General features: G+C 70.6%; 47 protein-coding genes. 25 read left to right on the forward strand and 22 right to left on the reverse strand.

Translation table 11 applies throughout. The annotated features are described in order from the left end of the window. From QH470_RS21900 to QH470_RS21935, 8 genes are all read right to left on the reverse strand, one after another. Positions 1 to 186 (reverse strand): acetyl-coenzyme A synthetase N-terminal domain-containing protein (locus tag QH470_RS21900; RefSeq protein ID WP_280274221.1); only part of this gene is annotated, 186 nt, incomplete at its 3' end. Positions 187 to 217: 31 nt separating this feature from the next. Continuing rightward, positions 218 to 1,852, reverse strand: a complete 1,635-nt coding sequence (locus tag QH470_RS21905) for a solute symporter family protein (protein ID WP_280274222.1) — start codon at positions 1,850 to 1,852, stop codon at positions 218 to 220. Next, positions 1,849 to 2,205 carry a DUF485 domain-containing protein gene (locus tag QH470_RS21910; protein ID WP_280274223.1) on the reverse strand — a complete coding sequence of 119 codons (357 nt, stop codon included), beginning with the start codon at positions 2,203 to 2,205 and terminating at the stop codon, positions 1,849 to 1,851. The genes QH470_RS21905 and QH470_RS21910 overlap by 4 nt, the downstream gene beginning before the upstream one ends. Positions 2,206 to 2,352: 147 nt before the next feature. Continuing rightward, the gene (locus tag QH470_RS21915) at positions 2,353 to 4,065 is read right to left on the reverse strand and encodes a sodium/solute symporter (protein ID WP_280274265.1); all 1,713 of its coding nucleotides are present in this window, start codon (positions 4,063 to 4,065) and stop codon (positions 2,353 to 2,355) included. 37 nt (positions 4,066 to 4,102) lie between these two features. Beyond that, positions 4,103 to 4,471: a hypothetical protein gene (locus QH470_RS21920; RefSeq protein ID WP_280274224.1), complete on the reverse strand. Its 369-nt coding sequence runs from the start codon at positions 4,469 to 4,471 to the stop codon at positions 4,103 to 4,105. After that, positions 4,468 to 5,259, reverse strand: coding sequence for a LytR/AlgR family response regulator transcription factor (locus tag QH470_RS21925; RefSeq protein WP_280274225.1), 792 nt, complete (start codon positions 5,257 to 5,259; stop codon positions 4,468 to 4,470). The genes QH470_RS21920 and QH470_RS21925 overlap by 4 nt, the downstream gene beginning before the upstream one ends. Positions 5,260 to 5,302: 43 nt before the next feature. Next, entirely contained in the window at positions 5,303 to 6,496 is a 1,194-nt protein-coding gene (locus tag QH470_RS21930; RefSeq protein ID WP_280274226.1) for a sensor histidine kinase, read from the reverse strand. A gap of 125 nt (positions 6,497 to 6,621) precedes the next feature. Beyond that, positions 6,622 to 6,876: a hypothetical protein gene (locus QH470_RS21935; protein ID WP_280274227.1), complete on the reverse strand. Its 255-nt coding sequence runs from the start codon at positions 6,874 to 6,876 to the stop codon at positions 6,622 to 6,624. A gap of 142 nt (positions 6,877 to 7,018) precedes the next feature. On the opposite strand from QH470_RS21935, the gene QH470_RS21940 reads away from it, so the two are divergent. Beyond that, the gene (locus QH470_RS21940; RefSeq protein ID WP_280274228.1) at positions 7,019 to 8,104 is read left to right on the forward strand and encodes an S-(hydroxymethyl)mycothiol dehydrogenase; all 1,086 of its coding nucleotides are present in this window, start codon (positions 7,019 to 7,021) and stop codon (positions 8,102 to 8,104) included. Here the strand turns inward: QH470_RS21940 and QH470_RS21945 are convergent. Continuing rightward, the gene (locus tag QH470_RS21945) at positions 8,016 to 9,245 is read right to left on the reverse strand and encodes an MFS transporter (protein WP_280274229.1); all 1,230 of its coding nucleotides are present in this window, start codon (positions 9,243 to 9,245) and stop codon (positions 8,016 to 8,018) included. The genes QH470_RS21940 and QH470_RS21945 overlap by 89 nt on opposite strands. An 84-nt stretch (positions 9,246 to 9,329) precedes the next feature. On the opposite strand from QH470_RS21945, the gene QH470_RS21950 reads away from it, so the two are divergent. From QH470_RS21950 to QH470_RS21970, 5 genes are all read left to right on the forward strand, one after another. Further along, positions 9,330 to 9,809 (forward strand): winged helix-turn-helix transcriptional regulator, encoded by a 480-nt coding sequence (locus tag QH470_RS21950; protein ID WP_280274230.1) that lies wholly within the window; start codon positions 9,330 to 9,332, stop codon positions 9,807 to 9,809. A gap of 184 nt (positions 9,810 to 9,993) precedes the next feature. Continuing rightward, positions 9,994 to 10,290 carry a hypothetical protein gene (locus QH470_RS21955; protein WP_280274231.1) on the forward strand — a complete coding sequence of 99 codons (297 nt, stop codon included), beginning with the start codon at positions 9,994 to 9,996 and terminating at the stop codon, positions 10,288 to 10,290. 123 nt (positions 10,291 to 10,413) lie between these two features. Beyond that, positions 10,414 to 10,884: a nuclear transport factor 2 family protein gene (locus QH470_RS21960; RefSeq protein ID WP_280274232.1), complete on the forward strand. Its 471-nt coding sequence runs from the start codon at positions 10,414 to 10,416 to the stop codon at positions 10,882 to 10,884. Between the two features lie 131 nt (positions 10,885 to 11,015). After that, the gene (locus QH470_RS21965; protein ID WP_280274233.1) at positions 11,016 to 11,309 is read left to right on the forward strand and encodes a hypothetical protein; all 294 of its coding nucleotides are present in this window, start codon (positions 11,016 to 11,018) and stop codon (positions 11,307 to 11,309) included. Between the two features lie 65 nt (positions 11,310 to 11,374). Then, positions 11,375 to 12,043 carry an HAD family hydrolase gene (locus QH470_RS21970; RefSeq protein WP_280274234.1) on the forward strand — a complete coding sequence of 223 codons (669 nt, stop codon included), beginning with the start codon at positions 11,375 to 11,377 and terminating at the stop codon, positions 12,041 to 12,043. Between the two features lie 3 nt (positions 12,044 to 12,046). On the opposite strand, the gene QH470_RS21975 is transcribed toward QH470_RS21970, so the two are convergent. Continuing rightward, positions 12,047 to 12,616: a hemerythrin domain-containing protein gene (locus tag QH470_RS21975; RefSeq protein ID WP_280274235.1), complete on the reverse strand. Its 570-nt coding sequence runs from the start codon at positions 12,614 to 12,616 to the stop codon at positions 12,047 to 12,049. A 99-nt stretch (positions 12,617 to 12,715) separates the two neighbouring features. Further along, positions 12,716 to 14,611, reverse strand: coding sequence for an alkyl/aryl-sulfatase (locus QH470_RS21980; protein WP_280274236.1), 1,896 nt, complete (start codon positions 14,609 to 14,611; stop codon positions 12,716 to 12,718). Positions 14,612 to 14,831: 220 nt separating this feature from the next. Between QH470_RS21980 and QH470_RS21985 the strand changes: the two genes are divergently transcribed. Beyond that, a complete protein-coding gene (locus QH470_RS21985) occupies positions 14,832 to 15,170 on the forward strand; it encodes a hypothetical protein (RefSeq protein ID WP_280274237.1) in 339 nt (112 codons plus the stop codon). Beyond that, positions 15,167 to 15,727 carry a hypothetical protein gene (locus QH470_RS21990; RefSeq protein ID WP_280274238.1) on the forward strand — a complete coding sequence of 187 codons (561 nt, stop codon included), beginning with the start codon at positions 15,167 to 15,169 and terminating at the stop codon, positions 15,725 to 15,727. The genes QH470_RS21985 and QH470_RS21990 overlap by 4 nt, the downstream gene beginning before the upstream one ends. Before the next feature lie 3 nt (positions 15,728 to 15,730). Here the strand turns inward: QH470_RS21990 and QH470_RS21995 are convergent, their stop codons facing one another. After that, entirely contained in the window at positions 15,731 to 18,358 is a 2,628-nt protein-coding gene (locus QH470_RS21995; protein WP_280274239.1) for a winged helix-turn-helix domain-containing protein, read from the reverse strand. 130 nt (positions 18,359 to 18,488) lie between these two features. Further along, positions 18,489 to 18,704, reverse strand: coding sequence for a hypothetical protein (locus tag QH470_RS22000; protein ID WP_280274240.1), 216 nt, complete (start codon positions 18,702 to 18,704; stop codon positions 18,489 to 18,491). Positions 18,705 to 18,933: 229 nt separating this feature from the next. On the opposite strand from QH470_RS22000, the gene QH470_RS22005 reads away from it, so the two are divergent. Both QH470_RS22005 and QH470_RS22010 read left to right on the forward strand, forming a co-directional pair. Next, positions 18,934 to 19,338 carry a DUF7144 family membrane protein gene (locus QH470_RS22005; RefSeq protein WP_280274241.1) on the forward strand — a complete coding sequence of 135 codons (405 nt, stop codon included), beginning with the start codon at positions 18,934 to 18,936 and terminating at the stop codon, positions 19,336 to 19,338. Positions 19,339 to 19,401: 63 nt separating this feature from the next. Next, positions 19,402 to 19,812, forward strand: a complete 411-nt coding sequence (locus QH470_RS22010; protein WP_280274242.1) for a spore germination protein GerW family protein — start codon at positions 19,402 to 19,404, stop codon at positions 19,810 to 19,812. A 67-nt stretch (positions 19,813 to 19,879) separates the two neighbouring features. Here QH470_RS22010 and QH470_RS22015 read toward each other — a convergent pair whose 3' ends face one another. Continuing rightward, positions 19,880 to 20,605: a DUF8020 domain-containing protein gene (locus QH470_RS22015; protein WP_280274243.1), complete on the reverse strand. Its 726-nt coding sequence runs from the start codon at positions 20,603 to 20,605 to the stop codon at positions 19,880 to 19,882. A gap of 470 nt (positions 20,606 to 21,075) precedes the next feature. On the opposite strand from QH470_RS22015, the gene QH470_RS22020 reads away from it, so the two are divergent. Both QH470_RS22020 and QH470_RS22025 read left to right on the forward strand, forming a co-directional pair. Then, a complete protein-coding gene (locus QH470_RS22020) occupies positions 21,076 to 22,299 on the forward strand; it encodes an oxygenase MpaB family protein (RefSeq protein ID WP_280274244.1) in 1,224 nt (407 codons plus the stop codon). Positions 22,300 to 22,435: 136 nt separating this feature from the next. Further along, entirely contained in the window at positions 22,436 to 23,119 is a 684-nt protein-coding gene (locus QH470_RS22025; protein WP_280274245.1) for a TetR/AcrR family transcriptional regulator, read from the forward strand. 9 nt (positions 23,120 to 23,128) lie between these two features. On the opposite strand, the gene QH470_RS22030 is transcribed toward QH470_RS22025, so the two are convergent. Beyond that, a complete protein-coding gene (locus tag QH470_RS22030; protein WP_280274246.1) occupies positions 23,129 to 24,169 on the reverse strand; it encodes a PucR family transcriptional regulator in 1,041 nt (346 codons plus the stop codon). Between the two features lie 23 nt (positions 24,170 to 24,192). Further along, the gene (locus QH470_RS22035; RefSeq protein WP_280274247.1) at positions 24,193 to 25,026 is read right to left on the reverse strand and encodes an oxygenase MpaB family protein; all 834 of its coding nucleotides are present in this window, start codon (positions 25,024 to 25,026) and stop codon (positions 24,193 to 24,195) included. Positions 25,027 to 25,101: 75 nt separating this feature from the next. On the opposite strand from QH470_RS22035, the gene QH470_RS22040 reads away from it, so the two are divergent. Together QH470_RS22040 and QH470_RS22045 are read left to right on the forward strand one after the other, a co-directional pair. Then, a complete protein-coding gene (locus tag QH470_RS22040) occupies positions 25,102 to 26,751 on the forward strand; it encodes an acyl-CoA synthetase (RefSeq protein ID WP_280274248.1) in 1,650 nt (549 codons plus the stop codon). Between the two features lie 98 nt (positions 26,752 to 26,849). Then, positions 26,850 to 27,038, forward strand: a complete 189-nt coding sequence (locus tag QH470_RS22045) for a hypothetical protein (protein WP_280274249.1) — start codon at positions 26,850 to 26,852, stop codon at positions 27,036 to 27,038. 9 nt (positions 27,039 to 27,047) lie between these two features. On the opposite strand, the gene QH470_RS22050 is transcribed toward QH470_RS22045, so the two are convergent. Continuing rightward, positions 27,048 to 27,848, reverse strand: a complete 801-nt coding sequence (locus QH470_RS22050; protein ID WP_280274250.1) for a class I SAM-dependent methyltransferase — start codon at positions 27,846 to 27,848, stop codon at positions 27,048 to 27,050. A gap of 137 nt (positions 27,849 to 27,985) precedes the next feature. Between QH470_RS22050 and QH470_RS22055 the strand changes: the two genes are divergently transcribed. Further along, a complete protein-coding gene (locus QH470_RS22055; RefSeq protein ID WP_280274251.1) occupies positions 27,986 to 29,278 on the forward strand; it encodes a cytochrome P450 in 1,293 nt (430 codons plus the stop codon). Positions 29,279 to 29,305: 27 nt separating this feature from the next. On the opposite strand, the gene QH470_RS22060 is transcribed toward QH470_RS22055, so the two are convergent. Both QH470_RS22060 and QH470_RS22065 read right to left on the reverse strand, forming a co-directional pair. Further along, the gene (locus QH470_RS22060; RefSeq protein ID WP_280274252.1) at positions 29,306 to 30,190 is read right to left on the reverse strand and encodes an alpha/beta fold hydrolase; all 885 of its coding nucleotides are present in this window, start codon (positions 30,188 to 30,190) and stop codon (positions 29,306 to 29,308) included. A 114-nt stretch (positions 30,191 to 30,304) separates the two neighbouring features. Further along, the gene (locus tag QH470_RS22065; protein ID WP_280274253.1) at positions 30,305 to 31,972 is read right to left on the reverse strand and encodes a bifunctional 3'-5' exonuclease/DNA polymerase; all 1,668 of its coding nucleotides are present in this window, start codon (positions 31,970 to 31,972) and stop codon (positions 30,305 to 30,307) included. A gap of 180 nt (positions 31,973 to 32,152) precedes the next feature. On the opposite strand from QH470_RS22065, the gene QH470_RS22070 reads away from it, so the two are divergent. Then, the gene (locus QH470_RS22070; RefSeq protein WP_280274254.1) at positions 32,153 to 32,320 is read left to right on the forward strand and encodes a hypothetical protein; all 168 of its coding nucleotides are present in this window, start codon (positions 32,153 to 32,155) and stop codon (positions 32,318 to 32,320) included. A 14-nt stretch (positions 32,321 to 32,334) separates the two neighbouring features. On the opposite strand, the gene QH470_RS22075 is transcribed toward QH470_RS22070, so the two are convergent. Next, positions 32,335 to 33,333, reverse strand: coding sequence for a LysR family transcriptional regulator (locus tag QH470_RS22075; RefSeq protein ID WP_280274255.1), 999 nt, complete (start codon positions 33,331 to 33,333; stop codon positions 32,335 to 32,337). 207 nt (positions 33,334 to 33,540) lie between these two features. Here QH470_RS22075 and QH470_RS22080 point away from each other — a divergent pair, with 207 nt between their 5' ends. From QH470_RS22080 to QH470_RS22095, 4 genes are all read left to right on the forward strand, one after another. Then, positions 33,541 to 34,791, forward strand: coding sequence for a Glu/Leu/Phe/Val dehydrogenase dimerization domain-containing protein (locus QH470_RS22080; RefSeq protein WP_425302749.1), 1,251 nt, complete (start codon positions 33,541 to 33,543; stop codon positions 34,789 to 34,791). 88 nt (positions 34,792 to 34,879) lie between these two features. Beyond that, positions 34,880 to 35,881, forward strand: a complete 1,002-nt coding sequence (locus QH470_RS22085) for a GlxA family transcriptional regulator (RefSeq protein WP_280274256.1) — start codon at positions 34,880 to 34,882, stop codon at positions 35,879 to 35,881. Then, positions 35,878 to 36,627, forward strand: coding sequence for a DJ-1/PfpI family protein (locus tag QH470_RS22090; RefSeq protein WP_280274257.1), 750 nt, complete (start codon positions 35,878 to 35,880; stop codon positions 36,625 to 36,627). The genes QH470_RS22085 and QH470_RS22090 overlap by 4 nt, the downstream gene beginning before the upstream one ends. Before the next feature lie 80 nt (positions 36,628 to 36,707). Beyond that, the gene (locus QH470_RS22095) at positions 36,708 to 36,896 is read left to right on the forward strand and encodes a hypothetical protein (RefSeq protein ID WP_280274258.1); all 189 of its coding nucleotides are present in this window, start codon (positions 36,708 to 36,710) and stop codon (positions 36,894 to 36,896) included. Positions 36,897 to 36,913: 17 nt separating this feature from the next. Here QH470_RS22095 and QH470_RS22100 read toward each other — a convergent pair whose 3' ends face one another. After that, positions 36,914 to 37,204 carry a hypothetical protein gene (locus QH470_RS22100; RefSeq protein ID WP_280274259.1) on the reverse strand — a complete coding sequence of 97 codons (291 nt, stop codon included), beginning with the start codon at positions 37,202 to 37,204 and terminating at the stop codon, positions 36,914 to 36,916. A 345-nt stretch (positions 37,205 to 37,549) separates the two neighbouring features. Between QH470_RS22100 and QH470_RS22105 the strand changes: the two genes are divergently transcribed. Further along, entirely contained in the window at positions 37,550 to 39,061 is a 1,512-nt protein-coding gene (locus QH470_RS22105) for an acyl-CoA carboxylase subunit beta (protein WP_280274267.1), read from the forward strand. Between the two features lie 6 nt (positions 39,062 to 39,067). Here the strand turns inward: QH470_RS22105 and QH470_RS22110 are convergent, their stop codons facing one another. Beyond that, positions 39,068 to 40,162, reverse strand: coding sequence for a Gfo/Idh/MocA family protein (locus QH470_RS22110; protein WP_280274260.1), 1,095 nt, complete (start codon positions 40,160 to 40,162; stop codon positions 39,068 to 39,070). An 83-nt stretch (positions 40,163 to 40,245) separates the two neighbouring features. On the opposite strand from QH470_RS22110, the gene QH470_RS22115 reads away from it, so the two are divergent. The 4 genes from QH470_RS22115 to QH470_RS22130 form a co-directional block, all read left to right on the forward strand. Further along, positions 40,246 to 40,869, forward strand: coding sequence for a TetR/AcrR family transcriptional regulator (locus QH470_RS22115; protein ID WP_280274261.1), 624 nt, complete (start codon positions 40,246 to 40,248; stop codon positions 40,867 to 40,869). 10 nt (positions 40,870 to 40,879) lie between these two features. Further along, positions 40,880 to 41,893 carry an NADP-dependent oxidoreductase gene (locus QH470_RS22120; RefSeq protein WP_280274262.1) on the forward strand — a complete coding sequence of 338 codons (1,014 nt, stop codon included), beginning with the start codon at positions 40,880 to 40,882 and terminating at the stop codon, positions 41,891 to 41,893. A 115-nt stretch (positions 41,894 to 42,008) separates the two neighbouring features. Next, positions 42,009 to 42,458 carry a hypothetical protein gene (locus QH470_RS22125; protein WP_280274263.1) on the forward strand — a complete coding sequence of 150 codons (450 nt, stop codon included), beginning with the start codon at positions 42,009 to 42,011 and terminating at the stop codon, positions 42,456 to 42,458. A gap of 78 nt (positions 42,459 to 42,536) precedes the next feature. Further along, on the forward strand, positions 42,537 to 43,784 hold a 1,248-nt coding region (locus QH470_RS22130), incomplete at its 3' end, for an ATP-binding protein (RefSeq protein ID WP_280274264.1).

Genomic DNA, 43,784 nt, shown 5'->3' on the forward strand with positions numbered 1-43,784 from the left:
GTCCAGTACCCGGGTCCAGCGTTGGTGCCAGTGCAGCCGGTCGGCCTGCTCGGCCCAGAACCCCTCCCGATCGGCAGCGGCCCGATCGTAGAGAGACGCATCGGCATTGGCAGCCGCAGCGAACTCCGCGGTCGGCGGATATGTCGTATCCGTCGCGGCCTCGATGCCGGTGAGTGCGTCGGTCAACGTAGATCTCCTCTCGAATATGCGGCGGGCGTCAGTGATTCGCGACGGCCTTCTCCGCGCCGACACCGGTGAGCGACCGGACCTCCATCTCGGCGGCCTTGCCGGACACGTCCTCCCGGCCCAGCAGTGTCCCGATCGCACCGAGTACGAAAGCCAAAGGGATGGACACGATTCCGGGATTCGACAGCGGGAACCAGTCGAAATCGGCGCCAGGAATCATCGCGGTCTTGTTGCCCGACACCGCGGGCGAGAACACGATCAGCACCAGGGTCGAGATCAGCCCGCCGTACATGCTCCACAGCGCGCCGGTGGTATTGAACCGCCGCCAGAACAGCGAGTAGAGAATGGTCGGCAGGTTCGCCGCGGCGGCCACCGCGAACGCCAGCGCGACCAGGAACGCGATGTTCTGCCCGTTGGCCAGGATGCCGAGCCCGATGGCGAGCACACCGATCACGACCGAGGTGATGCGCGAGACCCGCACCTGCTTCACCTCGTCGACCTTCCCGCGCTTGATCACTCCCGCGTAGATGTCGTGGGCGAAGGACGTGGCGGCGGTGATGGTGAGCCCCGCGACCACGGCGAGGATGGTGGCGAACGCGACCGCGGAGATGACACCGAGCAACACGACACCGCCGAGTTCGAAGGCCAGCAGCGGGGCCGCGGAGTTCTGCCCGCCCGCGGCGGCCAGGATCCGATCGGGGCCGACGATCGCGGCCGCGCCGTAGCCCAGTACGAGGGTGAACAGGTAGAACGCGCCGATCAGCCCGATCGCCCACACGACTGATCGGCGCGCCTCCTTCGCGGTCGGCACCGTGTAGAACCGCATGAGCACGTGCGGGAGACCCGCGGTGCCCAGCACCAGTGCCAGACCGAGAGATATGAAGTTCAGCTTGGAGGTCTCGCTGCCGCCGTACTGCGCGCCCGGCGCGAGCACATCGCGGCCCGCCACCGCCTTGCTCGCGGAACCCGACACCGAGTCCTGCGCCGAACGCAGGATCTCCGAGACGTCGAAGCCGAACTTGCCGAGCACCATCACCGTCATGAGCGCCGCGCCGGCGATGAGCAGCACCGCCTTGATGATCTGCACCCAGGTCGTGCCCTTCATGCCGCCCACCAGCACATACACGATCATCAGCACGCCGACGACGGCGATCACGATCGATTGCCCGGTCTTGCTGGAGATGTCGAGCAGCAGCGCGACGAGCCCACCGGCGCCGGCCATCTGCGCGAGCAGATAGAACAGCGACACCGCCAGCGTGGTCAGCGCGGCCGCGGTCCGGACCGGGCCCTGCCGCAATCGGAAGCTCAGCACATCGGCCATCGTGAATTTGCCGGTGTTGCGGAGCATTTCGGCGACCAGCAGCAGCGCGACCAGCCACGCCACGAGGAACCCGATAGAGTACAGGAACCCGTCGTAGCCGTAGACGGCGATGGCGCCCGCGATGCCGAGAAAGCTTGCGGCGGAAAGATAGTCACCGGCGATGGCGATGCCGTTCTGCGGCCCGGAGAAACCGCGGCCACCGGTGAAATAGTCCGCCGCGGTGCGGGTATTGCGGCTGGCCCGCACCACCACGACCATCGTGATCGCGACGAATGCACAGAAGATGGCGATATTCGCGGCCGGGTTGCCCACCGTCGAGGTGGCGGCCAGGTACGTGTGGTTCACGCCCGTCCTCCTTCGAGTCGTTCGCGCAGCGCGGCCGCGCGCGGGTCCAGCTGACGTCCGGCGAAACGGACGTACAACCCGGTGATCAGGAAGGTGGACACGAACTGCCCGAGCCCGAGCAGTAATCCGGTATTGATATCACCGAAGACCTTGGTGGCCATGAAGTCGTGGGCGTAGGCGCCCAGCAGGACGTAGGCCAAGTACCAGATCAGGAACACGGCGGTCATCGGGAACACGAAGCGCCGCAACCGGGTTCGCAGTTCCTGGAACTCGGGGCTGGAGCGGGCGGCCTCGAAATCCGCCGCGCTGAGCGGTGGCGGCGATGCCGGCGCGGCGGCGGCGATGTCGGTCATCGTGGTCCTAGCGTGTGACGGGTCTGACAGTGCGTCGACGCTATCGACCGCGGCGGGTCGCCGGGGCATGTGGCGGCGGTCACTCGGCGAAGGCGGCCGACTCTGCGCCGAGCGGTCGACGCGGCGCGACGAACGGTCGGGGCGTGATCACTCCGGGCGCAGCGCGCGCTCGCGATCCGCGCCCATGCCGAGCCGCTCGGGCGCGTGCAGCCGGGCGAATATCCGGGCCACCCGCAGCGGGTCCTGCCCCCGAGTCCAGGCGCTGACCGCGATCATCGACGCGAAGGCGAGCGGCACGCTGACCGCGGCCGGATAGCTCAGCACGGTGGCCGGCCAGCCCCCGGCCACGTCGCCGGACACCCCGCCGAGCACCGACACCGCGGTCGCGCTGCCCGCGGTGAGGCCGCCCACGATCAGGCCCGTCGCGGCTCCGGCCGCGGTGAGCCCGCGCCACCAGATGCCGAGTACGAGCAGCGGGCACAGCGTGGAGGCCGCCACCGAGAAGGCGAGAGCGACCGTGCGGGACAGGTCGAGGGTCGTCACCACGATCGACAGCGCGAGCGGCACCAGGCCCGCGACCAGTGCGGCCGCCCGGAAATCGCGGATCCGGCCGCGCAGCACGTCGGTGCTCAGCACCCCGGCGATGCTCACGAGCAGACCGGACGAGGTCGACAGGAACGCCGCCATCGCACCGGCGGCGACCAGCGCCGCCAGCAGTTGACCCGGTAGCCCCGACAGCACCGACGCCGGCAACAGCACCACCGCCGCGTCGGAGGTCCCGGTGATCAGCAACTGCGGGACGTAGAGCCGGGCGAAGACGCCGAGCAGGACCGGAAACAGATAGAAGACGCCGACCAGCCCGATCACGGCCAGCGCCGTGGCCCGCGCCGTGCGGCCGTCGGCGTTGGTATAGAACCGCACCAGCACGTGCGGCAGGCCCATGGTGCCGAGGAAGGTCGCGATGATCAGCGAATACACCTGGTACAGCGGATGTTTCCCGCCGAAGCCGTCGCCCGGCGCCAGCCAGTCGTCCCCGTCGACCGGTGCGCCCGCCACCACGGGCACCGCGGCACCGGCCGCCAGTGTCAGCCGGGTGCCCGAACCGAGTTCGTGCTCCCCGGTCCCCAGCACGGTCGGGCCGTCCACCGGGCGCCGGTCGAGGGTGCCGGTGATCGAAACCTGTTGCGCCGCACCGACCCGCACCACGACATCGGTGGTGATGTCGACCGTGGTCCGCTCGGCGACGACCGGCGGCGCGCTCGGTCCCAGCGGCCGGTCCGCGCCGAGGAAATGCCCCAGCAGCACCAGCGCGGGCAGCGCCACCGCCGTCAGCTTGAGCCAGTACTGAAACGCCTGGACCAGGGTGGTCGACCGCATCCCGCCACCGGCCACGTTGGCGATCACGATGGCGCCCACCGCCACCGCGCCGACCCAGCCGGGCACGCCGAGCAGGATGCGCAGCGTCAGCCCCGCGCCCTGGAATTGCGGAATCAGATAGACCGCGCAGACGACGACCACGACCGCCGCCGCCAACCGGCGCAGCCGGACCGAGCCGAGCCGGAACTCGGCGAAGTCCGGCACGGTGTACGCGCCCGACCGACGCAGGGGCGCGGCGACGAACAACAGCAGCGCCAGGTAACCCGCGGTGAACCCGACCGGGTACCACAGCGCGTCGGCCCCGTACTTCGCGATCAGGCCCGCGACGCCGAGAAACGATGCGGCCGAGAGGTATTCGCCGGAGATCGCGGCGGCGTTCCAGCGTGGGCCGACGCTGCGGGAGGCGACCAGGAAGTCGGAGGTGGTCCGCGCCAGCCGCACCCCGTAGACGCCGATCGCCACGGTCGCGACCGCCGCCGTCATCAAGGCGATCACGGTCAGCGCCGGTGCGGCGTTCACCTCAATCCTCCGCCAGCTCGAGGAAGTCGTTCTCGTTGCGGTCCGCCGCGCGCACGAAGACCCAGCCAACCCCGAACAGCAGCGGATACACGGCCACCCCGAGTAGCAGCCACGGCAGGCGGAGGCCGAATACGACGAACGAGCCCAGCCCGCCGACGGTGAACAGCAGCGGCAACGAGCCCAGCAGCAGCACGGTGAGCAGTCCCATCCGCACGGCCGAGCCGAGTTGGGCGCGGATGAGGCCGTCGATGAGCGCCGCGCCGATCTCGGTCTGCTCGGCCACCTCGACGCGGGTCCGGACCCGCCGCGCCCCGCGTCGCTCGGCCAGTACCACCCGCTCCCGCGCCGGGCGCTGCGGCGGGCCGGTCACCGGTCGGTCCAGCGCTGGCGCGGCGCATGCACGAGCCGTTGCTTGAGTTCGCGGACCTGACGCCTGCTCACCGGCAGTTCCACCGTGGCGCCGGTGTCGGCGCGCAGGCACACCACCGTCGCCGTGCCGACCGTCCGCAGTTCGGTCACCGCGTCCAATGCCACCAGATACGACCGGTGCACCCGCAGGAAGCCCGCATCGCGCCACCGGGCTTCCAAGGCCGACAAGGGAATTCGCACCAGGTGTGACCCGGTGCCGGTGTGCAGGCGCGCGTAGTCGCCGTCCGCCTCCACCCAACTCACGGTCGACCGGTGCACGAAGGTGGTCACCCCGCCCAGCTCGACCGGGATGACCTCGCTCGGGTCCTCGCGCGGCTTGGCGGCCGGTGGCGTGGCGCCCTGCGCGGCGACGATCCGCCGCACCGCCGCGGCCAGCCGTTCCTGCCGCAACGGTTTGAGCAGGTAATCCACCGCACCGAGGTCGAAGGCCGACACCGCGTGATCGTCGTGCGCGGTGACGAAGACGACGGCGGGCGGGTTCGCGAATTCCGACAGGATTCCGGCCAGTTCCATACCGTTCAGGCCGGGCATGTTGATGTCCAGGAACACCGCGTCGGTCGGGTGCGCGCGCAGCAGGCGCAGCGCGGTCGTGGCGTCGTGGGCGCCGTACACCTCGCCGATCTCCGGCTGCGTGCGCAACAGATACACCAACTCGTCGAGAGCCGGCTTCTCGTCGTCCACGGCCAGCACCCGCAATGCCGCGCCGGCTTCGTCGATGGTTCGCGTCACAATCCACCCATCGTAAGTGGGCCGGTACCGGGCATTGCCGAGGTCATGCCCGGATGCCCGCGCGGAACTTCGGCACCCGCAGGCTGACCTTGGTGCCCGCGCCGGGCGCGGTCTCCACGACCAACCCGTAGTCGTTGCCGAACGCCGCCCGCAGCCGATCATCGACATTGGCCAGTCCCACGTGCGCCGACTCGTCGGCTCGGGCCGGTCCGGCCGCCACCGCGTCGAGGGCGCCCGAGCGCAGCAGGTCGGGGTCCATGCCCATGCCGTCGTCCTCGACGCTGATCACGCAGTCGGTCCCCGCGTCGTCCGCGACGATGCTCACCGTGCCGCCGCCCGGCCGGCCCGCGAGGCCGTGCCGTACCGCGTTCTCCACCAGCGGTTGCAGCGCGAGGAACGGCAGCACCACCCCCAGCACCTCCGGCGCGATCTGCAACCGCACCTGCAGCGCGTCACCGAAGCGGGCCCGCTCCAGCGCGAGGTAGCGCTCGATATTGCGCAGTTCGTCGGCCAGCACGGTGAATTCACCGGCGGTGCGGAAGGAATACCGGGTGAAATCGGCGAATTCGAGGATCAGTTCGCGCGCGCGGTCCGGATCGGTCCGCACGAAGGAGGCGACCGTATTGAGCGCGTTGTAGATGAAATGCGGGCTGATCTGGGCTCGCAACGCCCGCACCTCGGCGCGGTCCAAGCGCGCCCGCGACGCGTCCAGCTCGGCCAGTTCGAGCTGGCCGCAGACATAGCGCGCCACATCGGCCAGCGCGCCGAGCCGCCCCGGCCCCGGTGGCCCGCCGACCGCCACCCCCAGCGCGCCGGCCAGCCCGTTGTCCTCGATGACCAGTGGCTGCACGACCACGACCCGCGCCGCTTGGTCACCCTCTCCGTCGCCTTTGACCAGCACCGCGCGCCCGCCCGCGAGCGCCCGGCGCACGGCCTCGGCGAAGGTCTCGGCGAGATCGGCATGCGCCCCGTCCCACGCCAGCAGCACGCCCTCGGCATCCGCGACGCCGAGCCCCTCGGCACCGGTGAGCACCCGCAGATGCGGCGCCGCCGCCCCCGCCGACTCCGCGGTCAGCCCGCCCCGCAGCGGAACCGCGGCCAGCGAAGCCGTGTGCAGCGCCGAATGTACCGCTCGCTCAGCGGGAGTCGTCACCACCCGCCGGGTTCGCAGCCACAGAATCAGCCCGGCAACGACCACCGCCGCCACCGCCACCGCGACAACGAGCGTCCCGATCATTCCGCCACGCCCCACCCCGACCCGGAAACCTCCACTCGTCGATTATCGCGCCGCAACCCCACCGGCAGGCGTCACCCGCTCCGGCCCTTCGCCGCGGCGGCGGGCCGGTTCCGTGGCCAACGACTTCAACGTCTGGCTGCCGCGGCGCGGGCCAGGGCGGCTGACCTGCCGATCTCGAGGTAGGAGCGGAGGGTGGCTCGGGCGTGTCGGCGCAGGGGACGGTCGTTTGCGGTGCCGCGGTCGGCGAGGATGTCGACGACGCGGGTGCGGAAACGCAGCTCGGTCATGCCGAAGTTGACGAGGATCTCCTCGGCCGGTGGGCCGCCGTAGGGCTGCCACAGCAGGGCGAATTCGATGATTGTCAGGTCTTCTTTGTCCATCGGGTGCTCACGTGTTCTCGGTCGACTCGGGTCCGGAAGGCGTCCGGCTGTGCGGGACACCTGTCTGGATAGTAGTCTGAACACGTGGCGATCGAGGGTCGCCGGACCGGAAATCCCGCTAGTGCCGAAGGAATCACCGCCCATGCCGCAGCACGTTCGTGGAGTCATCGCCCGGGCTCAGGGGAAGCCGGTCGAGCTGACCGAGATCGTGGTTCCCGATCCCGGCCCGGGGGAGGTCGTCGTCGCGGTCGCCGCGTGCGGTGTCTGCCATACCGACCTGACCTATCGCGACGGCGGGATCACCGACGAGTTCCCGTTCCTGCTCGGGCACGAAGCGGCGGGGACGGTCGAAAGTGTCGGCGCGGGAGTCGATTCCGTCGAGGCCGGGGATTTCGTCGTGCTGAACTGGCGCGCGGTGTGCGGCCGCTGCCGGGCGTGCCGGCGCGGTCGTCCCCAGTACTGCTTCGACACGTTCAACGCCACGCGGAAGATGACCTTGACCGACGGCACCGAACTCACGCCCGCACTCGGCATCGGGGCCTTCGCCGAGAAGACGCTCGTGCACGCCGGGCAATGCACCAAGGTCGATCCCGCCGCCGATCCCGCCGTCGTCGGGCTGCTGGGCTGCGGCGTCATGGCCGGGCTGGGCGCCGCGGTGAACACCGGCGGGGTCGGCCGGGGCGACTCGGTCGCGGTGATCGGCTGCGGCGGCGTCGGTGACGCCGCGATCGTGGGCGCCCGGCTGGCGGGAGCCTCGACGATCATCGCGGTCGACCGCGACGCGCGGAAGCTCACCTGGGCCGCGGAACTCGGCGCGACCCACACGATCGACGCGACCGCGGCCGATCCGGTGGCAGCCATCCAGGACCTGACCGGTGGCTTCGGCGCGGATGTGGTGATCGACGCCGTGGGCCGTCCCGAAACCTGGAAGCAGGCCTTCTACGCGCGCGATCTCGCCGGTACCGTCGTCCTCGTCGGCGTCCCGACCCCGGACATGCGTCTGGACATGCCGCTGCTCGACTTCTTCTCCCGCGGTGGCGCGTTGAAGTCCTCCTGGTACGGCGACTGCCTGCCCGAACGCGACTTCCCCGCGCTCGTCGACCTCTACCGTCAGGGCAGGCTCCCGCTGGACCGATTCGTCACCGAACGCATTGCCCTGGATCAAGTCGAACAGGCCCTGCACACGATGCACGCCGGAGAGGTGCTGCGCTCGGTCGTCGTGCTCTAGCCCAGATCGCCAGGGCCGCAACGGCATAGCCCGCGCCCGTCCAGCAGGAGGCGCCCCAGCCTCCAGTGCTGTACGCCCAGGAGGTCGTGAGCGCGCCGAGCGCCGACCCGAGTGAGTAGAACGCCATATAGGCGCCGATGATGCTCCCGGCGTGGTCGGGACGCGCGGCGGTGAGCAGGTGCTGACTGCTGACATGCGCCGCCTGGACGGCGAAGTCGAGCAGGACGATGCCCGCGACCAGCAGCCACAGGGTCGTCTCGGCGCGGGCGATGAGCAGCCACGAGGCAGCGAGCAGCACCAGCGCGCAACCCGTGATCGCTTGCGCGCGACCGGAATCGGCCCACCGCCCCGCGCGTCCCGCGCCGACCGCCCCGGTTAGTCCGGCCAATCCGAACAGGCCGATCTGCGTGCTGCCGAAGTTCCAGGGCGCGCCGCCGAGGGGAAGCGCGAGCCCGCTCCAGAGTGTCCCGAAAGACGCGAAGAGGAAGAACGCGATCAGCCCCCGGCTCAGGAACAGCCGATCCGTGCGCACGAGCCGCCCCATCGATGCCTGTGCCTGCCCGTACCGCGCGCCGCGGGCGCGGCGATCCGGATCGAGCGTGCCGCGGACCGTCAGCGCCAGCGCCACGCAGAGCGCCGCCAGCAGCGCGTACACCGCACACCAGCCGGCCACCTCACCCACGACGCCCGCGAGGACGCGAACCCCGAGAATGCCGATCACCACGCCGGAGGTGACCGCGCCGAGAGCGCGGCCACGCTCGCCCGGCGCGGCGATCGCCGCGGCATACGCGACGGTCACCTGCACCACGACCGCGAACAGGCCCGCGACCGCCAGCCCCGCCACGGCGACCGCGCCGTTCGGAGCAACGGCCGTGACCGCGGCTCCCACGGCGGTGAGCAGCAGTTGCGCGGTGATGAGCCGGCGACGATTCAGCACGTCGCCGAGCGGCACCAGCAGTATCAGGCCGACGAAGTAACCGAGCTGACCGGCGGCGACCAGCCCGCCCAGCGACTCGCGCGCCACGCCGAGGCCACTGCCCGCCGTCGCCAGCACCGGCTGGATCGCATAGATCGTCGACACCGCCACCGCGCACACGCCCGCCAGGACGAATCGCTGCGATCTCCTGAATCCCGGCGCCACCACACCTCCCGATCAGTTGCAAAATGAAACTCTTCGACCGTAGGGCATAATGGTTTCAAATCGCAACTGATCCTCAGGAGGCTCATGACCACGACCCGCGGGTCCGGCCGCGACTGGACCGACCCCACCTGTCCGGTCGCGCGAACCGTCGATCTGGTCGGCGACCGGTGGTGCCTGCTGATCGTGCGCGACGCCATGGACGGCGCCGCGACCTTCACCGACTTCCAGCAGCGGCTCGGGATCGCCCGCAACATCCTCACCGATCGGCTGCGCCGGCTCGTCGACCACGGCGTCCTGGCCACGAGCGTCAACCCGGGTGGCAAGCGGCACGGCTATGAACTCACCGAAGCCGGGCGGGATCTGTTCACCGTCGTCGTGGCGCTGCGGCAATGGGGCGAGCGGCACGCCTTCGCGGCCGACGAACCGCATTCCGTCCTGGTCGATCGCGACGGTCGGCCCCTCGCCACGCTGCGTGCCGAAAACCGTGCGGGCGAGCGCGTTTCCGCGGCGACCACCCGGGTCCGCAAGGTGGGTGAACACGGCGGTTCGGCTGCCCGGGGCTGACGACGGTCCGTCGCCGGTCACTGGGCAAATACCCAGCGGCAGTGGTGGGAGGCAGTTCTCGCCCAGGTTCGGGGCGTTCCCGCGACGCGAGCGCTTCCGGTCGGGCGCACCGCCGTGGGCAACATGATTTATGTCAATAGCCATTTCGTGGCGAACACGCTCGCGGGTCAGTAGCGTCGCGGTCATGGACGACACTGCGGAAGTGGGTGAACTCGACGTTCCGGTCGTGGCCTCCGCCGCCGATCACGGCCTGATCCTGGAGATCACCTCGATGGACCTCGAAGCACCGGCACTCACCGGGAACGTGCTACTGCGCTGTGCCGACGGCTCGGCGCACCGCGTGCCGCATGCCCTGTCCGATTGGGCGATCACCATGCTGGCCGCCGACGATCGACATCAGCATATTCACGGCACATCACTGTTTCCGTGCCGCGCCGCCTTCAAGATCATCGACAGCACCATCGAAGTGGCGGTGCTGTAACCCCGTTGCCGCGACGCCGTCGGGGAGCGCCAGCAAACCGACCGGCACGCCGCCCCGAAACCATTGATGGACAGGTGTATGGACATCTGTTAACAATGATTCCGGAAAGGCGGTGGACAGGCGATGACGATCGACGGTGGGACACAGGCGGATTCGGTGACCGAGACGGTGCTCGGGCTGTGGCGCGCGCTGTCGCGGCGGGATTGGGACGCGGTACGGTCCTACCTGTCCGAGGACTGCCTCTATCTCGACATGCCGGTGGGTCCGACAGCGGCGGCCCGCGGCCCCGAGGACATCGTCAAGCGGTTGAAGATCGGCCTGGAGCCCCTGGCCTCCTACCAGAACTTCGACGGACTGCTGCTCGACAACGGCGCCGACGTCATGTACGAGCACCACGAGGAATGGCGCTGGGAGACAGGCGAATCCGCCGTCCTGCGGTTCGTCTCGGTACACCGGGTCGAACACGGCAAGATCGCGCTCTGGAAGGACTACTGGGACATGAGCGCCCTCGCCGACCACGCCCCGCCGACCTGGATGGCGGATTTCGCCACCGCGGACATGTCCTGGATCTTCGACGCCACCGGCCTGGTATAGCCCGGCGCGCGTGCGACCCCTGTCGACTTCCGGCCAACCGCACAGCCTTCGGCGGTCTCCGAGCTAACCTTGGTAACCGAGTCCCGAAGTGTGGCTACGTATGCATCCATGCCAGTCACAGGGGGTTCGAGATGTCATCTGCTGCCGCATCGAACACGGGGGAGGGTTCGGCAAGCGATCGGCGGTCCGAGGGCGAATCCGCAGCGCCGCGTCGGCCGGAGCCGGTCGCCGTGCTGAGCGACCAGTTGATCGATCGCATGTTCGCGATCGGTTTGCGACTTCACAACGACCTGGTGCGCTCCCGGCGCAGCGCCGGTCCCGCCTTCGAGCCGACCGCGCTGGCCCTGGTCGAGGAGGCGGTCGGCGAACTGGAGCGACTGGCCCACGACACGCGAACGCGGTCGGAGACGTTGAGCGCCAGGTGAACAGATTCGACCTGCGGAGACAGGGTAGATCGGTACGACAGCGGTCCCGAGACGAGGAGGTTCCGGTGCCAGATCCCGCCGCGGTGCTGTTCGATGTCGACGGCACCCTTGTCGACTCCAACTACCTGCATGCCCGGGCCTGGCACCGGGCGCTGCGCGAGGTGGGCGCGGTCGTTCCGACCTGGCGCATCCACCGCGCCATCGGCATGGACGGCGGCACCCTGCTGCGGACCCTCGCTCCCGACCTGGCCGAGGACGCCGCCGACCGCGCCGACGACCTGCATTCCCGCTACTACCTCGACAGCGCCGACGAGCTGACGCTGCTGCCCGGCGCCCGGGAGATCCTGGCGGACCTGCACGGCCGCGGCCTGCGCGTCGTCCTTGCCACCTCCGCGCCCCCCGATGAACTGGCCCGGCTGCGCGAGCTGCTGGACAGTGAACCCGCGCTGTACGCGGTGACCGGCGGCGAGGACGTCGAGGACGCGAAACCCGATCCGACCATCGTGCGGATCGCGCTCGACCGGGCCGGTGTGCCGCCGCGGCGGGCGGTCTTCGTCGGTGACGCGGTGTGGGACGCGCGGGCCTGCGTGGCTCTCGGCGTGCCGACCATCGGTGTGCTCAGCGGCGGGATATCGCGCGCCGAACTCACCGGCGCGGGAGCGGAATTCGTCTGCGACGACGTCGCGGAGCTCCGGCGCGGCATCGCCGACAGCCCGCTCGCACGCCTGCTCTGAGCGTCAGGACCGTTTCATCGGACCGATGCTCAGCGAACCGCTCGGTCCCGGCCGCACGCCCTGCTCGGCGGCGCGGACGTACTCGGCCGGGTCCTTGTCGACCGGCCGCACGCCGGCGTAGTTGCGCGCCTCGTAGGCCGCGAAGGCGACGGCCAGCTGATGGCGGCGCGACAGCCCGGCCAGGCGACGGAAATCGGTCAGGCCCTCGCGTTCCTCCTCGGCCATGTGGTCGCCGTTGGCCTGATTGGCCGCGGCGACGGCGGCGTACCAGTCGTCGGTGCCGACGTGATGACGCGCCACCTCGGCTACCGCGTCCCGAATGTCGTTGTGGTCGTGGATGGCATCGAGCGTCTCTTCCTCCACACCGGCCGCGCGCCGGGCCGCGACGCCCAGTTGCAGCAGCTCGGGATAGAAGATCTCCTCCTCCGCCTGCGCGTGCAGCTCCAGGAAGCTCGCCAGCCGATCCCAGACAGCGGCCAGTTCGCCGGTCTGCGACCGGTCGATCTGCTCCAGGATGGCGAACAACCGCCGCTGCTCGTGATGGTCGTCGAGGATCAGCTCGGTGATGTCCACGGTTCCTCCCTGATATCCGTTGCCGGACCGGCGCCGGCGCCCGCTCGGGGTCGATGGTATGCCGGGACCGGAGCCTCGGCGCGGGCGCCGCGCGGCGGGTCAGGGTGTCACGATGGCGAAGTCCGGATCGGGGGTGTCCAGGTAGCCGACCAGTTCGGCCAGCACCGTCGCGTCGCCGTCCGCGGCGACGGTGCCGTCGGCGATCATCTGCCGCAGATCCCGCCCGCCCAGCAGCGCGGCGTGCAGGTCGGCGTCGGTCAGCGTGAAGGTCGCGTCGGGCGCGGGGACGTCGCCGTCGATGTCGAAATGCACCAGCAGTCCGTTGCGAAGTTCGGTGCGGTGCACCAGGTTCCGGTCGGACACGCGCCAGTCGATGGTGAGGTGGGCCGACCAGGCGCGCGGGCCGTCGATCCGCAGGGCGATCGCGTCGAACAACTGCTCGACGTTGAGCGCCGCGGCGATGTCCGGCGCGTCGGCGGCGGTCGGGGTGCCGACCGACCCGTGCCGCAACTCGTAGGCGCCCATCAGGAAGAAATTGCGCCAGGTGCCGTTCTCCGCGCCGAACCCGAGCTGCTCGAGGGTGTCGGCCTGCAGTGCCCGCGCCTCCGCGTGCTCCGGGTCGGCGAAGATCACGTAGTTCAAAACCTGTGCCACCCAGCGGAAGTCGCCGTCCGCGAAGGATTCGCGGGCCTTGCGCACCACCGCGTCCGCACCGCCCATGAACTCCAGGTGCCGGCGCGCGGACTCGATCGGCGGGTGCTGCCACAGCGTCGCCGGGTTGCCGTCGAACCAGCCCATGTAGCGCTGATAGATGGCCTTCACGTTGTGGCTGACCGAACCGTAGTAGCCGTGCGTGTGCCAGGCCCGCGCGACGGCGGGCGGCAACTCGATGGATTCGGCGATCTCGATCCCGGTGACGCCCTTGTTGAGCGCCCGCAGGGTCTGGTCGTGCAGGTAGCCGTAGAGGTCCCGCTGCAGGGCGAGGAATTCGGTGAGGCGTTCGGTGCCCCAGGTCGGCCAGTGATGCGAGGCGAACAAGACGTCGCTGCGGGCGGCGTAGCGGTTGATCGACTCGGTGAGGTACTTCGCCCACACATGCGGGTCGCGGACCAGCGCGCCGCGCAGTGTCAGCAGATTGTGCAGGGTGTGGGTCGCGTTCTCGGCCATGCACAGCGCGCGGTGGTCCGGGAAGTAGAAGTTCATCTCCGAGGGCGCCTCGGTGCCCGGGGTGAGCTGGAATTCCAGCCGGACGCCGTCGATCACCTCCGTGTGGCCCGTCCGGGAGATGTCGACGGTGGGCGTGATGAGCGTCGGCGTGCCGGTCGAGGTCGTCGGCCCGAGTCCGGCGCCGACCGCGCCGAGCGGGCCGCGGGGCAGCGCCGCGCCGTACATGTAGGCGGCGCGACGCCCCATCGCGGTGCCCGCGTAGACGTTCTCCTCGACGGCGTGTTCCACGAAACCCACGGGCGCCAGGATCGGGCAGCGGCCCGCCGCCACGTCGTCGGCCGTGGTGACGCCCTTGACGCCGCCGAAATGGTCGATGTGCGAGTGCGAGAAGATCACGCCGGTCACCGGCCGGTCGCCGCGGTGCTCCCGGTAGAGCGCCAGCCCGGCGGCCGCGGTCTCCGCGGAGATGAGCGGATCGATCACGACCACGCCGGTGTCGCCCTCGACGAGGGTCATATTCGACAGGTCGAGTCCCCGGATCTGATAAATGCCGTCGGTGACCTCGTACAACCCTTGCAGCGCACAGAGTTTCGACTGCCGCCACAGGCTGGGATGCACGGTCGGCGGGCAGTCCTCGTCGAGGAAATCGAAGGCGTCGCTGTCCCACACCACCTGTCCGTCGGCGTTCTCGACCGTCCCGGGGCGCAACGCGGCGACGAACCCGCGGCGGGCGTCGGCGAAGTCCTGGTCGTCGTCGAAGGGCAGGTCGCGGATGGTTTCCTCGTGCTGCGATTCGACGGTTGCCGAAACATCGCTGCGGACGGTCATGGCATGCACCCCTGTCGCTACCGTGGCGGGCTGGCGGGTCGGACAAGCAGCGACGATCGCAGCCGTGTGGCGGATCGGCCTCACCCACGGCGGGTGAATCTCGGCACCGGGCCGGAGATCATCCTGACCGGGTGAGGCGGCCTCGGGACCGCGGGGGACATGCTGCGGTATCGGACAACTCATCGGGACAACCCCTGATACGGCACGTCAGGAGCTTGCGATGAACATGATCACGCGCCGCGCGGCGCCGGCCGGCCGGCACCGGCACGACTCGCCCACTCCGGCCTCCTCCGCCACCGTCGGATTTCTCGTACTGATCCCGGCGCTGGTGTTCATCGGTCCGGTCGCCGCGGCCATCCTGCTCCGTCATCACCACGCCGAGACCGCGGCGAGCACGGCCTTGCTGACAGTCACCCTCACCGCCACCGCCGCGCTGCTGGCCGTGGCGATCACCGCGTTCGCCCTGGCGTGGCGGGCCTCGCGGGCGCGCCGGCTCGTGCCCGTGCGACGGTCGAACACGGTGAGCGGCAACCGGATCGGCGTTCGGAGGCCGCTGTGACCATGACGCTGCCCGTCGCGACCGCGCCCGCGACCGCGGCCGGTGTCTCCTGCCGCCGACTTCGGCTGCACGCCGACATCGAGGACCCGCGGGCATGGCGAGCCAGGGTCGACCGGTTGCTCTCGGCGGGGCGCGGACGCTGGTCGGGCCGCACCGATTTCGAGGCGTGCCCGTCGCTGCGGCGGTGGGGCGGGATCGGGTATCCACCGGTACCGGCCGGGCAGGTCACACTGTTCAGCGCCGTGGCGGCGGCCGCCGCGGGCGTCCGGGTACCCGACGCGGGCACACCGGCGGAATTGTCCACGGCCATCATGTTGCTGTCGGGTTGTCCCGCCGTCGTCGACCGGTTCGATCCCGGACTCGCGTGCGGCCGCCCCGGCACCCTTGCTCTCTCCGTATTCGCCCTTCCCGCAGACGATCTCGCACTCGCCCGCGACCTCGCCGAAGCGGTGTCGACCGCGTCGGGCACCGTGGCGTTCCGCCGCGAGACCACCGTGACCGTTCCCGCCCCGCGGCGCGGCGCCGCCCACCCGCCGAGGCCCGCGGCCGCGTGGTGACCGTCAGATCAGTCCGAAGGTGCGGGCGTGGGCGATGGCGTCGGCGCGGGTGCGGACGCCGAGCTTGTGATAGATGCCGCGCAGGTGGGTCTTCACGGTGTTGATCGACACGCCCATATCGGTGGCGAGGCTGTGGGTGGTCATGCCGGACGGGAGCTGGCGCAGGACCGCGAGTTCGGTGTCGGTCAGGTGCGGGGCCTGCGCGGCGGCGCGAGCGCGCGGGCGGTGCCGGATGGTGTCGACGAATTCGTCGAGATGGCCGAATCTGCCAACGAATTGGTCGAGCAGGCCGAGGGTGCCGGGCACGTCGAGGAACGGGCGGATCAGCCGGTCGGTGTGGGCGAGCGCTAGGGCCCGGCGCAGCGCCTCGTAGGCGGCGGTGGGCCGGTCCAGGCGATGGTCGGCCGCGGCGCGCAGCAGCCAGGCGTGCACGGCCGAGACAGGGTGCAGTCGCTGCTCCTGTCGCAGCAGCGGTTCGATCAGCTCCACCGTGGCGGTCGAGCGGTGGTGGTAGTCGGCGAGCGCGGCCTCCACGAGAGTGGTCTCGGGCAGCCGCCCGAGCGCCGTCACCGCCCGGTCCAGCAGCTGTTGCGCGGTGTCGTGGCGGCGCAGGCGCAACAGCGCCCAGGCGACGTGGGTCAGCAGACCGCCCGTCGTGGCGGGTACCGGCGTCTCGTCCAGGAGGCGGTGCATGGTGTCGCGCAGCGTGTCGGCGGCGGCATGCCGGTCGGGGTCGGTGTCGAAGCCGAACAGGTGCGCGAGCACATCGGCGTGCCAGCCCGACGCCGGCGCGGTCGACCCGTCCAGACGTGTTGTGCGCGGCAGGATTTCGGCCGTATGCAGGTAGTGGTCGTCGGCTTGCAGATACGCCATCAGCGCGACCATGACCCGGGCGTGGGTCAGCGACGCGGTGTCGTGCAGGCGATGGTTGTCGGCGAACGCGACGGCCCGGAAGGCGCGCTCGCGCATGAGCCCGAGCGAACCGCCGAGACCGGCCGTCATCGCGAGCCGGGTCAGCGCGTGCAGGGTGAGGCGGTGCAGACCGGCCCGCTCCGACAGGGCAAGGGCGTGCCGCAGACCCGGTTCGCCGGGTTGTCCGGCGTCGGCCGAGAACGTGTGCGCGGTGGCGACCTGCAGGGCGATATAGCAGTCGAGATCCAGGTGCCCCGTCGCGGGCGGCACGGGCGGCACCGCGCCGGTGGCGCCGGACACGACATCGTGGACGACCGCGGTGGTGAACGGGCGCAACAGATCCGGCGGCGCGAACACCGAATTCCGATGCGGCCGTTCCGCGATCAGTTCGCGCAGCGCGGCGGCCTGGACCACATCGCCGTGTTCGATGGCGTCGGCGGCGCGCAGCAGCAGCACGAACGGGTCGTCGGCCGGTGCGTCGAGGTGGTCGAGCGCGCGGAACAGGGCGGCGCCGTTGCCGTCGAACACCAAGCGGGGTCCGTGTGCGCGGACGAACTCGGCCAGCGCCGGGCGGCCCGGTTCGGCGAGGACATGACGCAGGGCGCTCGGCAACAGGCCCGCGGTGACGAACCAGGTGGCACAGTCGCGGTGCAGCTCGGCGATCCGGTCCGGGTCGGCGCGGCCCGCCTCGGCGAGCAGGTAGGTGCGCAGCATGGGGTGGTAGGTGTACCAGAGGTCGCCGTCGTGTGCCGTGACCTCGAGGGGAAAGTTGTTGCGCAGCAAGCGTTCCAGCGTCCGTGCCGCGGCCGGACCGGCCAGCGTGTCGGCGAGTCCGGCGCTGAACGAGTCCGGAACGGCCGTGGCGAGCAGGAAGTCACGCGCCTCGGCGGGCAGTGTGGTCAGCAGTTCCCCGACGAGGAAGTCGGCCACCGCGCGCGGGCCCTGCGCCAGCGCGGCGATCGCGGTCTCCCGGTCGCCGGTGCGCGCGGCGAGGTCGATGGCGGCGATCCGGACCAGCCCGGCCCAGCCGCAGGTGAGGTGGTGCACGCCGGATAACTCGGCCGCGGTGAGACGGCAGTCGTGCTGAGCGAGCAGGGCGGCGGTGTGCGACTCGTCGAACCGCAGATCCTGGGCCGTGACGCGAGTCAGCCGGGCGGTCATGTCGAGCGCGTGCCAGCGAATCGGCGGGTCGTAACGGCCGAGGACGACGGTGATCAGATGACGGGGCGCGTGTTCGACGAAATACTCCAGGCCCGAGAGCGTCAGCGGGTCGGTGATCAGGTGTGCGTCGTCGATGACGAGCACCGTGCGGCCGGGGCGGTCGGCGAGCGCGGTCAGCAGGGCGGCGGCGTCGTCCACCGGCGTGTCCGGCACGGCATTGGGGCGGCTGACGACCGGCAGCCGCAGCGCGTCGGCCACGGCCGGCCACAGCCGGGCCGGATCGGCGGCGGCATCGCCCAGACCGACCCAGCCCACGGGAGTGTTCGCGTGGCGGCGCCGGATCCAGTCGGCGACCAGGACGGTCTTGCCGCTACCGGCCGGCGCGCACACCAGCACGGTATGCCCGTTGCCCGCGCGCACGGCCCGATCCAGCCGGGCATCGGCCTCGGCCAGGCGCAGGGGGGTGAACGGCAGATCGGGCGGTGCGCAGGACGTGTCGTGACCGGGGATGACGCGAAGGCCGCCCGATTCGTTGACGAACAGTTGTGATGAGACCACTACGCCTCCGTAAGCTTCTCCGGTTCCGGTCGAGCTCGTGCAGCGTGCCTGATCTGTCGGTATTCGACCGTATACCCGCACTTCGGGGTCAGCGCCGAAACGTTTTGGTCTCGTGACCTGATCGCGGCCGTCAGTCCGGGAGCCGGGACATCTCGAGGAGGGTGAGGCCGAGCGCGTCGATGCGAGCCATCACGCCGCGTACCGCGGTGTTGTCGGGCACGGACCCGTAGAGCGTGGTGGTGCCGGAGGTGGAGTGATCGCTGCGGGACAGATCGGGGAAGGCCGCCTGAGCGCGTTCGGACAACTCGCCCTCGATGACGAACTGATATCGAACGGCATCCGACATGGACGCTCACCTCCTCGTGGATCGTTGGGTGCCGCGGCGATGTCCCGGGCGATGTGCCCGCGTCCTCAGCGTCGCGGCGGGTACGGCCGCGAGCATCATCCGTTCGGGGTGACTTCGGCGGGCGACCCGGGCCGCGGGTCGGCTCACCCTCTGCGGGTGAAGCGTCCTCGGCTGCGGCGCGCGACAGTGCTTGCAACAACCGCGCTCGGAACTCGGAAGGGAGACGGGAATGTCAACCACCTCGCACAACCATCCCGTGCGTCAGGGGGTGGCGGCAGGCACATCGATCGGCGCCGCGACCTTGTTGATCACCGTCGGATTGCTGTCGCTGTTCCAGGGCATTTCGGCGGTCGTGGACGACGACCTGTTCGTCGTGGGCGTCGACTACGTCTACAAGTTCGACGTCACCACCTGGGGCTGGATTCACATCGCGCTGGGCATCGTGCTCGTCATCTGCGCCGTGGGCCTGATGACGGGTACGGCATGGGGACGCGGCGCGGCGATCGGCATCGCGGCGCTGTCCATCCTGGCGAATTTCCTGTGGCTGCCGTACTACCCGTGGTGGTCGGTGCTGGTCATCGCGCTCGACATCGTGGTCATCTGGGCCGTCGCGACCTGGCGCCCCGAGGGCTGATCCCGGTCCGGTCCGTCCGGCGAAAGTCTCGTATTCCGCGGGCGCCGTCGTCATGATGGGGCCATGACGAGCGACGACCACGACACCGCACCGCAGCCGGACGTGCCGGGCGAGGTGCACACGCTACTGCATCGGCTGGCCGAGCGGATCGGCGAAAGCGCCTCGGCGGCAGCGGTGTTCGGCGAACCGGTGGTCGCCGAGGGGGTGACCGTGATCCCGGTCGCGCGTGCCCGCCTCGGCTTCGGCGCGGGCATCGCGGGCGAGCCGGACGTGGGCCGCGGCGGCGGTGGCGGGGGAGGAGTCGACGTGCGGCCGGTGGGATTCGTCGAAATCCGCGGCGGCAGTGCGGTGTATCGGCCGATCCGCGATCCGTGGGTGGACATCGTGGTGCCGTTGGCGGCGCTCGTGGCCGGGCTGACGGTCCCGCGACTGCTGCGCGGCCGGATCCGATTGCCGCGCCTTCGGGAGCAGTGAGGACCGAAGCCCCGGTGCGAGCGCGGTTTTCGGGCCGCGAGCCTGCACCGGGGCCGGTATCCGCGGGCTATTCGCTGCTGTCCGCGTGATCCGTTGTCGCGGAAGACGTTTCCTGATCGTACGGCTCACTCATGGTGTGCTGGAACTTGATCGCCGAGGCGATGCCGACCGGTACGCCGAGGATGCCGCCCCCGACGATAGCGCCCAGCGCGCCCAGCATGCCCGCACCGGCCAGGCAGCCCGCGATGATGGTCAGGCCCGCCGCGTCCAGGACGGGGGCGCCGAACACCGCGCCCGCGACGGCGCCGGTGCCGCACCCGATGGCGGCGCCGATCACCCCGCCGGTCATCGTGCCCGCCGCGACGGCCAGCGTGAATTCGTTGACGGCGGCCTGGACCGCCGCGTCGAACCGTTCGGTCTGCGGGTCCTCGCGGATGTCGCCGAGGCGCAGTTCGGGCGTGGCCGCTCGCACGGCGGCCCGCACGTCCGCCGGGGCGTGCACGGCCTCCCACGCCTGCGGCTCCTCGGCGAATGCCGCGACGCCCGCCACCACTCCGCCGGTGGCGTCCCGAACCTGGAATTGCCCGCCCTGGGTGACAAGGGTGGCCGCGCCGGTCTGAATGACGACCGACTGGTCCACGGTGCTGCTGGTGTACTGCACCCCCGGCATGATCTCGGTACTCAATGTGCGTCCGGCCTGCGCCGCCGGAGCGGCCGACACGGTTACCGAGCCGATGCCCAGGGCACCCGCGACCGTCAACGCGACAACGGCCGCACGGGTGATCTTGTTCATGTACTTCCTGTTCTCTGCAATGAAACCGCGCAGTCTCGACTACGCGGCAACGCAGTCTAACGGAAATGATTTCCGTTACCTATTTACCGGCGGTGTCGTGCGCCGCAGCTCGTCCGTGGGTGTCGTCGCGCCCAGTTAAGTTTCCGGCTGTTCTTCCGCGAATATTGAGACAACCAGGGCTCTGGCTCGTTATGTTAATAGAGATTCTCAACGTTGAGGGTTGGTCGACGGTGTTCGGCCGTAGTAGCGAGAGGGGTGAGCCATGAACGTATGGGTCCTCATTCAGAACCTTCTGTACCGCCTGGACATGGGGTCCTCCGCCTTCGGCGGCTGGTAGCGGCGGCCGCTGGTCAGCGGCCGGAAAATTCTTCGATTCCTTGTGATCACGGTCACTTTATGTTCTCATCGTGATACACAGATGCAATTGGTGTATCTCTGTATCTGCGACTCAATGAAGAGGGACGATCAGCATGGATGGACGCGGTCTGAACAGGCGAGATGCGTTGCGAGCGGGCGGTGGGCTGCTAGGGGCGGTCGGCGCCCTCGCGCTGGGGGCGCGAACGGTGCGCGCCGAACCCTGGACGTGGTCGCCGGACGGGTCGGTGGTCGGTAGCGGTGGCGGGGCCGACCCGCTGACGGTGTGGGATGCGGAGGCCGATCCCGTGCTGGCCGACGTGATCGACCATGCCGATGTGACGGAGGTGAACCGGCTGCTGGGCATGTGGACCACCAACGACCAGCCGCTGCCGGCCGGGCTGCCGACGGGGTTGCGCGACTTCATCGAAGACGCGCGCCGGCTCCCGTCGTGGGCCGACCAGGGCAAGCTGGCCGCCTCGTTCGAATTCAACAAGAAGCGCGGGCTGTATCTCGGCGTGCTCTACGCGTTCGCCAGCGGCATGATGTCCACGGTCATTCCGCACGAGGCGCGCGTGGTCTACTACTCGCGCGGCGGGTCGCACCTGAAGGAGCGCATCGCCAAGACCGCGAAGCTGGGCTACGACATCGGCACGGTCAACGCCTACGGTCCCGGCGGCCAGATGATCGTGACCTGCGTCAAGACGAGAATCATCCACGCGGCGGTGCGGCACCTGCTGCCGCAGTCACCGCACTGGCCGGACGACAACACCCCGATCAGCCAGGACGACATGATGGTCACCTGGCACAGCTTGGCCACCACGATCATGCGCACGTTCCGGGCTTGGAATGTGGCGATCCCGGCGGTCGAGTCCGAGGGCTACCTGCACAGCTGGCAACTGGCCGCGCACATGCTCGGCATCCGGGACGAATACATCCCGGCGACCTGGGACCAGGCCGACGCGCAGGCCAAACAGGTGCTCGATCCGGTCCTGGAACCGACGCCGGAGGGCATCGACCTGGCCCACAAGCTGCTGGACCTGGGCGTCAACCTGGACCTCACGCTGCTCAGCAAGCCGATTCTCGGCGCGTTCACGCGATTCGTCATGGGCGACAGGATTGCCGACTGGCTCTACATCGCCCGCGAGCCGGTGTGGGATCCGCTGCTGAAGTTCAGCTGGGGCCCGTTCCTCGCCGTGCGTGAGGGCGTGCGCGAGATCGTGCCGCCGGTGGACAACGCGTACTGGATGTTCGACGAGTTCCTGCGGCAATTCGCGTTGTGGTATCTGGCCGAGCTGCGGATGCCGATCAGTATCGAGATTCCGCGCACCAACCGATAGTCCTGCTCAGCGGCTCGTCGCGGCGACGAGCCGCTGCCGCGGCCACCAGTGGCAGCCCGTCGCGCGAGCCGTCGTGAGAAGATCGTCACGGCATACCGCCGGGTGGGATGTCGCGAGCAGCTGGGGAAGGGAGATCGTGGAATCTGCGCCGGTCTCAGCGTCGGCTTCCAGCGCGGAGTCGTTGATCGAACGCGCCTACATCGACGCGGTCGAGCAGGTCGGCGACAATGACGAAATCCGTTCCCGGGTACTCGATTCGGCGTACGAGCAATTCTGCCGGATGGGGATTCAGCGGTCCACGATGGAGGATGTGGCCCGCCGGGCGAAGGTCTCGCGGATCACGGTCTACCGCCGCTTCGCCACCAAGGACGCGCTGGCCGAACAGGTGATCCTGCGGGAGTTCCGCCGCTACTTCGACCGCTTCCTGCTCGACATCGCCCGCGCGCGCACCGCGGAGGAGCGGGTGGTGATCGGTTTCGTGAGTTCGCTGCGGACCATCCGGGGCAATCCGCTCATCGGCGGCCTGCTCGCGGTCGAACCGGACCAGTTCGTCGGCTCGCTGATCGGCGATCAGGGCCGTACCGTCGCCGCCGTACGGCAATTCGTCGCCGGCCAGCTGCGCAGCGAGCAGCGCGCGGGTCAGATGGCGCCCGAGCTGGACGCCGACCTGGTGGCCGAGCTGATGGTGCGCATCTCGGCGTCGTTCCTGGCGATCCCCAGCGAGCTGGTCGATCTCGATGACGACGAGCAGCTGGCCGCATTGGCCCGCCACTTCCTCGTCCCCATGCTCCGGCCACCCGGACCGGTTGCGGGGCAATGACTTTCGCGGTCAGTCCCGGCCGGTCCGCACCGCGCGGATGATCAGTGCCGCCCGCAGCGTGCACAGGTCCGCCAGCTGGTTCGGGTCATAGCCGGTGAGCTGCCGGACGCGCTTGAGGCGATGGTCCACGGTGTTGGCGTGGACCTCGAGGTCCCGCGCGGTGCGCATCCGATTGAGTTCGTTGTGCACGTGCCGGGTCAGGGTGTCGAGCAGTTCGGGTTGCGCGGCGAGCGGGTCCAGGATCGCGGCGAGCCGATCGCGGGCGAGGCCGGGCCTGGTCACCTGATACTCCACGACCAGATCGCGGAAGCGCCGGAGTCCGGGGCCGCGCCCGGCGGCGCAGGCCAGGTCGAGCAGTTCGTGTGCGCGGGCGTGGGCGTCGGTGACCTGGCCGCGGTCGGCTCGGACCAGTGTCGCCGTGACGGTGACACCGGCGGCCGTGGCCGCGGCCTGAAGGACCTGATCCATCCCGTCGTCGGGCACCGCGTACTCGGGAACGAGGAAGGTCGCCCCGGCGTGGCCGGACACGGACAGCATCGAGGTGTGGCAGCGCTGCTTCAGTTCGGACGACAACCGCGTCCACGCGGCCGCCGCCGGACGGTCCGGCATCTCCCAGAATCGCACGGCGAGAACATGATAGGAGTCGGTGCCGGTGAGCGCCTGCTCCGCGGCCGTCAGCACGGCGGACCGGTCCTCCGCCTCGCGCCGGAACGCGTGGTACGCCGCCACCGACATCGTGTGAATCGCCTCCATGGTGGTGCGCAATTGCGCGGTCGCGGCGGCGGCGTCCGGCGGGCCGGGAGTTTCGGCGACGAGGCGATCGACGGCTTCGCGGGTGCCCTCCCAGACGGCGTGGTGCACCGCGTCGAAGGACACGCCGGTGTGCGCCCAGCGGCGCGCGGCCTCGTCGAAGCGGCGCAACGAACCCGTGACCCCCTCACCCCGCAGCGACCGCGCGGTGAAATCATGGGCGAGCCGGACCGCCTCCGCGCAGGGGTCGACACGCGCACGTACCGAAGCCATCTCGGGGGAGCGGGGCGGGGAACTCATCGGTGATCCTCGAATCGGAGTGGCTAGACCAGAGATTTGCCCTGCGCCTGTCGCGCTCGCATATCCTGCAGATACCTTTCGAAGGGATGCAGCCGCCAGCGCGCCGGGAGCGCCGAGCACAGCACGCCGATCGCCCGCATGATGCGCGCGAACGCCCGTTGCCTGCGCGGACTCCAGGGCAGCCCGAGCTGGTCCCGAAACTCCTGCGGCAGATAGCCGGTCGTGAAGAACCGGTTCGCCCGCCCGAAGAGCAGGCGTTCGACCCGGCGATACGGACCCAGGCCGATGACCTGGTCGAGCAGATAGGCCCGCACCTCGTCATCGACCGACAGCCGCGACAGCATCGAGTGCCAATAGTCCTCGAACGCGGTCCGGTCGCTCGGCCACATATCCGGTCGCATCTGCAGGGTGGTGCCGAATCGTGCTGCGTCCCGGTACAACTCGTCGGCGAACTCGGCATCGAGGTCGCCGTAGAGGAAGGTGAGGGAATCGACGGTGCCGCGGTAGAGGCAGGCCGCGACCCACAACTGCAGCCGCGGATCGAAGGCGTTGTAGCGGACCGCGCTGCCCGGCGCGGACCGCACCTGCCGATGCGACGTGTCGACGGCCGCCCGGTAGGCCGCACGATCCGCCTCGGTGCCGAGCATGGCCACGGCTAAGTAAGTGAGCGTTGTCCGGCCACGCTTCCGTGGGTGGACCGTGTAGCGGCCGCTGTCGACGGTACTTTCCACGACGCCGCGGCCCACCGGCGGAAGGCTCAGTTGCATCACCACATTGGCCGGTCCGCCGAGCAGGGCGGCCGGGCCCGCGAGATATCGGTGCCGGTGTGGCAGCTCGGTGCCGGAAGCGCGATCCATGCTCAATAAGTTAATGGAAATTCTGCTCAGGCGGTAGGCTTCGACACGAACGTCGGCTCAACCGGAGGTGTGTTTGTGAGGACGAGGTTGCCGTCGGCCGGGCCGCTGCGGCCGCTGACCGATTCGTTCGCGGCGCTGAGCGTCCTGCGCCGGCGCGGCATGGTCGATCCGTCGCGCCCGGGGGACCTGGTCCGCACCGTGCGCGACGCCCGGATCTACGGGCCGTTCGTCACCGTGCTGCGCCACGCCACCCGGCGGCACGGCGCGGCCACGGCGATCATCGATGAGCGCGGCGCACTCACCTTCGACGAGCTGGACCGCCAATCGAACGCTCTCACCAGGGGTTTGGCGGCGGCGGGTATTACCGTGGGCAGCACGGTCGCGGTGCTGTGTCGCGACCATCGCGGAATGGTGCTGGCCCTGCTGGCCGCCGGCAAGCTCGGCGCTCGGATGGTGCTGATGAACACCGGATTCGCCGGACTGCAGCTCGGCGACGTCGCGGCCCGGGAGCGGGTCGGCGCGCTGCTGCTCGACAGCGAGTTCCTGCCGCTGCTCGCGGCGATTCCGGCGTCGACGCCACGCATCCTCACCTGGGTGGACGAGTCGGACCCGGTGCCGCCCGGCGCCGTGACGATCGACGGCCTGATCGCCGCCCACCGCGGCGACGAACTGCCCGCCCCCACGCGGCCCGGCGGCACCGTCATCCTCACCAGCGGAACGACCGGAACCCCGAAAGGCGCTCCGCGAGACAAGGTCTCGCCGCTGCAATCGGCCCAGTTCCTCGATCGGGTCCCGCTGCCGCGCGACGACACGATCGTCATGGCGGCGCCCATCTTTCACGGCACCGGCCTGTCGCAGTTCACGCTGGGCTGGGCGCTGGGCAACACCATCGTCTTCCAGCAGCGCCGGTTCGACCCGCGGCGGACGCTGGCCGCGGTCGCCGAATACCGCGCGGCCACACTGGTTCTGGTGCCGACCATGCTGCAGCGCATCGTCGATCTCGGCGCGGAGACACTGGCCGCCTACGACACCTCCGCGTTGCGCGTCATCTTCGCGGCCGGGTCGTCGGTCTCCCCGGATCTCGGCCGCCGGACCGCCGCCGCCTTCGGTGACGTGCTCTACAACCTGTACGCCTCCACCGAGGTCGCCGTCGCGGCGGTCGCCACGCCCGAGGACCTGCGCGCGGCCCCGGGCACGGTGGGGCGGCCGCCGGTCGGCTGCCGCGTCGCCCTCTACGACGAGCGCCGCCGCCGGATCACCGAACCCGGCGTGGTCGGCACCATTTTCGTCGCCAGCGGGCTCAGCTTCACCGGCTACACCGACGGCCGCCACAAGGAGATCGTGGACGGCATGCTGAGCAGCGGCGACGTCGGCCACTTCGATGCCGACGGACGGCTGTTCATCGACGGCCGCGACGACGACATGATCGTCTCCGGCGGCGAGAACGTCTATCCCCTCGAGGTCGAGAACCTCCTCGCCGAACGGCCCGATATCGCCGAGGCCGCCGTCGTCGGCGTGGACGACCGCGATTTCGGGAAACGGTTGCGCGCCTTCGTCGTCCGGCTCGGCGACGCGACGTGCGACGAGCAGGAGATCAAGGCGTACGTCAAGACGCACCTGGCCCGGCACAAGGTGCCGCGCGAGGTCGTCTTCCTGGACGAACTGCCCCGCAATGCCACCGGAAAACTGCTGCGCCGGGTGCTGGAACAGCCGGACCGCCACTGAGCGCGAACCGGGCTACCTATGCGTTACCGATGCGCGGATCGGCAGTACCGTGGGAGAACTGCGGATGCGTCCGCTGTCCCGACAACCGGAGGATCCCTATGCACGCCGTGCCGAAAGCCGTTGCCGTAGCCTCGATCACCCTCGCCCTGGGACTTCAGCCCGCCCTCGCCGTCGCCTCCGCCCCCGAATCACCCGCCCCGCGCACCCAGGTAACCGCACCGTTCGACCCCATCTGCCCCCTCTGCTTCATTCGCGAATTCCTCGAGAGCGGCTCGGCCCATCCCTGAGACGGAGTTTCATTTCGCGGGGCGGCGAGCGGTGACGAGCCAGGCGCGCGAGTCGAAATGGACGCCGTGGTCGGTATGGTGGGCGGCCAGTGCCGCACGTAGGTTCTCGAGCGCGCGTGTCGTGGCCTCCGGATTCAGTCTTTTCAGGAATTCGGAGGTGTAGGTGAAGCCGCGGACCCAGGACAGGGCGGTGGTGACGTCCGGGCCGTAGTAGACCTTTTCGTCGATATCGGTGATCTCGATGTCGATGAATTCCGCGGTGTGCAGGATGTCGCGGATCGTCTGCGGGTCGGCGAGAGCGAACGCATCGGGTCCGGCCGAGTGATCCGGGATCGGTCCTGCCGCGGATTCGAGTGCCCGGCGGATCGTCACGTCCCATTCGTTGCGGTCGTGGGCCTGCCACACCAGCATCACCAGTCGCCCGTGGGGGCGCAGGGCCCGGCCGATATTGGCGAAGGCGCCGACCGGGTCGGCGAAGAACATGGTGCCGAATCGGCTGATCGCCAGGTCGAAACGCGCCTGCGGAAAGCGGTGGGACTCGGCGTCGGCATGCTCGAAGGTGACATTGCCGAGGCCCGCCGAGCGGGCCAGCTCGCGTGCGCGGTCGAGCGCTTGTGCCGAGACGTCGACTCCGAGCGCCGTGCCCGACCGAGCCGCACGCGCGGCTTGCCGCGTCGTCTGCCCGGTGCCACACCCGATATCGAGCACGTGGTCGTGCGTTGCGACCGCGGCCGCCCGGCGCAGAATCTCGTTGTGCCGCTCCAGTTCGGCGTCGAAATCGAGGGTGTGCGTACCCGTCTCGTGTCCCATTGCGCTCCTTCACGGTCGAGGCCGCGGGTGCGGCGCGCCACCCAGCATGGCACCGCGTGTTCCGCCGTGGTCGCCCACTCGCCGATCTCAGACCGGGGCACGATGTGCGGGGCCCGTGTGCGCGTTAGCTTTCAAGGATGAAGACCTGGGTCCACTGGGCCGTGATACACGGCGGGCCGCGCGCGTATCTGAAGGTGCAGGCGCGGCGGGGCGAGCCGCTCGCCCGGATCATGGTCGATCCACGGACATGGGCGAACCCGTACCTGCTCGCCGATCGCATCCGAGCGCGGGGGCGACTGGTGCGCACCCCCTCCACGTGGGTGACGGCCGACCACGGGATCGTCAGACATGTCCTGCGCTCCAACGATTTCGGCGCCGTCGTCCCCGCGCGGCTGAAGCTGCCGAGGCCGCTTCCCGCCCTGATCCGGGCCACGGATCCGCGCCTGCCGAACCCGATCGAACCACCGGCCATGCTCGCGCTCGACCCGCCGGCGCACACCCGGTACCGCAAACTCGTCTCCCAGGAGTTCACGCCGCGCGCCGTCCGGCGGCTGACCGACCGGATCGACGAGGTCACCGGCGAACTGCTCGGCGCGCTGGCCACGCGGCAGCGCGCGGACCTCATCACCGATTTCGCGATGGAACTGCCCGCCGCCATCATCTCCGAGATGCTGGGCATCCCTAAGGAGGTGCGGGCCCGCATGCTCGCGGCGGGCGAAGCGGGCGCGGCCCTCCTCGACACCGGCATACCCTGGCGCGCCTACCACCGCGCCCAGGACGCGCTGCGCGACGCCCGCGAATTCCTGGACGAACATCTCGACCGGCTGCGCGCCGAACCGGGCGACAACATCCTCAGCGCCCTGGTGACCGGCGCACAGCTGTCGAAGGAGGAACTCATGTTCACCACGGCGCTGCTCGCCGGCGCCGGTTTCGAGACGACCGTCAACCTCATCGGCAACGGTGTCGTCGCCCTGCACGAGCATCCCGAACAGCGGGAATTGCTGGCCGCACGACCGGACCTGTGGCCCGGCGCGATCGAGGAGATTCTCCGATTCGACAGCCCCGTGCAGTGGACCGCGCGTATCGCGCTGCGCGACACGGAGATCGACGGCCGCCGCATCACGCGCGGCGCGCTGATCACCCTGCTGCTCGGCGGCGCGAATCGCGATCCGGAGGTGTTCACCGACCCGGACCGGTTCGACGTGACGCGGGCCAACGCGCGCGAACACGTGTCGTTCTCCAGCGGCGTGCACTCGTGCCTGGGCGCCAGCCTGGCGCGCACGGAAGGCGCCATCGCCCTGCGTACCCTGCACGAACGATTTCCCGACCTGCGGATCACCGGCCCGCCGCCGCGCCGCGAACTCGTCAATCTCCGTGGCTACGCGCGCATTCCGGTCCTGCTCGCGGCCCGCAACCGCTCGGCGATCTGAATACTCGCCGCTCCCGGCGGCCGCAGCTCAGGTGAGGCGGCGGATTTCGTCGGCGACCAGGTCGGGTTCGGAGACGAGCACGTAGTGGTCGGATCGCTCGGCGACGACGTGGCGGCCGTGCGGGGAGCGGGCCGCACTGCGGGCGTGCGCGTCGTTGAGGGTGGCGCGGAGCTGTGCGTCGACTCCGTTGCCGGGTCGTCCGGCCGAGATGATCGTGACGGCGATATCGCCCAATCGCGGGGGATCATCCCGGAATTCGGCGAGTTCGTCGAGATAGGTGCGCTGCTGGGCGGCGAATGTCCGCATGGCTCGCGCGGTGAAGCCCTCGCGCCGCATGTCCCGGCCCGCGTCCGGGGGCAGCGCCGCGGTGATCGACCGGTAGGCGAAGCGCAGCAGTCGCATGCGTGCCGCCAGGATCAGGAAGGCGATGGTTCGGCGTTCGGACTTGCGGAAGGCCTTGCTGAACAACGCGTCCTGCCCCTCGTCGGTCGGATCGACCAGGACCAGCCCGGCGACGCGCTCCGGACGCGCCGCCGCCGCGGCGCGCACGATCGGGCCACCGGCGCTGTGCGCGACCAGCACATACGGTCCCGGCCCGAAGTGGTCGAGCACCTCGCCGAGGTCATCGGCCATCCGGTGCAGCGTTCGCGAACACGGGTCGGGTGCGCTGCGCCCGAGCCCGGACCGGTCGTAGACGATCGCCCGCGACCACTGCCCGGCCAGCGGCTGGACCAGCGCCCACAGCGAGCGGCTGACCGCGGCGCCGGACTCGAACACGACCGTCGGCGCGGTCGACTCCGCCGGCCCGGGCAGCACCATGGCATGCAGCCGGCGTCCGTCGGAGGTCGTGACCCAGACGCTGTCACCCTGGGTGTGATGCTGCTCGGATCGGAACGAGTCGATCTTCGGCACCGGCGCCGTCTCCCTTCGTGAAATGCGTATCCCCTGTGAAAACCCCTGCCGGGCAACCGCTCGGCAGCCTACCGGCGAATCCCGCCGAACGGGGACGCTGCGCGGCGAGCCGGGTTATTTGGCGTCCCAATAGCATTCGACCACGGCCGTGGTGCAGGGAAAGCGGACGGGCGTGGGCCCGAAGGCGATTCGGCCCGCGGCGTCCGCGGCCGTGGTGATCGCCGCGGCGACCGTCACGGCCTCCTCGGCGGGGCAGTGCACGATGACCTCGTCGTGCTGGAAGAAGACCAGCTCGGCGCGCAGACCGGCGCTCGCCAGCTCACGGCGCAGCGCCGCCAGCACCAGCAGCGCCCAGTCGGCGGCGCTGCCCTGTACGACGAAGTTGCGGGTGAAGCGCCCACGGGCGCGGGTCGCGGAGGTGCCGCCGTACCCGCCGTCGCCGGGATCGGGCGCCGGATCAAGGTCCCCGGCCGGCGCAGCGGACACCGGCGGGCAGGTACGGCCGAGCCAGGTGCGCACGAGACGGCCCTCCTCCCCGGCGCGCGCCGCCTCGTCGACGTACGCCATCGCGGCGGGGTAGCGGCGGCGCAGTTCGGCCACGTGGGTGAGGGCGTCACCGGAGGTCTGGCCATAGATCGCGCCCAGCAGTGCGAGCTTGGCCTGGTCGCGATCGCCGGCGAAGGCGCGGGCCGCCAGATCCGCGTACAGGTCCTCGGCGCGCCCGGCCACCTCCATCAGTCCCGGATCGCGCGAGATGGCGGCGAGGACACGCGGTTCCATCTGATCGGCGTCGGCGACCACCAGCCGCCACCCCGGATCGGCGCGGATGGCCCGCCGGATCACCTTCGGAATCTGCAGTGCGCCACCGCCGTTGGTGGTCCAGCGGCCGGAAACCGTGCCGCCGGGCAGGTATTCGGGACGGAACCGGCCGTCGTGCACCCACTGCTCGAGCCACGACCAGCCGTGGGCGGTGTAGAGGCGGTACAGCGATTTGTACTCCAGCAGTGGCGCGACGGCCGGATGATCGACGGCCTGCAACTCCCATTTGCGGGTCGACTTCAGAAAGATCCCTACGCGCGCAAAGGCTTTCACGATGTCGGCGGGGAGATCGGGCCGGACCCGCACCCCGAACGCCCGCGACACCTCGTCGGCCAGTTCCGTCAACCGGCGCGGTTCGGTCCCGCCCGCGAAGCGTTCGCCCAGGAGTTCGTCCAGCAGTGCGCGGTGCAGGTCCGCGCGCCACGGTATCCCGGTGCGGGACATCTCCGCCGCCACGAGTATCCCGGCCGATTCGGCGGCCAGCAGCAGCCGCATGCGCTCGGGATGCTCGGTCCGCGCGGTGCGCTCCACCTGGGCCGCGTAGACCTCCAGCAGGGCGGTGAACTCGTCGGTGTCCGGCGGCAGCGCACGGGAATTCGACTCGAACAGCGCCGGCTGGGTCTCGGCGGTCCGGGCGGGCGCGTCCGGCGGCACCGGCAGGCCGTGCCGCCGCGCCCAGGCGGCCGCGAGCGCCCGGGGCTGGCCCGACTGGCCCTCCTCGTGACCGATCAGCAGGCCCTCCGCGGCCTCGACGTCGTAACACCGCTCGACGCGCACCCCGGCGCTCAGCAGCCGCCGGTAGACCTCGGCCGACCGCCACACCCACCGTTCGGCCTCGGGCCGCGAGCGCACCGCCGCGGCGAGCGAGGGTTCGCGCAGCACCGGTCCCGCGGGGCGCCCGTCCGCGTCCAGTGCGCACAGGCTCGCCCCGCCGTCGTCCGCCTCCGCCACCGCCCATCGCACGTCCACGAGTCTGGCAGCGCGGAAATCGCCCGTCCGCACGGGTACCCGCGGTCGGTGGTTTCGATTGCCAGGAAATGGCTACTCTGCGGGCGTCTCGCACCGGAACTGGGGTGACATGCCGCGCGGGCAGGTTGCTTTCGAGCGAGTAAAGGGGTCGGCGATATGGCACAAGGGGGCAATGTGAATCCAGCGCAGCGACTGCTGGCCGATGTCCTGTCGACGGGCTACTCCGTCGACGAGTTCATCGCCCGGCTACGAGTCACCACGATCGTGGACATCGACGCCTGCACCGAACTGCTACCGGTACAGCCCGTCGCGTCGTCCGGACGCCACCGCCGCCCGGACTGACCCGCCGCACCGGCTCAGCCGAGGCCCAGGCTCTTGTTGGACGGCTCGAGCGAATTCGGCGGCGGGGGAATGGTTTCCACGTCGGCCGGGGTGGGCAGGGCGGCGTCGGCGGCGAGACCCTTCTCCGCCGCGGCGGTCCGGATCGCGTCCACGACGAGCAGCAGGGCGGCCCGGCGCGCCGTATTGGTGCGGTAGGCCAGCGAGACCGTGCGGGTGAGCACGTCGCCGAGCGCGACGATGTCCACGCCCGGCGGCCGCAGCGCCAGGCCCAGATCCGACACCAGCGTCACGCCCAGACCGGCCGCGACCATCGCCATCGCGGTGGCCTGCTCCTCCACCTCGTGGTCGATCCGCGGCACCAGCCCGACGGACTGGAACGCCAGCCGGACCGCGTGCCCGAAGTTGGAGCGAGCAGGCGCGAGAATCCACGGATGCTCGGCCAGCTCGGCCAGGGTCACGCTGGCCGCCGGCACCGCGCCGGCCGGGACGGCGGCGTAGACCCGCTCGACCGCGATGACCGTGCGCTCCAGGCCGCGGTCCCAGGTCGTCGGGTAGTTCGAGTAGTCGAGGACGAACGAGAGATCGAGCGCGCCGTCGCGGACCGCCGCGGCCGTCGCCTCCGGAGCCAGCTCTCGGGTCCGCACGTGGATACCGGGATGAGTGCGCGCGAGGGCGGTCAGCGCGTCGGGGATCAGGCCCGAGGCCACCGACGCCCAGACACCGGCGGTGATCTTCGCCGTCACCGACTCGCCCGCCTCCTCGAGCGCCTGGGTCGCGCGCTCGACCGACGCGAGGATCTCCTCCGCGTGCTCGGCGAGCAGCACCCCGAGATCGGTGAGCTGCACCCGCCGCCCGCGCCGCTCGAACAGCCGGGTGCCGACATCACGCTCCAGCTGCGCCAGTTGCTGGGAGACCGCCGAGGCGGTGTAGTGCAGCGCGGTCGCCGCCGCGGTGATCGTGCCGCGGCGGTGGAGCTCACGCAACATTCGCAGACGAGGCAACGACAAGTCCATGGCACCGAGCCTAAAGGCTGTGCAGGAACGCTGAACACTGCCGTGAATGAACCGTAAATAGACGCGCGCCTACGTGCGACCGCACGCTGGTGACACCGGACGCGAGCCATCGGCCGGGGACGACGAGGTCCGGACGGGAGTCGCGCGACCGGCGATTCCCGGTGGGTGGTGGTTACGGCACGAGTACGAATACGGAGGTGGTTCCCCATGACGATGATGCAGAACCCTGTGGAGGGTACCCAGCAGGCGATCGCCCAAACCGTTCCGACCATCCCCGCCGACCTCACCCCCGTCAGCCGCCGCCCCGAGCCGTACATGCGCCTGCAGTGGACCGATGCGCCCACCGGTGCGGTCGGCTACCTCGTCGTGCACACCCTGCGCGCCGGGCTGGCCACCGGCGGCACCCGGATGCGGGCGGGTTGCACGCTGACCGAGGTCGAGGACCTGGCGCGCGGCATGGCCAACAAGACCGCCACCTTCGACCTGCCGATCGGCGGCGCCAAGGGCGGGATCGACTTCGACCCCAAGGACCCGCGCGCCGTCGACGTGCTGGAGCGGTTCTGCGAGGCCATGCGCCCGTGGATCGACTCGCACTGGGTGACCGCGGAGGACCTCGGCGTCCCGCAGCATCTGATCGACGAGGTCTTCGAGAAGCTCGGCCTGGGCCAGAGCTACCACGCCGCGATCCGCCGCGCGGCCGATCCGGCGGCGACTCTGGAACGAGTCCGCAGCGGGCTGAACGCGGTGGTCGAAGGCGGTTTCCTGCTCGGTGACGTGATCGGCGGCTACGGGGTGGCGCACGCCTGCCTCGCCGCCGCCGTCTCCTGGGGGCAGCCGCCCGCCGCGACGACGGTCGCGATCCAGGGCGTCGGCACCATGGGCGGGTCGGCCGCCTACTACCTGCACGAGGCCGGGATGCGGGTCACCACCGTGGCCGACGCCGCCGGCACCCTGCACTGCGCCGCCGGGCTGGACATCCCGGCGCTGCTGGCACTGCGCGACGGCTACGGCGAGATCGACCGCGCCCGGCTGCCCGCGGGCGTCGAACAGCTGCCGCGCACCGCGATCCTGTCCGCGGACGTCGATATCCTTGTCCCCGCGGCCATTTCGTACGCGATCACGCCGGACAACTCCTACGACATCCGCGCCCGGATCATCGTGGAGGCCGCGAACGCCGCCACCACGCCGGAGGCGGAGGCCATGCTCGCCGCTCGCGGCGTGCCGGTGCTGCCGGACTTCGTCGCCAATGCCGGTGCGGTGGCCTGGGCCTGGTGGCTGCTGCTCGGTGAGGTCGACGACAACCCGGACAACTCGTTCGACCGGCTGCGCACCATCATGCACGCCAAGGTCGCGCAGTTGCTGGCGGCGTGGACCGACGCGGGCGTCACGCCCCGCGAGACGGGGCACCGCTGGGCCGACGAGCCCTCGCCGCTGCTCGGCCCGGTCGTCATCCCCTGACCGGACGGGCGGATTCGCCCGCACCGGCGGGTTGCCGGGTGAGCAGGCACGTCGGCCGGTCGCTGCCGCGGGGATACCATCGGCGGCTATGGAGGCCGACCGGCGGGTGCTGATCGTCGCGTACGACGATGCGCAGATTCTCGATATCGCGTGTCCCAGTGGGGCATTGGATATGGCGAATCGGGCCGGGGCGCAGCCGCCGTACCGCGTGGACGTGGTCTCGGTGGCGGGGCGCGGCGTGCGGACGTCGGCGGGGATCGTGCTGGGCAGCCGTCCGCTGGAGGCGATCCACGGCCCGCTGGACACGCTGATGGTCGTCGGCGGGGCGGGCGCCGAACGGGCCGCCGCCGACCACCACCTGCTCGATCAGGTGCGGCGGCTGGCCCGCCACAGCAGGCGGCTCGCCTCGGTCTGCACCGGCGCGTACGTGCTGGCCGCGGCCGGTCTGCTGGAGCATCGCCGCGTGACCACGCACTGGGGCTACGGCGCGGAGCTGGCCGCCCGGTTCCCGTCGGTGGCCGTCGACACCGCGCCGCTGTACATCCGTGACGGCAACGTCTACACCTCCGCCGGGGTGACCAGCGCGCTGGATCTGACGCTGTCGCTCATCGACGACGATCACGGACCGGCCTTGGCGCGCACGGTCGCTCGCATCCTGGTCACCTATGTGCACCGCCCGGCCGACCAGGAGCAGATCAGTATGTTCCTGGCCGCGGCGCCGCGCGAGGACCGTGTCGTCGGCGACCTGCTGGCCTACGTTGCCGCACACCTCGCCGAGGACCTGTCCCCGGGCGCTCTCGCCGCCCGCGCGGGCCTCAGCACCCGGCAGCTCGCCCGGCTGTTCGCCACCCATGCCGGGACGACGCCCGCCCGCGCGGTGCGGGAAGCGCGGGCCGAGGCTGCGGCACATCTGATCCGGCGCACCGCGCTACCCATGACGGCCGTCGCCCGGCGTTGCGGATTCGGTTCCGTGCAGACCCTGCGGGCCGCGCTGCGCGCTCGATACGGCATGAACGGCGACACGATGCGCAAGAACACGGACATCCCGATGGCCGGACCCGAAGCCGGGGACGACACTTCGGCAGCGTGACACCATCCCTCTCCCGCCGCCGATTGGTCGGCGGCACAGCCGCACTCGTGGCCACCGGTTTCAGCGTCGCACCGGCATCGGCACGGCCCGACGGCACCGGGCCCCGGATCGGAATCCTGCTCTACGACGGGTTCAGCCTGCTCGATCCGACCGGACCCGCGGAAGTCCTGTCCCGCGTCCCGGGCGCTCGGGTGACGATGATCGCCGAACGCCGCGGCCCGGTGCGCACCGATACCGGTGACGTCGCGATCGTGGCCGAACAGGCCATCGACGAGGTGGACCGGCTCGACGTCCTGCTGGTCCCAGGGGCGGGGAGACGCGGGAGCACGGCGGTCGCCGGGAACGGTGCTGTGCTGCAATGGATCCGGGACATCGATCGCACGTCGACGTGGACCACCTCGGTCTGTACGGGCGCGGTGGTGCTGGCCGCCGCGGGACTGCTCCGGGGTCGGGAGGCGACCACCTACTGGGCGGCCGGGCCCTACCTCGAATCCACCTACGGCGTCACCTTCGTCTCGCGGCGTTACGTCCGATCGGACAAATACCTCACTGCCGCAGGGGTTTCCGCCGGTATCGACATGGCCCTGTATCTGGCGGCCCTGCTCACCGACGACGATACCGCCCGCGCGATCCAGCTGGGCATCGAATACGATCCGCAACCGCCGTTCGATGCCGGGAACTCCGCCCGCGCCTCGGCCGAACTGCGCGAGCGGGCCCTGTCGCTGCTCGAGCAGTCCGCCGGCTGAGCAGCGGGGGCCGAAGGTCCACACGGAGAAGGTCTTCGGACCGCTGTGCCGCGCCGTGGCGGCGGCGGACCGTAGCAGAGATGAACGACGGATCGGTGCGGCGCACCCGGCTCCGGTCGCTGGCGGAGGCGAAGCAGGCAGCGTGGGAGGCGAGGCGGTTGGTGGTGTCGGCGCGGGCCTACGAGCGCAGCGCCCGCGCTCGGCAGCGGCGGGCCACCGAGGCCGCGATTGCGCTGGGTAAGCGGCTCGAGGCTATGCGGAACGCCTGAGCGGGGACTCGGCGGTCTCAGACTTCACGAAACGCCTCGGCGCGGTGCGACAACCGTTCGGCGAACGTTTCCGTCCAGGCCGCCGACTCCGGCTCGTCGGCGACATCGGGCCTGCGCCGCACGGGCGGCAGTCCCGAGTGGTCGTCGGCGCGCAGCGTCCTGCCGGGCGCCGTGCGCGCGGCCAACAGCCGTACGCCCCACGCGACGTAGGCGTCCACGCCCATGCCCGCGCATTCGGCCGCGTCGCTGAGCTCGAGCCAATCGGCTTCGTCCACCGTCACGGTCACCGTGATATCCCTGGTCGACATGCATCACCACCGTAGTCCTGTCGAGGTCGCCCGCGGACTTCCGTAACATGACCCGGCTCGTCGCCGGTCCCACCACCTCTACCACGCGCACCCCGTCACCCCCAAGGCGGGGAGTAGGGGTGTTTCGCGTCCGGGGCAGGCCGTCGGCGAGAATCCGGGCCGCCGCGGATTGTTGTATGTGTGAGCCCGAGGCGAATTCCGCTGTGACTGCTCCGGTTATCCGGCGCGAGCGGGTTGCCCGGTGTCGATACCGCTTAACGTGCGCTGAGCACAGCGGACGTGGCGCGGAAGGTGGCACAGGGAGTGGTCGGTACCCGGGCGAAGCTCGACGAACTCGTGAAACTGATGGCGGTCGCGACCGAACCGGCGGGGCAGGCCGGGATCGAGAAGCGGCGGAAGAAGGGCATTCCCAGTGTTCGGCAGCGCATTGAGATGCTGCTGGACCGGGGGACCTTCATCGAGACCGGCGCGCTGGCCCGGCAGCCCGGCGACCCGAACGCCCTCTATGGTGACGGCCTGGTCACCGGTCGCGGGCTGATCGACGGCCGGCCGGTGGTCGTGATCGCGCACGACCAGACGGTGTACGGCGGGTCGGTCGGCGTCACGTCGGCGCGAAAGTTCGTGCGCGCCTTGCGCTTGGCGTTCGACAACGCCTGCCCGGTGGTGACGATCAACGACTCCGGTGGCGCGCGCATCCAGGACGCGGTCGGGTCGATCGCGTCGTTCGGCGACATCTCGCGGGCGCTGGAGCGGCTGTCCGGGTATGTGCCGCAGGTGTCGATCATTCTGGGCAAGTGCGCCGCGGGCTCGGTGTACGGGCCGATCAACACCGATGTGCTGATCGGCACCGAACAGTCCTACATGTTCGTCACCGGGCCCGAGGTGATCAAGGCGGTCAACGGCGAGGACATCTCGGCCGAGGAACTCGGCGGCGCGAAGGTGCAGGCCGAGCGCGGCACCCTGCACCACGTCGCGGCGACCGAGCACGAAGCCTACGACTGGGCCCGCGCCTATCTGAGCTACTTCCCGTCGAGCTGTCTCGAACTGCCGCCGATCGTCAATCCGGGCCTGGAACCGGAGATCACCGATACCGACCGGGAACTCGACCGGATCATCCCGGATTCCGACCGTGCCGGGTACGACATGCACGAGATCCTGCTCCGCATCTTCGACGACGGCGAATTCCACGAGGTCCGTGCCGCTTTCGCGCCGAACCTGATCACCGGATTCGCCCGGGTGGACGGCTTCCCGGTCGGCGTGATCGCCAATCAGCCGCTGGTGCTGGGTGGTTCGATCGACGCCGCCTGCTCGGACAAGGCGACCTATTTCATCCGGTTGTGCGACGCCTTCGATATTCCGCTGGTGTTCGTGGCGGACACTCCGGGCGTGCTGCCGGGCCTCGAGGAGGAACGCAACGGCGTCATCATCCGCGGCGGGCGGGTGCCGCGGGCGATCATCGAGGCGACGGTGCCGATCGTCAATCTCGTGGTGCGCAAGTCCTACGGCGGCGCCTACGGCATGATGGCCGCGCGGCAGGTGGGCGCCGACCTCAGCCTGGCCTGGCCGACGGCGCGCATCGCGGTGATCGGCGCGGAGAGCGCGGTCGATCTGGTCGGCAAGCGGCAGCTGGCGGCGGTGCCGGAGGAACACCGGGAAGCGACGCGCCAGTTCCTGATCAACCAGTACAACGAGACCGTCGCGACGCCGTGGATCGCCGCCGAGCGCGGGTACATCGACGCGGTCATCGAACCGTCGCACACCCGCCTGGAGATCCGCCGCGCCCTGCGCCTGCTGCGCGACAAGCGCCCGGTGCTGCCGGTCGCCAACCCGCGCAAGCATCCGCTGTATCCGATGTGAGCTGCCTCAGGAGACCGGGACCCGCCGCCCGGTGTCCGCCGCGGCGCGCACGGCGTCGAGCAGCCGGTGCGCGCGGACGCCGTCGCCGAAGGTGGGGACCGTCGCGGCCCCGGTCCGGATGTCCTGTGCCAGAGCCGAATACAGGCGCGCGACGTTGCCGGACTCGTTGTCGAGCGGAGTCGCCGCCAGTGGGTCGTCGCCGTCGAGGGGCTGCCACTCGCCGTCCCGGGAGCCCAGCAGGCGCAGCTCGCTCAGTGAGATGCCGCCCGGCCCGCCGACGCCGGAGACGATCGCCAGATCCCCTGTCGTGCCCGCGATGTCGATCCGGGTGCGGCCGTTGGTCGCCTTGGAGTCGTGGATGTGGGCCGAAACCACGACACCCGCGGCCGTGGCGGCGTCGAGGAGCAGGTGGCCCGGACTCGTCACGGCGACGGCGCCGACTCCTTCGACGATCGCCCGGGACTGGTGGCGGGCGAGCCGGGCGGACACGTCGGTGAACTCGCCGACCAGGTATTCGACCGCGTCGAGCGTGTGGCCGCCGAGGACCTCCACGACGCCCGCGCCGTTGCGCCGATCCAGGGTGTAGGCCGCCCAATCCGGTACCTCGGTGCCCGCGCCCAGATGCCGGGCGGAGTACACGGTGGCCGAAACGATCTCTCCCACATAGCCTTCCGCCAGCAAGCGGCGAGCGCGCGCGAGGGCGGGGGAGTATCGGGTCTGCAAGCCGACCGCATGGTGGACGCCCGCGGCGGTGGCCAGCCGGGTCAGCTCGTCGGCTTCGGCGGTGTGCAGTGCCAGCGGCCATTCGCAGTAGACGTGCTTGCCCGCCGCCAGCGCCAGGCGGATCAGTTCCGCGTGCGCGGGCACCTTGACCGTGATCGCGACCAGATCGACGCCGGGATCCTCCGCGAGTCGGCGCGGATCGGCGTAGCCGTGTGCCGCGCCGAACAGCCGCGCCGCCCGCTCGGCACTCTCGAGGCGGCTGGTGCCGACCGCGGTGATCCGGTAGTCCGGGAGAGCCTGCAATGCGGGCACGTGCGCGCGCACCGCCCAGCCGCGATCGGGACTGGCCCCGACGATGCCTACTCGTATGGAATCCATGGTCGCTCCCTCGTATAAACGGACCTTACGAGTCCGTTTATACCGAAGCGGACTCGATGAGTCCAGTTGCTAAGCTGGCGGGCGTGACCAGCGCCGTCGATCGACTACTCGCCGCCGAGCCCGGGACGGGCCCGCGCGCCGACGCCCGCCGGAATGTGGAACGCCTGGTCGCGGCGGCGCGGTCCGCGCTGGCCGAGGTAGGTGTCGAGGTCACCGCGCAGGAGATCGCCCAGCGTGCGGGAGTCGGCAAGGGCACCTTCTATCGGCGGATCCCCTCGCGGGAGGCGCTGCTGCAGGTGGTTCTGGAAGAGGTGCTGGGGGAGACGATCGCGACGGCCGACCGTGCGCTCGCGGACCCCGACCCGTGGCGCGGGTTCGCCGACTTCGCCCGCGTGTACGTGCGGCTGCGCGCCGAGAGCTGTGGCGCGAACGAGGCGCTGGGCGGTGCGGGCATTCCGGGGCTGGATCGGCTGCTGGCCGACATACGCACGCGGATCAGGACTCTCGTGGCGGCAGCGCAGCGCGCCGGCGCGCTGCGCGCCGACATCACCAGGGAGGGCGTGGCGTTCCTGCTCGCGGGCGTCTCGACCGACGCGCACACACTCGGCCTGCGCAGCGCGCAGGATCAGTGGAGTCGCAATCTGCGGATAGTTCTCGACGGGCTCAGGGAACGAAATCAAGTCGGCACCGCGTCGAACGCCGTCTAGCATCGGCCCGGTGACGAACGAGGTCAACCGGCAATGGATTCTGCGCCGCCGACCGGACGGCCCGGTGTGCGACGAGGATTTCGAGCTGCGGCACAACCCGATTCCCGTCCCGGGCCCCGGTGAGGCATTGGTCCGGGTGCGATGGCTGAGCATCGATCCGACCCAGCGCGGCTGGCTGAACGACGCCGAGAACTACATCGATGCCGTGCCGCTGGGCGAGGTGATGCGTGGCGGCGGTGTCGGACAGGTCGTTTCCTCCGACGCGGCGGCGTTCCCCGTGGGCAGCTGGGTCGCCGGAATGGTGGGCTGGCAGGACTACGTCGTCGCCGCCGAGGGTGGACTGTTCGGTGTGAACGCCGTACCCGAGGGGGTGCCGCCGAAGTTGATGCTCAGCGTCTTCGGCGCGCCGGGACTGACCGCCTACTTCGGCATGGTGGATGTCGGCCGCGCGGAATCCGGGCAGACGGTGCTGGTGTCGGCGGCGGCGGGCGCGACCGGTTCGCTGGCCGGTCAGATCGCGAAAGCGCTGGGCTGCAAGGTGATCGGCATCGCGGGCGGCCCGGCGAAATGCTCCTGGATCACCGGCACGGCCGGTTTCGACGCCGCGATCGACTACCGCGGCGACGATATCGACGCCCGCCTGCGTGACCTGGCCCCCGAGGGCGTGGACGTGTTCTTCGACGGCGTGGGCGGCGACATTCTCGAACACGGCCTCGCGCACCTCGCGCCCCACGCCCGGGTCGTGCTGGCGGGGGCCGTGTCGTCGGGATACCGCGGCGTCGACCCGCCCCGTGGGCCACGCAACTACATGCAGATCGCGCTGCGGCGGGCCCGCATGGAGGGCTTCATCTTCCTCGACTACCTCGACAGGTTCCCCGAAGCCTTCGCGGCCCTGCTCGGCTGGTACCGCCAGGGCGAACTGACCGTCGCCGAAACCGTCGGCGCCGGACTGGAATCGGCCCCGGGCGCCCTGCGCGCCCTGTTCGAGGGCGGCAACCTGGGCAAGCAACTGGTCGAGGTGTGACCGCCGCCGACACCAGTATGTCGACCGATGCGGGTACTGATAGGCCCGGCCATACCTTCGTGTTCGTGAGAGCCGCCGCGACCACGCGGCGGCCGGGCAGAGGAGATGACCGGAGATGACCGAACACCTGCACCAGGATCCGCAGCTCGCCGCGCTGAATCGGCTCGTCGGCACCTGGAAGGTCACCGGCGGCGCCGAGGGCGTCGTCACCTACCGCTGGATGACCGGCGGGCACTTCCTGATCCAGGACGTCGAACTGGAGCAGTACGGGGAGCGGATCGAGGGCATCGAGGTGATCGGGCGCGAGCGGCCCTACGGGGCGGACGCACCGAGCGCCGACATCAAGAGCCGCTTCTACGGCAACAAGGGCGACACCCTCGACTACGTGTACGAGGTGGAGGGCGACATGCTCACCATCTGGTGCGGCGAGAAGGGCTCCCCGGCCTATCTGCGGTCCACGTTCGACGCGACCGGGGACGTGCTGAGCGGCGCCTGGGTGTATCCGGGCGGCGGCGGTTACGAGAGCACCTCGATCCGCGTCGGGCCGGGACAACCCGCCCGGTAGCGACGCGCGCGGTAGCGAACGGTCGCGGCCGCACGCCTGCGGGCGGGTGGCCCCGAACCGGATTGTTACTGTTCTCCTGTGGTGCTCGGGCGTGCGGAGGAGCTGGCGCGGATCGACCGGCTGCTGGCCGCCGCCCGCGACGGGACCGGGGGAGCGCTGGTGCTCCGCGGCGACGCGGGAATCGGGAAGACGGTGCTGCTCGACCATGCGGCGCGGGCGGCCGTCGGCATGCGGGTGCTGCGCGGCGTGGGCATCGAATCCGAGGTGTCGGTGCCCTTCGCCGGTCTGCACCTGCTGCTGCATTCCTGTCTCGATCGTGTCGAGGCCCTGCCGGAACCGCAGGCGCGGGCACTGCGCGCGGCCTTCGGTCTCGGCGAGAGCGGCGGCGGGCGGTTCCTGATCGGCGCCGCGACCCTGTCGCTGCTCTCCGAGCTGGCCGGGGACGGACCGGTGGCCTGCCTGATCGACGATGCCCACTGGTTCGATCCGGCGTCGCTGGACGCCCTGCTGTTCGCCGCCCGCCGGCTCGGGCAGGAACCGGTGGCCGTGCTGTTCGCCGTGCGCGAGGGCGCGGGGCATTTCCCGGCGGCCGGGCTGGACACGCTGGCATTGCCCGCTCTGGACCGTGCCGGTGCGACGGCCCTGCTCGACCGGCGCGCCCACGATCTCGCCGATCCGATGCGGGCGCGGATCCTCGCCGAGGCACGCGGAAACCCGCTCGCCATCATCGAATTCACCGCCGCGCTGACCGGCCGCGGCGGCGGGGGCTGGTCGCTGCCCGTCGAACCGCTGCCCGTGGCGCGGCAGGTGCAAGACGCCTTCCGCGCCCGGATCGGCGAACTGCCCGATGCCGCACAGCGGATGCTGGTGCTGGTCGCGGCCGACGACACGGCCGACCCGGCGGTGGTCGTGTGCGCGGGGGAACGGCTCGGACTGACCGCCGCCGACCTCGAACCGGCCGAGCGCGCCACCTTGCTCGAATTGTCCGCCCGCGCAATCGCGTTCCGGCATCCGCTCATTCGCGCCGCCGCCTACCAGGGCGCACCCCGCGGCTGGCGACTCGCCGCCCACCGAGCCCTCGCCGACACCCTCACCGAGCGGCCGTATGCCGATCGCCGGGCCTGGCATCTGGCCGCGGCCGCCACCGGACCGGACGAAACCGCCGCGGCCGCACTGGAAACGGCCGCGCGGCGAGCCGAGCGGCGCGGCGGATCGTCGGCCGTGGCGCTCGCGCTCGAACGCAGCGCCGAGCTGAGCGCCGACCCGGACCGCCGCGGCCGCCGCCTGGTCGGCGCCGCCCGCGCGGCCTACGACGCGGGTGAACTC

Origin of the sequence: Nocardia wallacei, from assembly GCF_029868745.1 — a bacterium.
Lineage (GTDB): Bacteria > Actinomycetota > Actinomycetes > Mycobacteriales > Mycobacteriaceae > Nocardia > Nocardia wallacei_B.

Excerpts from the sequence above, each read along its gene's own strand:
- QH470_RS22125 (WP_280274263.1), top strand. The coding sequence starts at position 42,009 with ATGACCGAACACCTGCACCAGGATCCGCAGCTCGCCGCGCTGAATCGG.
- QH470_RS22105 (WP_280274267.1), top strand. The coding sequence starts at position 37,550 with ATGGCGGTCGCGACCGAACCGGCGGGGCAGGCCGGGATCGAGAAGCGG.
- QH470_RS22035 (WP_280274247.1), bottom strand. The coding sequence starts at position 25,026 with ATGGATCGCGCTTCCGGCACCGAGCTGCCACACCGGCACCGATATCTC.
- QH470_RS21950 (WP_280274230.1), top strand. The coding sequence starts at position 9,330 with ATGACCACGACCCGCGGGTCCGGCCGCGACTGGACCGACCCCACCTGT.
- QH470_RS22030 (WP_280274246.1), bottom strand. The coding sequence starts at position 24,169 with ATGAGTTCCCCGCCCCGCTCCCCCGAGATGGCTTCGGTACGTGCGCGT.
- QH470_RS21980 (WP_280274236.1), bottom strand. The coding sequence starts at position 14,611 with ATGACCGTCCGCAGCGATGTTTCGGCAACCGTCGAATCGCAGCACGAG.
- QH470_RS22095 (WP_280274258.1), top strand. The coding sequence starts at position 36,708 with ATGAACGACGGATCGGTGCGGCGCACCCGGCTCCGGTCGCTGGCGGAG.
- QH470_RS21940 (WP_280274228.1), top strand. The coding sequence starts at position 7,019 with ATGCCGCAGCACGTTCGTGGAGTCATCGCCCGGGCTCAGGGGAAGCCG.
- QH470_RS22075 (WP_280274255.1), bottom strand. The coding sequence starts at position 33,333 with ATGGACTTGTCGTTGCCTCGTCTGCGAATGTTGCGTGAGCTCCACCGC.
- QH470_RS21955 (WP_280274231.1), top strand. The coding sequence starts at position 9,994 with ATGGACGACACTGCGGAAGTGGGTGAACTCGACGTTCCGGTCGTGGCC.
- QH470_RS22005 (WP_280274241.1), top strand. The coding sequence starts at position 18,934 with ATGTCAACCACCTCGCACAACCATCCCGTGCGTCAGGGGGTGGCGGCA.
- QH470_RS22050 (WP_280274250.1), bottom strand. The coding sequence starts at position 27,848 with ATGGGACACGAGACGGGTACGCACACCCTCGATTTCGACGCCGAACTG.
- QH470_RS21960 (WP_280274232.1), top strand. The coding sequence starts at position 10,414 with ATGACGATCGACGGTGGGACACAGGCGGATTCGGTGACCGAGACGGTG.
- QH470_RS22000 (WP_280274240.1), bottom strand. The coding sequence starts at position 18,704 with ATGTCGGATGCCGTTCGATATCAGTTCGTCATCGAGGGCGAGTTGTCC.
- QH470_RS22015 (WP_280274243.1), bottom strand. The coding sequence starts at position 20,605 with ATGAACAAGATCACCCGTGCGGCCGTTGTCGCGTTGACGGTCGCGGGT.
- QH470_RS22045 (WP_280274249.1), top strand. The coding sequence starts at position 26,850 with ATGCACGCCGTGCCGAAAGCCGTTGCCGTAGCCTCGATCACCCTCGCC.
- QH470_RS21910 (WP_280274223.1), bottom strand. The coding sequence starts at position 2,205 with ATGACCGACATCGCCGCCGCCGCGCCGGCATCGCCGCCACCGCTCAGC.
- QH470_RS22055 (WP_280274251.1), top strand. The coding sequence starts at position 27,986 with ATGAAGACCTGGGTCCACTGGGCCGTGATACACGGCGGGCCGCGCGCG.
- QH470_RS22110 (WP_280274260.1), bottom strand. The coding sequence starts at position 40,162 with ATGGATTCCATACGAGTAGGCATCGTCGGGGCCAGTCCCGATCGCGGC.
- QH470_RS22010 (WP_280274242.1), top strand. The coding sequence starts at position 19,402 with ATGACGAGCGACGACCACGACACCGCACCGCAGCCGGACGTGCCGGGC.
- QH470_RS21930 (WP_280274226.1), bottom strand. The coding sequence starts at position 6,496 with ATGATCGGGACGCTCGTTGTCGCGGTGGCGGTGGCGGCGGTGGTCGTT.
- QH470_RS22080 (WP_425302749.1), top strand. The coding sequence starts at position 33,541 with ATGACGATGATGCAGAACCCTGTGGAGGGTACCCAGCAGGCGATCGCC.
- QH470_RS21935 (WP_280274227.1), bottom strand. The coding sequence starts at position 6,876 with ATGGACAAAGAAGACCTGACAATCATCGAATTCGCCCTGCTGTGGCAG.
- QH470_RS22085 (WP_280274256.1), top strand. The coding sequence starts at position 34,880 with ATGGAGGCCGACCGGCGGGTGCTGATCGTCGCGTACGACGATGCGCAG.
- QH470_RS22100 (WP_280274259.1), bottom strand. The coding sequence starts at position 37,204 with ATGTCGACCAGGGATATCACGGTGACCGTGACGGTGGACGAAGCCGAT.
- QH470_RS21915 (WP_280274265.1), bottom strand. The coding sequence starts at position 4,065 with ATGACGGCGGCGGTCGCGACCGTGGCGATCGGCGTCTACGGGGTGCGG.
- QH470_RS22020 (WP_280274244.1), top strand. The coding sequence starts at position 21,076 with ATGGATGGACGCGGTCTGAACAGGCGAGATGCGTTGCGAGCGGGCGGT.
- QH470_RS21985 (WP_280274237.1), top strand. The coding sequence starts at position 14,832 with ATGAACATGATCACGCGCCGCGCGGCGCCGGCCGGCCGGCACCGGCAC.
- QH470_RS21965 (WP_280274233.1), top strand. The coding sequence starts at position 11,016 with ATGTCATCTGCTGCCGCATCGAACACGGGGGAGGGTTCGGCAAGCGAT.